52 protein-coding genes, 4 pseudogenes and 2 other annotated features are annotated in these 57,671 nt (G+C 36.6%); of the genes and pseudogenes, 47 read left to right on the top strand and 9 right to left on the bottom strand.

Features of this window, described 5'->3' with window-relative positions; translation table 11 throughout:
• The first annotated feature begins 158 nt into the window (after positions 1-158).
• Positions 159-378: a binding site (T-box leader), on the top strand.
• 237 nt (positions 379-615) lie between these two features.
• The 4 genes from argS to recQ all read left to right on the top strand — a co-directional run bounded on the left by argS (position 616) and on the right by recQ (position 6,765).
• Complete coding sequence (gene argS / locus QRN68_RS13945; protein ID WP_285397499.1) at positions 616-2,289, top strand: arginine--tRNA ligase; 1,674 nt, start codon at positions 616-618, stop codon at positions 2,287-2,289.
• A 169-nt stretch (positions 2,290-2,458) separates the two neighbouring features.
• Complete coding sequence (locus QRN68_RS13950) at positions 2,459-3,637, top strand: MFS transporter (protein ID WP_285397500.1); 1,179 nt, start codon at positions 2,459-2,461, stop codon at positions 3,635-3,637.
• A 219-nt stretch (positions 3,638-3,856) separates the two neighbouring features.
• A complete protein-coding gene (locus QRN68_RS13955) occupies positions 3,857-4,987 on the top strand; it encodes a TcaA NTF2-like domain-containing protein (protein ID WP_285397501.1) in 1,131 nt (376 codons plus the stop codon).
• A gap of 8 nt (positions 4,988-4,995) precedes the next feature.
• Entirely contained in the window at positions 4,996-6,765 is a 1,770-nt protein-coding gene (gene recQ, locus QRN68_RS13960) for a DNA helicase RecQ (protein WP_285397502.1), read from the top strand.
• Positions 6,766-6,835: 70 nt separating this feature from the next.
• Here the strand turns inward: recQ and QRN68_RS13965 are convergent, their stop codons facing one another.
• Together QRN68_RS13965 and msrA are read right to left on the bottom strand one after the other, a co-directional pair.
• Positions 6,836-7,183 carry a VOC family protein gene (locus QRN68_RS13965; RefSeq protein ID WP_285397503.1) on the bottom strand — a complete coding sequence of 116 codons (348 nt, stop codon included), beginning with the start codon at positions 7,181-7,183 and terminating at the stop codon, positions 6,836-6,838.
• Positions 7,184-8,543: 1,360 nt separating this feature from the next.
• On the bottom strand, positions 8,544-9,065 hold the full coding sequence (gene msrA / locus QRN68_RS13970) for a peptide-methionine (S)-S-oxide reductase MsrA (protein ID WP_285397504.1): 522 nt from the start codon (positions 9,063-9,065) through the stop codon (positions 8,544-8,546).
• Positions 9,066-9,239: 174 nt separating this feature from the next.
• On the opposite strand from msrA, the gene QRN68_RS13975 reads away from it, so the two are divergent.
• Both QRN68_RS13975 and QRN68_RS13980 read left to right on the top strand, forming a co-directional pair.
• A complete protein-coding gene (locus tag QRN68_RS13975) occupies positions 9,240-10,190 on the top strand; it encodes an LCP family protein (RefSeq protein ID WP_285397505.1) in 951 nt (316 codons plus the stop codon).
• Between the two features lie 64 nt (positions 10,191-10,254).
• Entirely contained in the window at positions 10,255-11,454 is a 1,200-nt protein-coding gene (locus QRN68_RS13980; RefSeq protein ID WP_285397506.1) for an AI-2E family transporter, read from the top strand.
• A gap of 67 nt (positions 11,455-11,521) precedes the next feature.
• Here QRN68_RS13980 and QRN68_RS13985 read toward each other — a convergent pair whose 3' ends face one another.
• Positions 11,522-12,397, bottom strand: coding sequence for an alpha/beta fold hydrolase (locus QRN68_RS13985; protein ID WP_285397507.1), 876 nt, complete (start codon positions 12,395-12,397; stop codon positions 11,522-11,524).
• A 355-nt stretch (positions 12,398-12,752) separates the two neighbouring features.
• On the opposite strand from QRN68_RS13985, the gene QRN68_RS13990 reads away from it, so the two are divergent.
• Both QRN68_RS13990 and QRN68_RS13995 read left to right on the top strand, forming a co-directional pair.
• Positions 12,753-13,139, top strand: coding sequence for a hypothetical protein (locus QRN68_RS13990; RefSeq protein ID WP_285397508.1), 387 nt, complete (start codon positions 12,753-12,755; stop codon positions 13,137-13,139).
• Between the two features lie 41 nt (positions 13,140-13,180).
• Positions 13,181-13,651, top strand: coding sequence for an NUDIX hydrolase (locus QRN68_RS13995; RefSeq protein WP_285397509.1), 471 nt, complete (start codon positions 13,181-13,183; stop codon positions 13,649-13,651).
• Between the two features lie 31 nt (positions 13,652-13,682).
• Here the strand turns inward: QRN68_RS13995 and QRN68_RS14000 are convergent, their stop codons facing one another.
• A complete protein-coding gene (locus tag QRN68_RS14000; RefSeq protein WP_285397510.1) occupies positions 13,683-14,858 on the bottom strand; it encodes an aminotransferase class I/II-fold pyridoxal phosphate-dependent enzyme in 1,176 nt (391 codons plus the stop codon).
• Positions 14,859-15,076: 218 nt separating this feature from the next.
• Here QRN68_RS14000 and QRN68_RS14005 point away from each other — a divergent pair, with 218 nt between their 5' ends.
• The gene (locus QRN68_RS14005; RefSeq protein WP_285397511.1) at positions 15,077-15,901 is read left to right on the top strand and encodes a hypothetical protein; all 825 of its coding nucleotides are present in this window, start codon (positions 15,077-15,079) and stop codon (positions 15,899-15,901) included.
• A 47-nt stretch (positions 15,902-15,948) separates the two neighbouring features.
• On the opposite strand, the gene QRN68_RS14010 is transcribed toward QRN68_RS14005, so the two are convergent.
• On the bottom strand, positions 15,949-16,743 hold the full coding sequence (locus QRN68_RS14010; RefSeq protein WP_285397512.1) for an enoyl-CoA hydratase/isomerase family protein: 795 nt from the start codon (positions 16,741-16,743) through the stop codon (positions 15,949-15,951).
• Positions 16,744-17,110: 367 nt separating this feature from the next.
• Between QRN68_RS14010 and QRN68_RS14015 the strand changes: the two genes are divergently transcribed.
• Together QRN68_RS14015 and QRN68_RS14020 are read left to right on the top strand one after the other, a co-directional pair.
• Positions 17,111-17,986, top strand: a complete 876-nt coding sequence (locus QRN68_RS14015; RefSeq protein WP_285397513.1) for a tyrosine-type recombinase/integrase — start codon at positions 17,111-17,113, stop codon at positions 17,984-17,986.
• An 88-nt stretch (positions 17,987-18,074) separates the two neighbouring features.
• A complete protein-coding gene (locus tag QRN68_RS14020; protein ID WP_285397514.1) occupies positions 18,075-18,779 on the top strand; it encodes an alpha/beta fold hydrolase in 705 nt (234 codons plus the stop codon).
• Positions 18,780-18,885: 106 nt separating this feature from the next.
• Here the strand turns inward: QRN68_RS14020 and QRN68_RS14025 are convergent, their stop codons facing one another.
• From QRN68_RS14025 to QRN68_RS14035, 3 genes are all read right to left on the bottom strand, one after another.
• Complete coding sequence (locus QRN68_RS14025) at positions 18,886-19,740, bottom strand: transglutaminase family protein (RefSeq protein ID WP_285397515.1); 855 nt, start codon at positions 19,738-19,740, stop codon at positions 18,886-18,888.
• A gap of 61 nt (positions 19,741-19,801) precedes the next feature.
• Positions 19,802-20,767, bottom strand: coding sequence for an alpha-E domain-containing protein (locus tag QRN68_RS14030; protein WP_285397516.1), 966 nt, complete (start codon positions 20,765-20,767; stop codon positions 19,802-19,804).
• Positions 20,721-22,211, bottom strand: coding sequence for a circularly permuted type 2 ATP-grasp protein (locus tag QRN68_RS14035; RefSeq protein ID WP_285397517.1), 1,491 nt, complete (start codon positions 22,209-22,211; stop codon positions 20,721-20,723). The genes QRN68_RS14030 and QRN68_RS14035 overlap by 47 nt, the downstream gene beginning before the upstream one ends.
• 245 nt (positions 22,212-22,456) lie before the next feature.
• Between QRN68_RS14035 and QRN68_RS14040 the strand changes: the two genes are divergently transcribed.
• The 28 genes and pseudogenes from QRN68_RS14040 to QRN68_RS14175 all read left to right on the top strand — a co-directional run bounded on the left by QRN68_RS14040 (position 22,457) and on the right by QRN68_RS14175 (position 49,267).
• Positions 22,457-22,870, top strand: coding sequence for a hypothetical protein (locus QRN68_RS14040; RefSeq protein ID WP_285397518.1), 414 nt, complete (start codon positions 22,457-22,459; stop codon positions 22,868-22,870).
• Positions 22,871-23,235: 365 nt separating this feature from the next.
• Positions 23,236-24,198 carry a tyrosine recombinase XerC gene (locus QRN68_RS14045; protein ID WP_285397519.1) on the top strand — a complete coding sequence of 321 codons (963 nt, stop codon included), beginning with the start codon at positions 23,236-23,238 and terminating at the stop codon, positions 24,196-24,198.
• 100 nt (positions 24,199-24,298) lie between these two features.
• Positions 24,299-24,811, top strand: a complete 513-nt coding sequence (locus QRN68_RS14050; protein ID WP_285397520.1) for a DinB family protein — start codon at positions 24,299-24,301, stop codon at positions 24,809-24,811.
• 235 nt (positions 24,812-25,046) lie between these two features.
• Positions 25,047-25,196 carry a transcriptional regulator gene (locus QRN68_RS14055; RefSeq protein WP_274797201.1) on the top strand — a complete coding sequence of 50 codons (150 nt, stop codon included), beginning with the start codon at positions 25,047-25,049 and terminating at the stop codon, positions 25,194-25,196.
• 352 nt (positions 25,197-25,548) lie between these two features.
• The gene (locus QRN68_RS14060) at positions 25,549-25,719 is read left to right on the top strand and encodes a transcriptional regulator (RefSeq protein WP_285397521.1); all 171 of its coding nucleotides are present in this window, start codon (positions 25,549-25,551) and stop codon (positions 25,717-25,719) included.
• A gap of 1 nt (position 25,720) precedes the next feature.
• Positions 25,721-25,891 (top strand): transcriptional regulator, encoded by a 171-nt coding sequence (locus QRN68_RS14065; protein ID WP_285397522.1) that lies wholly within the window; start codon positions 25,721-25,723, stop codon positions 25,889-25,891.
• 386 nt (positions 25,892-26,277) lie between these two features.
• A complete protein-coding gene (locus QRN68_RS14070; RefSeq protein ID WP_285397523.1) occupies positions 26,278-27,987 on the top strand; it encodes a putative bifunctional diguanylate cyclase/phosphodiesterase in 1,710 nt (569 codons plus the stop codon).
• Between the two features lie 260 nt (positions 27,988-28,247).
• Positions 28,248-28,796, top strand: coding sequence for a TVP38/TMEM64 family protein (locus tag QRN68_RS14075; protein ID WP_285397524.1), 549 nt, complete (start codon positions 28,248-28,250; stop codon positions 28,794-28,796).
• Positions 28,797-28,877: 81 nt separating this feature from the next.
• Positions 28,878-29,119, top strand: a pseudogene (locus tag QRN68_RS14080) (helix-turn-helix domain-containing protein); the annotation flags it as partial.
• A 63-nt stretch (positions 29,120-29,182) separates the two neighbouring features.
• Positions 29,183-30,145 (top strand): helix-turn-helix transcriptional regulator, encoded by a 963-nt coding sequence (locus tag QRN68_RS14085; RefSeq protein WP_285397525.1) that lies wholly within the window; start codon positions 29,183-29,185, stop codon positions 30,143-30,145.
• Positions 30,146-30,219: 74 nt separating this feature from the next.
• Complete coding sequence (locus QRN68_RS14090) at positions 30,220-30,852, top strand: type 1 glutamine amidotransferase family protein (protein ID WP_285397526.1); 633 nt, start codon at positions 30,220-30,222, stop codon at positions 30,850-30,852.
• A gap of 530 nt (positions 30,853-31,382) precedes the next feature.
• Positions 31,383-31,602: a binding site (T-box leader), on the top strand.
• Positions 31,603-31,652: 50 nt separating this feature from the next.
• Positions 31,653-33,089 carry a proline--tRNA ligase gene (proS, locus tag QRN68_RS14095; RefSeq protein WP_285397527.1) on the top strand — a complete coding sequence of 479 codons (1,437 nt, stop codon included), beginning with the start codon at positions 31,653-31,655 and terminating at the stop codon, positions 33,087-33,089.
• A 444-nt stretch (positions 33,090-33,533) separates the two neighbouring features.
• Positions 33,534-33,917 carry a hypothetical protein gene (locus QRN68_RS14100; RefSeq protein ID WP_285397528.1) on the top strand — a complete coding sequence of 128 codons (384 nt, stop codon included), beginning with the start codon at positions 33,534-33,536 and terminating at the stop codon, positions 33,915-33,917.
• Positions 33,918-33,951: 34 nt separating this feature from the next.
• Positions 33,952-34,788, top strand: coding sequence for a CbrC family protein (locus QRN68_RS14105; protein ID WP_285397529.1), 837 nt, complete (start codon positions 33,952-33,954; stop codon positions 34,786-34,788).
• 395 nt (positions 34,789-35,183) lie between these two features.
• On the top strand, positions 35,184-36,866 hold the full coding sequence (locus tag QRN68_RS14110; protein ID WP_285397530.1) for a DUF6138 family protein: 1,683 nt from the start codon (positions 35,184-35,186) through the stop codon (positions 36,864-36,866).
• Between the two features lie 256 nt (positions 36,867-37,122).
• Positions 37,123-37,533, top strand: coding sequence for a hypothetical protein (locus QRN68_RS14115; protein ID WP_285397531.1), 411 nt, complete (start codon positions 37,123-37,125; stop codon positions 37,531-37,533).
• A gap of 67 nt (positions 37,534-37,600) precedes the next feature.
• Complete coding sequence (locus QRN68_RS14120) at positions 37,601-37,726, top strand: hypothetical protein (RefSeq protein WP_285397532.1); 126 nt, start codon at positions 37,601-37,603, stop codon at positions 37,724-37,726.
• Between the two features lie 575 nt (positions 37,727-38,301).
• Positions 38,302-39,606 carry a PQQ-binding-like beta-propeller repeat protein gene (locus QRN68_RS14125; RefSeq protein ID WP_285397533.1) on the top strand — a complete coding sequence of 435 codons (1,305 nt, stop codon included), beginning with the start codon at positions 38,302-38,304 and terminating at the stop codon, positions 39,604-39,606.
• A gap of 413 nt (positions 39,607-40,019) precedes the next feature.
• Positions 40,020-40,247 carry a hypothetical protein gene (locus tag QRN68_RS14130; RefSeq protein WP_285397534.1) on the top strand — a complete coding sequence of 76 codons (228 nt, stop codon included), beginning with the start codon at positions 40,020-40,022 and terminating at the stop codon, positions 40,245-40,247.
• Positions 40,248-40,261: 14 nt separating this feature from the next.
• Positions 40,262-41,926 carry an Imm51 family immunity protein gene (locus tag QRN68_RS14135; RefSeq protein WP_285397535.1) on the top strand — a complete coding sequence of 555 codons (1,665 nt, stop codon included), beginning with the start codon at positions 40,262-40,264 and terminating at the stop codon, positions 41,924-41,926.
• Positions 41,927-41,993: 67 nt separating this feature from the next.
• On the top strand, positions 41,994-42,308 hold the full coding sequence (locus QRN68_RS14140; protein WP_285397536.1) for a DUF5713 family protein: 315 nt from the start codon (positions 41,994-41,996) through the stop codon (positions 42,306-42,308).
• Positions 42,309-42,414: 106 nt separating this feature from the next.
• On the top strand, positions 42,415-42,825 hold the full coding sequence (locus QRN68_RS14145) for a hypothetical protein (protein ID WP_285397537.1): 411 nt from the start codon (positions 42,415-42,417) through the stop codon (positions 42,823-42,825).
• Between the two features lie 19 nt (positions 42,826-42,844).
• Positions 42,845-43,627, top strand: coding sequence for a hypothetical protein (locus tag QRN68_RS14150; protein WP_285397538.1), 783 nt, complete (start codon positions 42,845-42,847; stop codon positions 43,625-43,627).
• A 429-nt stretch (positions 43,628-44,056) separates the two neighbouring features.
• Positions 44,057-44,764 (top strand): WGR domain-containing protein, encoded by a 708-nt coding sequence (locus QRN68_RS14155; RefSeq protein WP_285397539.1) that lies wholly within the window; start codon positions 44,057-44,059, stop codon positions 44,762-44,764.
• A gap of 118 nt (positions 44,765-44,882) precedes the next feature.
• Positions 44,883-45,413, top strand: a complete 531-nt coding sequence (locus QRN68_RS14160) for a DUF2004 domain-containing protein (RefSeq protein WP_285397540.1) — start codon at positions 44,883-44,885, stop codon at positions 45,411-45,413.
• Between the two features lie 577 nt (positions 45,414-45,990).
• Positions 45,991-46,623, top strand: a complete 633-nt coding sequence (locus tag QRN68_RS14165) for a TetR/AcrR family transcriptional regulator (RefSeq protein WP_285397541.1) — start codon at positions 45,991-45,993, stop codon at positions 46,621-46,623.
• A gap of 35 nt (positions 46,624-46,658) precedes the next feature.
• A complete protein-coding gene (locus QRN68_RS14170; protein WP_285397542.1) occupies positions 46,659-47,420 on the top strand; it encodes an ABC transporter ATP-binding protein in 762 nt (253 codons plus the stop codon).
• Positions 47,408-49,267 carry a hypothetical protein gene (locus QRN68_RS14175; RefSeq protein ID WP_285397543.1) on the top strand — a complete coding sequence of 620 codons (1,860 nt, stop codon included), beginning with the start codon at positions 47,408-47,410 and terminating at the stop codon, positions 49,265-49,267. Before QRN68_RS14170 ends, QRN68_RS14175 begins: the two co-directional genes overlap by 13 nt.
• Before the next feature lie 160 nt (positions 49,268-49,427).
• Here QRN68_RS14175 and QRN68_RS14180 read toward each other — a convergent pair.
• Positions 49,428-49,550, bottom strand: a pseudogene (locus QRN68_RS14180) (3-ketoacyl-ACP reductase); the annotation flags it as partial.
• Between the two features lie 383 nt (positions 49,551-49,933).
• Here QRN68_RS14180 and QRN68_RS14185 point away from each other — a divergent pair.
• The 8 genes and pseudogenes from QRN68_RS14185 (at position 49,934) to QRN68_RS14225 (ending at position 57,650) form a co-directional block, all read left to right on the top strand.
• A complete protein-coding gene (locus tag QRN68_RS14185; RefSeq protein ID WP_285397544.1) occupies positions 49,934-50,260 on the top strand; it encodes an ArsR/SmtB family transcription factor in 327 nt (108 codons plus the stop codon).
• A complete protein-coding gene (locus tag QRN68_RS14190) occupies positions 50,257-50,673 on the top strand; it encodes an SRPBCC family protein (RefSeq protein WP_285397545.1) in 417 nt (138 codons plus the stop codon). Before QRN68_RS14185 ends, QRN68_RS14190 begins: the two co-directional genes overlap by 4 nt.
• Before the next feature lie 132 nt (positions 50,674-50,805).
• Positions 50,806-53,976: an ATP-binding cassette domain-containing protein gene (locus QRN68_RS14195; RefSeq protein ID WP_285397546.1), complete on the top strand. Its 3,171-nt coding sequence runs from the start codon at positions 50,806-50,808 to the stop codon at positions 53,974-53,976.
• Between the two features lie 114 nt (positions 53,977-54,090).
• On the top strand, positions 54,091-54,777 hold the full coding sequence (locus tag QRN68_RS14200; RefSeq protein WP_285397547.1) for a Dph6-related ATP pyrophosphatase: 687 nt from the start codon (positions 54,091-54,093) through the stop codon (positions 54,775-54,777).
• Between the two features lie 250 nt (positions 54,778-55,027).
• A pseudogene (locus QRN68_RS14205) lies at positions 55,028-55,258 on the top strand (helix-turn-helix domain-containing protein); the annotation flags it as partial.
• A 219-nt stretch (positions 55,259-55,477) separates the two neighbouring features.
• Positions 55,478-56,483, top strand: a pseudogene (locus tag QRN68_RS27080) (aminoglycoside phosphotransferase/kinase family protein).
• A 449-nt stretch (positions 56,484-56,932) separates the two neighbouring features.
• Positions 56,933-57,355, top strand: a complete 423-nt coding sequence (locus tag QRN68_RS14220) for a lipoprotein (RefSeq protein WP_285397550.1) — start codon at positions 56,933-56,935, stop codon at positions 57,353-57,355.
• A 166-nt stretch (positions 57,356-57,521) separates the two neighbouring features.
• On the top strand, positions 57,522-57,650 hold the full coding sequence (locus QRN68_RS14225; RefSeq protein ID WP_285397551.1) for a hypothetical protein: 129 nt from the start codon (positions 57,522-57,524) through the stop codon (positions 57,648-57,650).
• Positions 57,651-57,671: the final 21 nt, after the last annotated feature.

Raw genomic sequence — 57,671 nt, forward strand, 5'->3', positions numbered from 1 at the left:
AAAGCGCCCAGTCGGAACGGAAATCAACCACACGTTTTGGTGAAGAGCCTATTTATTTGAAATTAAATTAATAATAGGAAAGTATTGCGCTTTTTAATTATTACAAATAGACGGTTGACTTTAAATAGCAGCTCATGTAAAATATTTCAAAATCACAGTTAAATTCGATGAAAAAGAGAGTAGTTTATGGTGCTACTGGAAAGCGAATTAGGGACGGTGTGAGCCTAATGCAGAAACCATAAATGAAACGCACTTTGGAGAAGGTTCTCGAATGAGTAGTAGAGAATATCGGGGAGTCACCTCGTTAACAATGGAAAGTGGTCATATTTTATGGCAACTAGAGTGGTACTACGGGAAAACTATGCTCTCGTCTCTATTTTAGAGACGAGGGCTTTTTTTATCTTCATTCAGCAGAAAACTCTTATTTCTAAAGGTAAGAGATGAAAAGGGGATGTGGTTCCTTTTCAGTGAGTTTCCAAACCCCTACTGAATGAAGATAAAGCCTCTGTGCGGATGTTACGGATTTTGAAAGGAATAAATTGTGCGGGCACTATTCAAAATCCGGACGCAATTACGCCAAGGCGAAATTAATTATATATTGGGAGGAGAAAAAACATGTATAAACAAATCGCGAAAAGTATAGCTGAGGCATTGAATAACGAACTGACGTTTAATGAAATTCAAAATTTACTGGAGAAACCGAAAAATTTGGACTTAGGGGATGTGGCATTTCCATGCTTTACACTAGCTAAAAAATTAAGAAAATCCCCGCACACAATCGCTGTCGATATTCAAAACAATTTACGCTGTGACTTCATACAAGAAGTTCAAGTAGTAGCTGGATATGTCAATATATTTTACCATCAGCCAACGATTACTAAACAAGTGCTTAGCCAAATAGTAAAAGAAAAAAACTTATATGGCACCGTACAGGAACCAAAAGGGAATGTTGTTTTGGATTTTTCTTCACCTAATATAGCGAAGCCATTTTCCTTGGGCCATTTACGTTCTACAGTAATCGGTAATGCTTTGGCAAACATTGCCGAGAAAAATGGCTATAAAGCAATTCGTATTAATCATTTAGGTGACTGGGGAACACAGTTTGGTAAATTAATTGTTGCCTATAGAAGATGGGGCGATCAACAAACTATTGAAGCTGCTCCAATAGAGGAATTATTAAAAATTTATGTGCAGTTCCATGAAGAAGCGGAAAAGGATGACACACTTAATGAACAAGCACGTGCTGCATTTAAAGCATTAGAGGATGGGGATGAAGAGGCATTAGCTCTTTGGCAATGGTTTAGAGATGCTTCACTCGTAGAATTCAAGACCATTTATCAACTGCTTGGCATTGACTTTGATTCATTCGCTGGCGAAGCCTTCTACAATGACAAAATGGCTGCTGTTGTGCAAGAGCTGGAAGAAAAAGAGCTGCTTGTAAAATCCGATGGTGCTTATGTCGTTGAAATAGACAATATGCCTCCATGCTTAATAACTAAAACAGACGGTGCTACGCTTTATGCTACTCGTGATTTAGCAGCTGCTATTTATCGTAAACAACAATATGATCCTCAAAAAATATTTTATGTAGTAGGGAATGAACAATCTCTTCATTTTAGCCAACTATTTAAGGTTATTGAGAAGATGGGGTACAATTGGGCAAAAGACTTACAGCATGTGCCTTTCGGGATGATCCTAAAAGATGGTAAAAAAATGTCGACGCGTAAAGGGAAGATTGTTTTATTAGCAGATGTACTGAAGGAAGCGATTACAACGGCGAAGAGAAATATCGAGGAAAAAAATCCAATGCTTGAGCAGAAAGATAGCATCGCACATCAGGTTGGTGTAGGAGCAGTCATTTTTAATGATCTAAAAAATAATCGTCTACATGATATCGAGTTTTCCATTGAGCACATGATGAATTTTGAAGGTGAAACAGGGCCATATATTCAATATACGTATGCTCGTATTTCATCTCTTCTGGAAAAAGCAGATTTCAATAGTAACGAAGTATCTTTCGAAGTATTAGGTGAGCAAGCTTGGCCTGTTATTTTATTACTGGAACAGTTTCCGAAAGTAGTTGTTAACGCTTTTGAGCAAGCGGATCCATCACAAATTGCTAAATATGCCCTACAATTAGCACGTCTATTTAATAAATATTATGCGCAAAATAAAGTATTAGTTGATGACAACCAAAGAAGTTCACGATTGGCATTTTGTCAATGTGTATCTGTTGTTTTAAAAGAATCACTAGCACTGTTAGGAATTGATGCACCTAAACATATGTAGGCACCTATACTTCATCGTGTTAGTTATGTTTTTAATCATTAATTCCAATGAAATTGACCGCAACTAGAAAAAATGGTACAAGGAAATAGTGTGAAATCTGAGGTCTTATCATATTGTTAGACTTTAGTGGGATTTTTCGAAATATATAGAGAGAAGGTTTTTAGAAAATATGAAGAAAAAGCAATGGCGTGTTTCCACGCTACTTGTGATTGTCAGTATTTTTTTCGTTGCGCTCAATATGCGGCCAGCAGTCACAGGAATTGGACCACTATTTAATGTACTTTTAGAGTCACTCCATGTATCCAATACAAAAATGAGCTTTTTAACGTCTATTCCAGTGTTTTGTATGGGGCTCTTTGCACCATTAGCAGTACCATTACAAAAAAAAATTGGAACAAAAACAGCTATTACGATCTTAATAATCATCATTGCATTAGCGAATGGGCTACGCTTTATAAAAGAAAGTTATGGACTACTAGTTGTCACAAGCTTTGCTGCTGGGTTTGCCATAGCGCTTATTGGGCCAATGTTAAATGCCTATATAAAGAAGAAATTCCCGAACCGCTTTACTACAGTTGTAGGTATTTATTCATTTGGTATTGGAACAGGGGCAACATTAAGTGCAGCACTAACAGTAACATTTTATAATCGTTTTCATGAGAGCTGGACAATAGCACTCGGCAGTTGGTCTGTACTAGCAATTATTGCTCTTTTCATTTGGTTACTGACAATACAAAAAGAGCAGGATGAGTTGGCCGAAACAGATGTATCGAGTGAAAATAATGCGCGAAATCCATGGAAAAATGTCCGTGCTTGGACAATTTTAATTTATTTCGGTTTACAAACGTCGTTGTTTTTCTCAATGATGTCTTGGTTAGCACCGATGTTACAGGATAAGGGCTATTCACTAGTCGCTGCAAGTTCTATGCTAACATTTATGTCCATCGTTCAAATGATTGGAAATATTTCTGTTCCTATACTAATGGAGAGATGGTCGAATCGAATCGGTTGGCTTTTCTCTTTAGGAATCCTAGGTATATTCGGCTTTGCGCTACTATGGGTAGGTTCAGGTGCTATGTTGTGGGTTGCGGTATTAATAATAGGTATCGTTTTAAGTGGCTTATTTCCTATTGGACTATTGTTACCATTGGATGAGGCTAGAAATGATGAAGAGGCAAATAGTTGGTCATCAATGGTGCTATCAGGTGGCTTTATGATAAGCGCGATCATCCCTATACTTATTGGCTATTGCTATGATGTCACTGGTAATCATACATTTACCTATGCCATTTTTATGACTTTAATGCTTGGCATTGTAGCTACTACAATTATTTTAAAGAAAAAATAATTTTGAGACATGCGCGAATGTACGGGCATGTCTTTTTTAAATAACATTTTAAGCGTAAATTATAAGGCATTTTTCACATGAAAGCTAAAAAAGAATCGTTTTTTATAGGTATAACGAAATAAATAAAGGGGGTGAGTAGTATTTTCATAATATATTAATTACTATAATATTATTATGTAAACTTGAAACGTATATAAACCTTGTTTATTATAGAGATAGATGTTTAAAGAAAGTTTTGGTGAACGTATGCGGAAACAAATGCTCATTCTTGGAGCAACAGCTGTACTTTTAACAGGCTGTGGAAATGATTCATTGGCTGAAATGTTTCATACTAAAAAGGCCGAGGTAAAATCGGAAAAAGTTGTGAAGAAAAAGGAAGAAAAAATTGTACCAGAAGTAAAAGTAATTGGAGAGAACGGAATCGGTGCAGGGATCATTGTCAAAAAAGAGGACGCAAAGCTTTATATTGTGACAAATGGTGCGCTCGTAGCTTCAAAGCCAGCTGCTCTCGTACAATTTAATAATAATAAGCTTGTGGAAGCCAATGTACACTATATGTCTACAGCATATAATATCGCCATTTTAGAAGTTACATACAACGCATCGGTAAATGTGCCAACCGTATATAACGGGGAATTAAATCAATTAGCTGTTTATGTCGATAGCTTACCGCACGTCATTGAAAAATATAGTGACAGAAAAGCAGCTTATTACATAGATGCAGAACAAAACATACCTTTAGGGAGCCCAGTTCTAGAAGCGGAAAGTGGTGAAATTGTAGGCATCTATTTTAAACGCCAGCTAAACGGTGTTTCACAGCCGTACATATTACCATTTAAAGATATTGTGCAGTTATTGGATGAATGGATTGAAGAGGGTATGAAAACAAGTGAGCGGCTTTCTCAATCAAAAAATTTATATTCATATATAGAACAAGGCGACAAAGAAGCAGTCCAGCAAGCTATTGATCGATATGGAAATAACATTTTTGCTTTTAATGGCGATGAAATAAAGCTGTTTTTAGATAAATTTCATAAGCAATTACAAGCAGCTGTTGAGATTGATGATGCTAGTGTCATGAAACCTTTCGTAGGTATAGACGAATTACAAAGTACATTGGATGGTATGGTTGCGTATTATAAATCCAAACATGCGAAAATACATTTTTCCAATACGACGATTAAAAATATTAAAATAGAAGGGCAAAATATTGTTGTTCGTGCAAAAGCGGAATATGTGCTAACGAATGCTGCTGGCCAACAGGCACTTGCGAATTCTATGATGGTATATGAAATAAATAAAAATGAACAAGGCGAATATAAGCTCATTCGTCTAACAACTGAGGAGTGAAAAGTTGGATGGAGCAAGCAAGACAAATGCTACAACATCATTTTGGCTATGATTCATTTCGCAATGGACAAGCACCAATAATAGAACAAACATTACGAGGTCAATCAAGTCTTTGTGTGATGCCAACTGGCGGAGGTAAATCAATTTGCTATCAAATTCCGGCACTGATGCTAGATGGTCTTACAGTCGTCATATCGCCTTTAATTTCTCTAATGCAAGATCAAGTAGAAGCATTACGTGCCGCCAACATTCCGGCCGCGTATATAAATAGCACTTTATCCGTGCAAGAAGTGAATGAAACGATGCAACTTGCGAGTGCAGGATATTTAAAGTTACTTTATATAGCGCCAGAACGATTAGAGAGTGTAACGTTTTTACAAGTATTATCAAATTTATCTGTACCATTAATTGCTGTAGATGAAGCCCACTGTATATCCCAGTGGGGGCATGATTTTAGACCAAGCTACCGAGCGATCCAAAAATTATTTACATTATGGCCCCAAAAGCCAACTGTCCTAGCACTAACGGCAACTGCTACACCAGCTGTTTGTGAAGATATTAGACAATTATTAGATATTGACGAGCAATCTACTGTAATTACCGGCTTTTCGCGTGATAATTTAGCTTTTTCCGTGTTAATTGGTGAAAACAAAGAACGCTACATTAAAAACTATTTAGTGAAAAATAAAAATGAAGCGGGCATTATTTACGCAGCTACTCGAAAAGCAGTAGATGCCATCTATGAGCTTTTAAGTCGTTTGGGAGAATCTGTTGCTAAATATCATGCGGGACTACCAGAGGATATGCGTACATTAGAACAGGAGCGCTTTTTAAAAGACGAGGCGCGCATTATGGTAGCAACCAATGCATTTGGAATGGGAATTGATAAGAGTAATGTACGTTTTGTCATTCATTATCAAATGCCGCGCAATATGGAGAGCTATTATCAGGAAGCAGGCCGTGCAGGACGTGATGGCTTACCGAGTGCTTGTATTTTGCTGTATGCGTCAGGCGATGTCCAAACACAACGCTTTTTAATTGAACAGATGCAGGATGAAGCCCGCATTAAGCAGGAACTAGCGAAGCTGCAAACGATGGTCGATTATTGTCATACAGAAGGCTGTCTACAAAATGCGATCTTAACGTATTTTGGCGAGGTAGCAGGGGCGCCTTGTAGTCGTTGTAGTAATTGTAATGATGGACGGGAAGTCAAAGATGTGACAGTAGATGCACAAAAGGTGTTAGCTTGTGTTGTGAGGATGGGGCAAAAATTTGGCAAGACAATGGTAGCTCAGGTGCTAATTGGCTCCAAAAATCAAAAAATGACGGAGTTTGGCTTTGCAAGGCTATCTACCTATGGCATTTTAAAAGGTCAATATTCCTCGAAGGATGTCTCAAGCTTTATTGAATTTTTAATTGCTGAGAGCTTACTTGCCGTTAAGCACGGCACGTTTCCGACTATTTACGTTTCAGAGGAAGGCAAAGAAGTTCTTATGGGCAATCGAACGGTTATGCGAAAAGAAGCTGTTACTGTACGTAAGATTGTAGACAATGATCCGTTATTTGAGCATTTACGATTATTGCGTAAAGAAATTGCTGATGAAGAAAAGGTACCACCATTTGTTGTGTTCTCTGATAAAACATTACGTGATTTATGCGATAAAAAACCAATGGAGCTTGAAGGATTGCGACATATTAGTGGGATTGGTGAAGTAAAATTCGAAAAATATGGTAAGCGTTTTTTCGATGCCCTTCATTCTTTTTTGGAAACAGTTTAAAGAGAAAAAGGGAGTGCTTAATTCAACAGAATTAAGCACTCCTTTTAAATTCGAAAAATATAACAAACCGTTATTTCTCCCAAAGCTCGATTAGTCGACCTTCAGGATCTTTAATCCAAATAAACTTTCCAAATTCACTTATTTCTTTTTCCTTCTCAAGAGGAACACCAATATGTTCGAGATGCTTAATAGTTTCGTCTATATCATGTACTTGGAAATTTAACATTACTTGTTGTTCTATTGGAAAATAACTGTCATTTTCGTTAAAGAATGAAAAGACCGTCTCATTTCCTAATTCGGGTTTAATCATAGTTCCATTCCAATTGTCTATTTCCAACTTCAACACTTCACTGTACCATTTTTTGATAACATCAAGATTGTTAGTTCTCCAAAATATCCCCCCGAAACCTTTTATCATCATATCTAGCTCCTGTCGACTTTAAATTTTTTCGTTTTTCGAATTTATGTTTAGTTCCTTCTTCAACTATACCGCTTGAATAGTTTAAGTACAATTTTTCACATCAATCATTTGGGTAGGGTACTTCTTATAAAACGATCGTTAGTTGAAGGTTTTGATTTCATACTTAAAAGTTATTTCTTCATCAAGAATTGATAATATATCGTCGAGGTCAAAAAGCTGTTCTATAAACAGATACTAACATTTTGGAATAATTGTTCTTCAAGCCTTCGACCGTAAGTGAATTTCTTCACCATTTCTTTCACTATTTTAACATAAATATCCATTTATTTTTGACAATTAGAATCAAACTCGTTCACAAAAACAGTGTGATATCTTCAAGTTTTTAGATTTTCCAAAAAATTGGCGGTACCCATAAGTAGTAACAAAACAAAAAGAAGAAACCCGGAATATTAATATTCCGGGTTTGATTCTCACTTACTTATAGTGCTCCATGACACACTGCCTCGCTTCCGCATTGAATCTTAAAATTTTTTAAGACAACTTTGCTTTAGCTTCATTCAGCTTTGATGGTCCTTCTGAGTTACCGGTCAGCCCCACTCATCGGGTTAACCCTCCTTGTCATTGGATTTGAAGTGAAATCTTTAATAGTATAGACCGTTTATTATTTCTTATTCACGTTATTTGAAAATGTTTCGACTAGATTGATCAGAAGAGGCTTTTAATTAGCTAAAAGCCTTATCTTATAATGATTGAATTTTTTAAACTAACGTGGACATTAATTTCGATCCTTCACGTACGGGAGAGGTTAAAAACTTTATCTTATTATCAGGTGTGTTGATTAACCATTTTTATCCATCCTAATTAAATTAGAAGGATCTGATTTCCGCTACGGGCTACTCGTTTTGTTGCTGACGCTTCGCTTTCGCACAGATAAAACATTTTGTCGCTGTCGCTTCGCACAGAGCAAGGCTTCCTGCGAGCGAGCGTCGAGTAGCCCTACGCTACAAACTCTTCATCATAACATGTGGTTGATTTCTTTGATAGAAAGAGCTTGGTTTCGATAAAAGCCCAAATAGTTTCGATAAAATGAGATTTTGTTTCGATAAAAGCTCAAATAGTTTCGATAAAGAGCGATTTTGTTTCGATAAATCTTCAAAGTATCCCTATAAAACGAACGAAAGAGCTTTAGCGATTCTGTTTTAGGGCTCGACACAAAATAGCAACAAGAAAAACCCTTTCGATCAATAATAAACCTACTTTTTCCTAATCAACACGCCTGTCTTATTATGCAAAAAACCATTTTGAAAACGGCATTACCTAGGTGATTCGTCTATCGAAATGAATGTTCATATTAAAGCTATTTTTCCCAATGCACAGTGATGAACTGATCTCGACCTGAAAGCGCACGGTCCTTTTCATAATGGTCCGACTTTTTTTTGTAATAGTCCTGATGATAATCTTCTGCAGGATAGAAGTGCTTAGCATCGCGAATTGTGGTTACAATAGGTTTATTAAAGCGACCACTTTTTTCTAGTTTTTCCTTAGATGCTTCGGCAATGCGCTTTTGCTCTTCTGAATAGGTGAAAATTGCTGTCGTGTATGATTCACCACGGTCATGGAATTGACCATAGGCATCCGTTGGGTCGATTTGCATCCAGTAAATATCAAGAAGCTGTTCATAACTAAAAACGCTAGAATCGAATTCAATTTCGACTACTTCTAAATGGCCCGAAGTACCTTTTTTAACATCCTCATAAGTAGGATTTTCTATATGGCCGCCCATATAGCCCGAAGTAACGGTATGTATACCATCCCATTCAACAAATGGCTTCACCATACACCAAAAACAGCCGCCAGCAAACGTAGCTTTCTCAATCATATTGATCATCCTTTCTTTTGTGAAGATATTATAGCATTATTTTGCTCATTTCTATCAAATAGGGTGTAAAATAACGAATAGGTAGTTGATGATAGGAGCGGCAAGGTTTACAATGAAACTTTCCTAACGATGAATCGTTACATTAACTATAAAAAATAGAGGAGTTATAAGTTTATGGAAGAGCAAGATTATTCAAGACGCTCACAACGTCCCAAAAAACGTAGATTGCGAAAAGGGAGAGCATTGATCACATTGTTATTACTCTGTGTCATAGTTATTGTGGGCTATGCTGTTAAGCAATATCGAAGTGGGCTAGAAATGGCAAACGATACAAAGGTAGCTCAGGAGGATTTCAGCGGCGATACAGTAAAAGGCGATGTTGAAAACTATTTATTATTAGGAATCGATACTCGTGGTGAAGAAAAATCACGAACAGATACAATGATGGTATTATCTTGGAATAAGAAAACAAATGATGTCAAACTCGTATCATTTATGCGAGATATTTATGCGAATATTCCAGGTTATCAATCCTATAAGCTGAATACGGCTTACTATTTAGGCGGTGTTCAATTATTAAAGGATACGATTAGCAATATGTTTGGCCTTCCGATTCATCATTATGCTATTATCGATTTTAAAAATTTTGAATCACTTGTCGATATTTTAGCGCCAAATGGAGTAAAAATCGATGTAGAGAAGGATATGTCTGAAAAAATTGGCGTTTCATTAAAGCAAGGTGAGCAATACTTAAATGGTAAAGAATTACTTGGCTATGCCCGTTTCCGCCACGATGCTGAAGGTGATTTTGGTCGTGTCGCACGTCAACAAAAAGTTATCGAAGCCTTAAAGAATGAAGTATTAGCGCCTCAAAATATATTGAATTTACCAAAATTCGTAGGTGCAGCACAAGGCTATGTAACAACGGACTTTTCATCTAAAGAAGAGGTTCAGCAAGTGCTTAAAATGGTGTCAAAAGGTAAAGTCAACTTAGAAAAAGCAACGATTCCAATCGAAGGTAGCTATAGTTTCAAATACTTTAGTCATGCTGGCGATTCAATTGTAATTGATGTAGAGAAAAATAAAGAATTTTTACGTAAATTTTTAGGTATTTCATTGGAGTGATGTTTCGCAAAAACCAATATTATATTGTAAAATAAAGGTATAGGATTTGTATTGGGGTGAGTTCATGGAAAAAGAAAGGCCAAGAGAGCGTTCGAATTTCTTTTCAACAAAGTTTATTCGCTTTTTAGGTGGTAAAAATTTATTTTTTACACTAATTATTTTATTATTACTGGCATGCGTTATTTTTATGTTCCAAAAAGTTTCCTTTATATTTACCCCGCTAAAGGTTTTATTTCAGGTAGTAATTCTACCAGGGGTACTAGCCAGTATCGCGTATTATTTATTACGCCCATTATTAGGGCTTTTAGAGAGGTGGCGTATCCCAAGAATTTGGGGTATTTTACTTCTGTATATCGGTGCAATTGGCATATTAACTTTATTAGTATTACTTGTCTATCCGTTTTTGCGAGACCAGTTTACTAATTTAGCAAAGGAATTCCCAGAGTATTTTATGGCGTTAACGCAAAATACTGTGGATTACCTCAATAATTCACGCATCACTGAGTACTTAGATAAAATGAATTTTAACTATAATGAAGTAGTGAATAACTTTACTACGGATATGGTGAAAACGGTAAAAGATACAGCTACAAACTTAGCACAAGGCGTGGCAACTGGTATTACTGGCTTCGTTTCGACCTTAACAGGAATTGTCCTTTCATTAGTGACAGTACCATTTATTTTATTTTACTTACTTAAAGATGGTGAAAAACTACCGAACTTTATTTTAAAAATGTGCCCGCCACGTATGCGTAAAGAAGTACATGAAATTTTCCACGACATGGACAAGCAAATTAGTTCATACATACAGGGGCAAATTTTAGTATCCATGTGCATCGGTTCAATGGTGACAATCGGCTTTTTAATTATCGGTATGAAATATGCCTTATTGCTTGGATTCCTTGCTATGATCACGAGTGTGGTTCCATACTTAGGACCAGTCATTGCGATTACACCAGCTGTTATTATCGCTCTTGTCACATCGCCGTTCATGCTAATTAAGCTAGCGATTGTTTGGACAGTTGTACAGCTGATTGAAGGGAAATTCATTTCTCCTCAAATTATGGGTAAATCGCTTAGTATCCATCCAATTACAATTATTTTCGTGTTATTAACGGCAGGTTCTTTATTTGGCGTACCAGGTGTTATTTTAGGGATTCCAGGCTATGCGATCTTTAAAGTACTTGTGACACATTTATTTAAGCTATTCAAACAACGTTATAATCGTTATGAAGATGAGGAACTACAAAAATATGAGGTGTAAGAAGAGACAGCTATTGCGATGTGCAGTAGCTGTTTTTTTATAAATATGTTAAGATTTACTATTGAAATCACTGTGTCATTTTTTCTTGGGTAGAAGTGTTTGAAGTTAGTTGATTTGTAAAAGTATGTAGTGCTTCTGTAAATTTTTCATGCTCTTCAATAAAAGGGAAGTGGTTACTATTTTCAAATATTAGAAGGCTTGAATTAGGCAACAGGTTATGTAGTTCTTCAGAAAATTCAATAGGACATTGAACATCATATTTTCCACATAAGATTAAAGAAGGAACAGAGATGTTTTTTATAGCTTCACAGACATCATAATAGCGTAATTCAGATGTGTAAGCTGCCATTCTTGATTTATTAATAGCGACAAATTGCATTTCTTTGTAGTATTCATCTACTTTTTCTTTAGAATGAATACATAACTCGAAGAATTTTTTTGCTGCAGATTCTTTACTTTTCTTACTCATAAAAGGTAACATTTTAAAGAAGATTTTTATCATATCTTTTTTGTATTTTCCGTTTTCCACATTGAATAAATTGTTTTTAGAGCGGTTTATTTTATTTGATGCTGCTGTACCAAATAAAATAATTTCAGAAAGTTTGTCTGGATACATAGAAAGATAAGTTAAACCTAAAAAACCTCCTGTTGAGTGTCCAGCAAAAGCCCAATTAGAATAATTAAGTTTCGTTCGAATACTTTCTAAATCTTTCACAGTTTCTTCCATGCTTAAGTCTTTTTTTGATTTAATTTTAGTGGAAGACCCTGTATTTTTTAAATTTACTAATATTACTTTATAATATTCTCCAATTGCAGCGGAATATGGCTCTTTACCAGATAAAAATTCTTGGTATAAATGTGCTATACAAATAGGATCTGTGCCTTTTCCACCAATAAATACTTCAAATTCTCCACGCTCTGTTTTAATTATTTCTCTTAGCAAAAGACTTCATCCTTTCTTATTTAAAGAGTAGTAAAAATAAAGGAATAGTTATAAATACTTTTATAAATGGGTTGTATAGTTTACTCCTTTCTAAGGCTAAATTATATCACAAAAATTGGAAACAAATTGTTCAAATCATGTCTTATCTTATTTTGAAGCATAGGCAAGATATAATATTGCTATGGTTTTTAATACCTAATTTCATTTTGTATATATTATTCGTGTACACTATTTGTTAACAAAATATGTCGGTCATATAAAAAAACAAGTAGGAGATCCGTTATCTCCAACAAATACGCTAATATACGAGGAGTGTGAAGGTATTTGAGGATATTTGTAGAAGATTTAACGGGAGGTGTTTTATGAAGAAGATGTTATTAGCAATTGGGATGATCATTATAATTGTTGGAGCATTCGTATTCCCCAACAAGCTCTGCTATCCTTCACTCCCATTAGAAATATGAGCAAAAAAGAAGTTGTCGGAAAATTAAAAGAATCTGAGAGGGAAATTGTTAAATTATCCAACGAACTTGGTCAAGAATGGTATATTATAAACGAGCGTAATCCAGCCGTAGCTGATGAAATTATCAAGGAAATGGTTAGTCAAAAAGGGTGGATTTTTAAACAAAAAGAGGGTAGTGGGCTCTTCTTTGAAAGACATGGTGAAAATTTGATTGTAGAAACACAAATGTGGACTAGTGACTTTACGTTAGTGGAAATTCCAGTTAATTTTAACGAATAAGAGTGTTTAATAAATGATAACTACATATATAGGAGGGCTTTATGGGATATATCAAGGATTTGCGTAAAGTAGTTGGTAGTAGACCATTAATTATGTGCGGTGCTTGTGTATTAGTCATTAATAATCTTCAACAAGTTTTACTGCAGCACCGAATAGATAACGGGTGCTGGGGATTGATTGGAGGTTCAATGGAGCTAGGTGAGACTTTGGAGCAAGTAGCTCATCGAGAATTATTTGAGGAAACGGGGCTTACGGCTAAAAATCTTACTTTTATCAAAACTTATTCGGGACAGGATTTTTATTATCAATATCCTCATGGTGATGAAGTATATAATGTAGTTACAGCTTTTGAATGTAAAGAATATAGTGGCTTACTCAGTCATGATCGTGACGAGGCAACAATGCTTCAATTTTTCCCTTTAGATGATTTACCAAAAAATATTAGTCCACCCGATAAACCGATACTTGATGATTACATAGTAAGCAATAGCAAAAACCCTTCCAACAATTAATGTTAGAAGGGTTTTCATCTTGTTTAGATAATTATTTTTGTGATGTTACTTGCACTTGTGCTAAACGATCAACAGCTTCTTGTAGCAATTCTTTCGGTTGTACTAACGCTAGACGTAAATAGCCTTGTCCAGCTGAACCAAATACTGTACCAGGGACTGTAACGATACCAGCTTGTTCAATTAGTTTAAAGGCTAGCTCAGTGCAGTCCATATCGTACGGATATTTAGCCCATACGAACATGCCACCGTCAGAAGGCGCTGCATCCCATCCTAAAGCACGTAAGCCGTTCATTAATGTTTTATGACGTTCTGAGAATGTTTCACGTAAGCTTGCTGTAATTTCCTCCGCATTATCAAGCGCTACGACCGCAGCATCTTGAATCGGCTCGAAAATACCAAAGTCTAAATTTGATTTTAATTGCTTTATTATTTCAATCATTTCCGCGTTGCCGGCGATATAAGCGATACGTGTACCTGCTAGGCTAAAGCTTTTTGATAAAGAGTTAATTTCCATCCCAACTTCTTTTGCACCAGAAGCGGCTAGGAAGCTAATTGGCCCATCTCCTGTAAAGTAAAATTCAGAGTAAGCCGCATCATGTAACACGATAATATTGTACTTTTTAGCAAAGGCAATGACCTTTTCAAAGTATGCGATTGAAGGCATTGCCGGCACTGGGTTACCTGGTAAGTTTAAAATGAGTAGTTTTGCTTTTTGCGCAATTTCTTCAGGTACAGCATCTAAATCTGGTAAATAATCGTTGTCAGCTGTTTGTGGCATATAGTATGGTGTTGCACCTGCTAAATGAATCCCTGCATCATAGGCAACGTAAGCTGGATTTGTGGATAATACGATGTCACCTGGATCACAGAAGGCGATTGGTAAATGCACTAAGCCCTCTTGAGAGCCAATTGTTTGAATGATTTCAGAAGCGGGATCTAAATCTACATTGCTACGATGTTTATAATAGCGGCTAACGGCTTCATAAAAACGTTGAGTGCCTGTTAATGTATACCCGTAAGATTCTGCTAGACCCGCTCTATAGGATAAATGCTCACGGATTTTAGCATGTGGGGGAAGGTCAGGGCTACCTAAACTTAAGTCAATCATTGTCATGCCTTTAGCTTCCTGTTGTTTGGCATGCTTTTTTAAATCTCCGAAAATTGCTGGTGTAAATAAAGACATTTTTTTAGATGGTATGATTTTCAAACTAGTACACTCCTTATAGTTGTATAACAGAATAGTAGTTCACATTTTATCATACAAAAAGGCATAAAGGGAAAGTTATTCTGAAAAAAGAATATATTTCAATAATGGAGAAGATGTGTGCGTAGGCTAGCGGAAATATTTTAGTCAATGCTTGAAATAATAATTTTGACGGAAAAAGAGTAACATTTCTGCTATGATAATGGAATGGAAGGGAGGCTATGAAAAGAATGAAAGTTTATTCTTTAAGTGGTCCAAGTGGAACAGGGAAAAGTACAAGCGCACTAGTTTTCGCCCATAAAATCGGGGTAGAGGCTCTTATAGATGATGGTCTTTTGATTGTTAAAGGTGTGAAAGTAGCAGGAGTCTCTGCAAAATTTGAGAAAAATACGATAACAGCAGTTCGGCGAGCAATTTTTACAGATGATATCCACCGTGAGGAAGTAAAAAAAGCACTTGATACATATAAGGTACAATCAATTTTAGTAATCGGCACGTCCGATAAAATGACAAAGACGATTGCTCGACAGCTAGTGCTTGATCCTATCGAAAAATATTACTATGTCGAGGATGTGCGTTCCAAAAAAGAAATCGCTAAAGCTCGCTTTATTCGACAGACGCAGGGCAAACACGTCATGCCTATACCGTACCGACAAGTAGAGCAAAATTTTTTTAAACGGCTCGTCCAAAAAGGGAAAGAGATTTTCTCTTCAAAGCGTGAAAAAATAGGGGAGACGACGATTGTTCGCCCTGATTTTCAACAGGAATATATCGATATTGAAAAGCAAGTTTATGTGCAGCTACTTACGTATTGCTGTGCAAAACAAAATATCGTACACAAGGTCGAGCAAGTACAATTTGTATTAGGTGAGCTAGCACAAGCAACGATTACCTTACAACTTAAACTGCCAATTAAATACTCATTACCAGATCGATTGTATGAATTACAGAAAACGATACAGGCCGAATTTTATCAGCATTTTGATTATGAATTAGATGCGATTCATCTTCATATTAAGTCGGTAGTGATCAAGCGAAAATCATAAAAAATAGGTACTCCAATCGCAAGTAAGGCGAGTAGAGTACCTATTTTTTATTTTGACTGACGCGTAAAGTGCGGCTGACGTTTTTCTACAAAGGCACGGCAGCCTTCTGCAAAATCCTTTCCTACAAATGGTGTTGAACCTTCCCATAATGTTGGCACACTGTCCACACATTCTTGAACAGATTGCTTCACGGCTAGTAAAGATTCAGGCGACATTCCAGCAACAAGCTTACCCATACGAATCATGTATTTATTTAAATCCTTTTCAGCTACTAAATAGTTAAGCATGCCAAGCTTAAAGGCTTCTTCAGCTTTAAACATACGACCTGTAAATACTAAATCCTTCGTTGTAGAAGGGCCTACAAGTTGAACTAAACGCTGAGCAAATTTGTTATTTAAGGTGATCCCTAATTTACCGACAGGAATCCCGAGCTTTGCTTTCTCGGAGCCAATGCGAATATCACAGGCTAATGCAAGCTCTAAGCCAGCACCCATCGCTGGGCCATTGATGACGCCGATTGTTGGAATTGGTAAACGCTCAATAGTGGAGATCGTTTTTTCCATATGTACAAAGGCTTCTTCGGCTTTCTCAAGGGAAATGGCGTTAAATTCTTTAATATCAGAGCCAGCAGTAAAGTTTTCGCCAGAGCCGCGTAAAATCAATACTTTATTTTTGGGATTATCTAATACTTTCAGGGCAATTTTGGCTAATTGATCCCACATATTTGCTGTTAGTGCGTTTTTAGCCTGTGGGCGATGAATCGTAATAATCGCTAGACCAGCTGTTTCTTGATAAATAATTTTTGCATCCTCTGCCTCAAGTCGAGTTGTTTTTACTTGCATACTAGAAAAGCCCCCTATAGTTAAAAGTTGTTAAACTTATTATATAACACAAATGGCAATAAACACTAAATTATACGAATTTTCATGTAAATCAGCCGTGTTTTACAAGAATAAGGTCATTTTAAAGAAATTGTACTACAACAGAGTAAGGGAAATTGCTATTGTAAGAAAACAAAAGATGTGAGACACTGCTCTAGGAACATTTGTTTCTTCATTGTAAAAGAAGCATTTGAACACTTGAAGCGGGATAGCGTAACAATAATACAGATTATCCGACACTATTGTTTATATAAATAAATAAAACGTACGCACCCAAAATATAGTAAACTATAATTAAAATACGCACAGTTAACAAGGAGGGTGCAAGATGGTCACACTGGAGAAGGCATGGAACAGCTATTTATTACTTTTAAACTCTTTAAAGAAAAGTGCAGCTACCAAAAAGCAATACAATATCGATGGACAGCAATTTTTAGCGTTTGCTCATGAGAAAAACTACTCGTATGTGGATCATCATTTAAAGGAATTGTTATTTACGTATAGCAATCATTTGAAGGAAACGTACACAAATGTCAACACATTTAATCATAAAATTGCTACATTACGAGGCTTTGTAGACTTTGTCTTTTTAAGAGAATGGGTTGAGCATTTTGATTACGAGAGCATTTTACAGCCAAAAAAGAGGCAAAAAGAGGCGTTAAAAGTACTGACAAAGAAGCAATTGATGCAAATTGCAACTGTCTGGCCAACCTATTTTCAATACGCTAAAACAACGGAGCATGCGTGGCTAGCAAGACGTAATGGCTGCATTGTCCAAATGCTGATGGAAACAGGATGTAAGCCAGCAGAGCTTGTACGTATGAAGTGGTCTCATATGACCATCGACTCTTCCTTAATCTATATTTCAAACCACAACGGGCGTAGAGAAATAAAGCTTTCTTCGATCTTAATGGACATGCTAACGCATTATAAAAAAGCAACCGAGGAATTACATGAACAAAAGGTGGGAGAATGGGTTTGGGTGAGCGAGGCTAGTCAATCAAAATCCATCACGACGAAAACAATTGAGCGAATTTTCCAAACGATGTCTAAGGATATCGGAACGAATGTTAGAGCAACAGATTTGCGCTACACTGTCATGCAAAAGGCTTTTCAAAGTGAAAAAACAATCGAAAATATTCAGGAAAAAATGGGTTATGTACGAAAATGGGTGCTTACTGAAAGACATGGACGTTTTGAATAACTTTTTAAGTATCATCGGGAAATTTTCGAACAAAAGAGTCGAAAAAGATATTTTTAAGAGAATCTAGAAAACTGAAATGGGGATCTATATGCGTTCAATTGAAAGGTTTACAAATAATGATGTTAAGATCCAATATATTGAAACAACGAACTTTAATCAAAAATTATTACCTCTTGTGTATATCCCTGGTGCTATGGGAAATGCCGAACAATTTATTGAAGAAATGGGGTCTCTTTTTCCTAGACAGTGTATCTCTATAAGTTTAAGAGGGAGAGGAAAAAGTGAAGCTCCAAAAAGTGGTTACACTTTTGAAGAACATATAATGGATATTACTTCAGTTATAAAGGAGAGAAATATTAATGCCTACTGTTTAATGGCATACTCTATGGGTGTTGCCTATGCGATAAAATATGCTGCCATGAATCCTAACGAAATTAAGGGGCTAATATTATGTGATTATCCTGCAAAATATCCTCTAATTCAAGAAACATGGATAGAAGCCGTTGGAAAATTTGTAGAAGAGGGCAAAGATCATGTAATTAGAGGTATTCAGAAAGATTCACAGGATATTGTTTTATGGGAAGAATTAAAGGAAATTGGTTGTCCTGTCTTAGTTCTTAAGGGAGGTACTGAGGGATCTTTACTAAACACAGATGATGTAGAAAAATATAAAAGTCACTTGAAGAATGTTGAAGTTATAGAATTTTCAGAGTCGGGGCATGAATTATGGAACCCAGACTATAACAAATTTATTAATACAATAACAAATTATTTAGAAAAGATTGATAATTAAATATTAAACTTGTTAATAAATTTTCTGATAACTAAAACTAAGGACCATGCTATAAACCATCTAAAAAAGTCGGATTCCTATATGGAAAGGAGAACCGACTTTTGTGTTACAAATGATTCACTGCTTTAACGCTCACTTTAACTGTTAAATCATGTTTTCCACCTGAATAAACACCTTCAACCGGGCTTATATCAGAATAATCACGGCCAATGCATAAAATAATGTGATTTTCTAATACTTCTACATTATTGGTTGGATCCAGACCAATCCAACCGATTCCTGGTATCATGACTTCTACCCAAGCATGGGTTGCAATATCTCCGATTAAGGCGGAGTTTTCGTCAACGTATAAATAACCGCTAACATAGCGAGCTGGAATTCCTTTTGCTCTTAATATCGCAAGCATGACATGTGTGAAATCCTGACAAACACCTCGCTTAAGGGCAAAGGCTTGACTTGCAGTTGTCGTAACGTCGGTCGCACCAGGATTATATTCAAATGTTGAGTATAAATATTGCATTAAATTTAACGAAAATAGCACAGGATTTTCAGCATGGCCAATCGCATGATAAACTTCCTCTAACTGATTTTCTGTCATATACGTAAAATGTGTAGACTTTAAATAGGGCAAATAATGCTCATAAAATAGCTGAGAGTGAAAAATCGTCTGCATCTCGGGTGAATATTGAATGCGATGAATAAAGGGTGCACGTTGAATGCTGACAATAGATGTCGTTTGAATTTCTAGCTCTTGGTGCTGCTCAGGTATATAAAAAGTGCCAACCGTATTGCCCCAAATATCTGTATGCTCACGCGTTAAAGATGAAGGTGTAATGGCAATTCGATAGGATAATAAGCGCTGGCGCTCATCGCCTCTTGGCTTCAAGCGGATTGTATTTAAGCTTTGATCGACTTCAGACTCATATTGAAAGATATTAGTATGTTGAATTTCAAATTTCATTGTGTCCGTTTCCTTTTGATTACTGACTTGCTTGTTGAAAGGGAGCTGAGGTTGATTCCTTTCAAGGTTGTACGCTGGGTTCATATAAATGATAAATTGTAGCAAATGTATTTCCAAAATCAATACATTGACACAATCTTTCCTCCATTAGCAGAATAGTTTCCTCTAAGGTAATATTCCATAAGTCCACATTCATCATGGCAAATAATAAACTTTTTAATGGGGTATGAAGCTCTAAAAATCTTGCTGAAAGAGGATCGTTTTCTAAACAACTAAACGATTCTTCTAATTTTTGTAAGCAAAACATCACTGAACGTGGGAAATGCTTATCCTGTAATAAATATTGAATGACACAAAGTAAATTTGTTTGGCGGTGCTTCCGCGAATAAGCCTCCGTTGCCTCTGATAAATCGAGTAAAAACGTTCCGTCCGCTTCAATTAGGGAGATGGCTACCTCCTTATGTTGCTCCAGTACAATTAAAGCCATACGAATCGTCTTTTCAGCTCGTTCTAACCATTTTCCAACTTGTATGAAATAAAAAGGTAAATCTCGATCCATCGAGCCTTCGATAAGCCCTGTAACTGTCAACGAAGTCTTTCGAACATTTTGTAAAAAAGAGTTCAGTACGATAAGTGGAATTGGTCTTTCACGTCCGATTATTTCTTGCTGTAAAGATAAATAAAAGGCATTTTGCAATTCCCAAAGCTCAATCGGGATGCTATCACGAGTGACACGTGCATTTTCCCTAACCGCACGTAAAGTAGCATGAAGGGCGTTACAGTTCTTTTCAGAAAAGAGTAGATAGTCGATAAGTGGATTAACTCGAATGGATTCATAAAAGGTCAAGTATTCTTCCTTCGAGGCACAAATATTCAACACCGCTTCCCAATGGTCGATGTATTCATTTTCTTTACCAGATTGCTCCAACATATTCAACAGCTGTACTTGTAATATATGTGCATTCGTTTGTGTTCGTTCACTATATCTTGCCATCCAGTATAGTGCATCGGCTACTCGACTTAGCATACTGTAATTCCTCCTTTAATATCCATGTATCTTTTGCTCCTCCACCCTGTGATGAATTCACGACTAAAGATCCTTCTTTCAGTGCCACACGAGATAAACCGCCAGGAAGCACATAAATATCCTCACCCTTCATCACATATACACGCAAATCGACATGGCAAGGGTACAATCTTCCATCCTGGAAAGCAGGTGCTCTTGACAAGTTAATCGTCGGTTGTGCAATGTATTGACACGGGTTTTCTATAATTTTTTCTTTAAATATCGCAATTTCTTCATCGCTTGCATGTGGACCAATTAGCATATCATAGCCACCAGAGGCACTAACATTTTTTATGACAAGCTCTTTCATATGCTCAAGAACCCATTCACGCTGTCTGTCATCATCAAGATGATAAGTCTTCACATTACGTAAAATAGGCTCCTCATTTAAATAGTAGCGAATCATATCCGGCACATAGGTATACATCGCTTTATCATCGGCAACACCGTTACCAACAGCATTTAAAATAGCTATATTTCCAGCCTTATAAGCATCCATGATATGAGGTACTCCAAGTAAAGAATCCTCACGGAAAACAACAGGATCTAAAAAATCATCATCAATTCGACGATAAATAATATCAATTTGCTCTAGACCATAAATAGTCTTCATATACACCTTATTATCTTGAACAACTAAATCACGACCCTCGACAAGCTGAATATTGAGCTGCTGTGCTAAGAAAACATGATCATAATATGCTGAATTATACATACCTGCAGTTAATAGAACAGCCTTAGGTTCTACACTTAGCTCCATACAGGGTGGCCGATGAGAAAGAAGTGCCTTCTTCATAAAGGCCATTTGTTTGTCAAGTGACTGGATGGTATGTTTAGAGAAAAATTCAGGATACACTTCCTTCATGACATATCGATTTTGAAAGACATAAGAAATACCTGAAGGATTACGTAAATTATCCTCTAACACGTAATAAATACCGTTTTCATCACGAATTAAATCAATGCCAGCTAAAAAAATATGATTATCGATCGGTACTTTTACACCAACCATTTCTTTATAATAGTACGGATTGTTCTCAATCAATCGTTTCGGAATAAGCCCATCCTGAAAAATGGACTGTTTATGATAGACATCCTGTAAAAAGCAATTTAAAGCTTTCACACGTTGCTTCATACCAGCTTCAATTACTTCCCACTGTTCATGTGGAATAATAATAGGGATAAAATCAAAGGGCATAGTCCGCTCTGTGCCACCTTGTGCTCCGTATACGGTAAATGTAATGCCTTGTCTCAGGAAGCTTGATTGTGCTTGCTGGTATTTTTCATTTAATTGTTCCTTCGAGAATGCATTGAGCTTATGGTGGAAAGACCGATAATGAGGCTTCGGTTGATTGCCATCTAACATTTCATCAAAAAACAAACCAGATTCATAGAATTTCATCATATGGATCGCCCTCCGAATTTAAGTAGTAGAGAAAACGTGTTAAACTAAATATGAATCAATTTCGCCTTGGCGTAATTGAGTCCGGATTTCGAATTGTGCTCGCACCTATTTTATTCCTTTCAAAATCTGTGTCATCCGCCAAAGGCTTTATCTTCCTTTAGCACCAATTGAGAAGGAACCACATCTGCATTCATCTCACCACTTTTAGAGGAATGAAGATAAATACATAAAAGGAGCTTTAAAAAATGACAATCATTAATTTAATGCAAGCTTATGAGTTAGACAAGCTTTCAAAATTAGGTTTAACTGATGAGGAAATTGTACACACATTGCATACAGGGGATGTAGCAGTCTGGCAGGAAAAAGTACCAAACTATGAATTTTCCGAAACAATGGCACTTTATCAAGATGGAGAACAAACGTTCTTAGACGCTCTGCATGGTAACTATCGTATCAAATATGTAACTTTGCCAGGCATTCAGCGTTTACTGTATCTTCGTTTTCAATTAGAAGAAGGTAAAGATTATCAATTATTAGAAACAGGTATCCAGCATTTAACTTGTAGTAAGGAAAATATCGCGAATCTTCAACAAATGCTATCAACAAACTGGTCTCTAGAAAAACAAGTAGATGGGACATATAGTATTTTTGTTAAGTAATTCGCTTTCGCACAGATAAATAATGCCTCTGAATCAATAAAAACCAGATAATTCCATGCGCATTGTGAGACAAATCGACACGTATAGTTACCCATCTTTTCTTTTTTCGAATCGTCTCACAGGATTTAAGTACACTAGATTTAAATATTCATTTTTTCTGCACTTTATGCCTAAAAATTGAAACTTTCATTAAAACTTTAAAAAAAGATGATTTTCTTTCTAAAAGAGAATCATCTTTTTTACTTTTCACAGCAAGAACGTTTGTTCTGATTTTCGAAAAAAGGGCATTTTTTTCACTATAAAGTTCCCAAATTTATATTTGGGAACGTTTTTCGTGGTAAAATAGAGCAAATAGAGGTGATTTTATGGAAAAGACTAAACTTCCTAAAATAATGAGGGACTTCCTTGTCTATTTAACGACGATTAAAGGGAAGTCTCAGCGCACAAGAAAAGAATACGAATATGATTTGACATTATTCTTCCGTTTTTACATAGCAATCCAAAATGATCATGACATATCAGATATAACGAAAATAGATATTTCTACAATTACAATAGAAGAAATCAGAGAGATTACACTGGAGGATCTTTATTTATTTATGGAGTATTGCGAGGTGCAGCGTGGAAATTCTGCATCTGCGAGAGCACGAAAGGTTGCAACGTTAAAATCATATTTTAAATATCTTAAAGGGAAACGCCGACTTCTTGAGGAAAATCCCGCTGATGAATTAGAGACACCAAAGATTGGACGAAAAAGACCTATCTATATGAATCTTGAAGAAGCCACTCAATTTATCGATGGTATCCAGCCAAATCGTGCATCTCCAAGAAATTATTGTATGATGATGTTTTTCTTAAATTTAGGTATTCGTGTAACAGAGCTTTGTCAGCTACAAAGGTCATCTATACAAGGGCGCTACTTAACTGTTGTTGGTAAAGGTAATAAAGAACGGACAGTTTACTTGAATGATAGCTGTATGCAGGCGCTTGCAGACTATGAAAATAGTGGAAAGACAACGTATAAAGGTGATGGCGAGGAGCCCCTTTTTGTCTCACAAAAGGGAACACGCTTTACACGTCAAACCGTTGCGAAAATTGTTAAACAAATTAATCAGCAATCCGGACTTCAAAAAGAACGACTGACACCTCATAAATTACGACACACATCCGCTACAATGATGTATAAATCAGGCGCAGATATTCGAAGTCTTCAGCATATACTTGGCCATTCAAGTGTTGCAACGACACAAATCTACACACATATTGAGGATGAAGAGCTACAACATGTACTCGAAAATAATCCATTCAATATTGTGCGAGAAAGATAATTTTAAAGGAGATTTATATAATCGAAGAGAATACTTTACATTGTATAGAACATATACAGAATAGGAACCAAAACTTTTGGTGAGGAGAGGAGAGTAGTGTATGAATCAATTAATAAATGATCATCTGTGTAAAACGAGAAATATTTTAGTTAAGGAAATTGAGTTATTAAGTGACAGTCAATTGAATGATAAGCCTGATTTAAGAAGTTGGAGTATAGCCCAAATTTGCCATCACCTAGCTTTAGTAGAAGAGTCTACAGTAAAGGCGATTGCATGGGGATTAAAACAAGAAGATAGTAAGCAAACGGAACGCAAAAATGTTCAACTTATCGTAGATCGAACAAAGAAAATAACAGCTCCAAAAATTGTTGAACCAGCTGAAGACTTCTTTACAGTTCAGCAAATAATGGAGATGCTTAACGATTCGAGAAAGAAATTAACAACTTTCCTTGATACAATTGAAGATAAATCCATATTAGCAGAAAAATCCGTGAAACATCCTGCTCTAGGTGAACTACCTCTGGATCAATGGGTTGAACAAATTTATTTGCATGAGCAACGACATATAGTACAAATATTAGAAATCAAAATGTGTTTAGAGGTTGAGCATTAACAACAAGCAGTAGACGCAATACAAAGAATGAAAAAAGAAAAACGAGACAGTTTGTTAAAGAAATGATACTACGATTTTTTAAAAAAATGGTGGAGGGTCCAATTTCTCAGTATTACTTTAGAGAAATTGGCTTTTTTTATTGAAACAACCACTTGACGAAAGAAACAATCTGTTATATATTAAATAAAAATAATAACAACTGTTATAAAACAGTTTAATTCAGGGAGGAATTCTAATGTCAAAGTATCGTGATGGTTATGATTTTTATTGTGAAATGTGTGAGCGCTATGGTTTAGAACCAATTTCATTCCGCTATTATGTGTTACAGTTATCACAGCAGCAACTTTCAGCTTACAACATGCAAGCAAAACAATTAGGTATTTAATAGTTATTGTTATTAAAGGATGTGGTTATTACGGACGCCGATGTGAATATTTTATAAAAAGCCCAGCCATACTAACTTAAATGGACTGGGCTTTTGTACATTTGAGAGAAATATCAGACAATTTGTTGACAGAATTAACTATCTGTTATATATTATTTAAAAATATAAATTCTGTTATATAACAAAAGGAGTGAGATGCATATGTCACACTATAAATCTGGTCATGAATTTTATCTTCATTCAATCCACCTTTAAAGGTGTGTGATGAATGAGGATGTGGTTCCTTTGCAGTTGGTCTCCAAATGAAGATAAAGCCTCTGGCGGATGTCATGGATTTTGAAAGGAATGAATTGTGCTAGCACAATTCAAAATCCAGACGCAATTACGCCAAGGCGAAATTGATTTAGAGCAATACGAGCAATTTGATTTAGAACCCATTAATTTCTATTATTATGTCAATCAATTATCGCAAGAACAATTAGAGTATTATAACGAAGCTGCACAAATGAAAGGAAGTTATTAGTATGACAGATTATCGAGAAGGCTATGAATTTTATCGACAAATATGTGAGAAACACGATTTAGAGCCAATAAATTTTCACTATTACATTTTAAACTTATCTCATGAGCAATTAAATGCTTACAATGAACGAGCCAAAACATTTGGAGGTCCAATAGAATATGAAGTCTCTTAACTTATAAAATGCCTTACTGCCAGTATGTGACAGTAAGGCATTTTTGTTAATTATCACAAAGAAATTATTCAAGTATCGTATAAATACAGTAAAATCATATATTCTAAGATAAATAGGCTAAATATAATATACATAATAGTTCTAAAGTAATCAAACAATTAAAATAATGTCTTTTTTAGTAAGTTGAAAGACCTTATTTTTTGTCCGTTTTATTGATAATCATCAAATGCAGATTTGAATGTTTTGATATTTAGGTTGAATTAACTGCTTTTCTCAGACTATAATTAAATTACAGAAAAAAAGGCGATATCCTACAACTATATACCTCGCTTTAATATAAAGCAAAAGTACCAAACTTTTCTTATTTTAATGAACGGAGAATGAGAATGAAAATGATGAATATCACGCCTAGTAATATCAATCAAGTTACCTACAGTCTAAAAGAATTACAAGATATCTTTTCAGCGATGAACAGTTCAATCATCGTAGCGATTACAGATCGAACTGGGAAAATCACGTTTGTTAATGATCATTTTTGCAAGATTTCTAAATATACTCGTGAAGAATTATTAGGGCAGGATCACCGTTTACTCAATTCAGGATTTCATCCAAAATCTTTCTTTAGAGAGATGTGGAAAACTATAGGTAAGGGTGAAATGTGGAATGGCGAGGTATGCAATCGCGCAAAGGACGGCGGTCTTTATTGGGTGAAGACAACGATCTTTCCTTTTCTTGATGACTTTGGTAAACCGTATCAATATATTGCTATACGGGTCGATATTACCGCACAAAAGGATTTAAAAAAGATTACCCATATTGCTTATCAAGATGAATTAACAGGGCTACCCAATCGTCGTAAATTAGACCAACGTTTAGAATATGAATTGCATCAATCTCGTTGCACTGGCAAAAAGTTTGCGTTATTTTTCATTGATGTGAATCGTTTTAAAAACATAAACGATGGACTTGGTCATATCATAGGGGATATGTTCTTAGTGGAAATGGCGGAGCGTCTTCGCAACGTTGATTATACATCTAATTCCATCTACCGCCACAATAGTGATGAATTTGTCATGATACTAAATGATGTTGACCGTATTGAGGAGAAGGCCAGGGAAATAATCAACGTCTTTAATGAGAGTTTTATAGTCGATACATATGAATTCTCTGCAAGCATTAGTATGGGGATTAGTATTTTCCCAGATCATGCAAACTCCATAGAGGCATTATTGAAGAATGCAGATACCGCCATGTATGCTGCGAAATCTACACGTGGTAATCAATATCGCTTGTACCGACCGAATTTGGATGAAATCAATAATCAATGGCTTTTACTTGAAACAAAATTACATCAAGCGTTAAGAAGAGATAGTTTAGAGTTACATTATCAGCCAAAAATCAATTTAAAAACGAATAAAATGACTGGCATGGAGGCATTACTTCGCTGGTATGATCCTGAACTAGGCCAGATGTCACCAGATCGTTTTATTCCATTTGCTGAGGAATGTAGGCTTATTAATGACATAGGTGTGTGGGTATTAAGAAAAGCATCTGCTCAGGCACGTGCTTGGAATGAGATACATAATTTAAACTTACGAGTAGCTGTAAACATTTCACCGATACATATTAGTACACCAGGATTTGCCGCTATGGTACAAGAAGTGATTGCCGAAACAAAAATTGATCCGCACTTTTTAGAAATTGAAATTACAGAAATGAGTATGCTGGATTATACGGAAGATTTAATTAATACCATTAATCAATTAAGAGCACTTGGTATTACAATTTCAATAGATGATTTCGGAACTGGTTATTCGTCACTGAATTATTTAAAGACATTCCCAGTCGATGTCTTAAAAATAGATCGTGCATTTGTCCAAGATATTGTGCCTGAAAAATCAGGAATTGCTATGATTTCAGCCATGATTTCTCTAGCACATGCCTTAAATCTTCAAGTAGTAGCTGAAGGTGTCGAAGAAGAAGCTGAATTAAATGTGCTACGTGAGCATGGCTGCGATTTCGTTCAGGGCTATTTCTTCAGTAAGCCATTATCGGTAGAAGCCTTTACGCAGTTGATTGTAGATAGCTGTATGTAGTGAATATGGAGGATCTTGTCTTTAATTTTAGACAAGATCCACTAAGTGTTTATGGATTATTTGGATAATAGTTGGAAGGGTAATTTGACATATACGATTTTAAAAGTCCTGCCAAATATTTCAATTACATTTAGAGATGTCCAATAGCCACTTTTAATCGTAGTCACTTCATTCAATAATTTGAAATCTACCAGGTTTGTTTATGTTGTAATTTTATTTTATGATTAATATAAAAATAAGAAAGAAGAAAGAGATGTACTATGCAAGAAACTTTTTTTCAATTATTGGAACAGGCTGGTCCGTTTGCAGTCTTTTTAAGTTTATTCATTAATATAGTAGTGAGTATTATAGGCGTACTACCAAGTGTATTTATTACAGCAGGAAACCTAACAATTTTTGGTCTATATAACGGTTTAATCGTTTCTATTATCGGTGAGGGGTTAGGCGCATTAATTAGCTTTATTTTATATAGAAAAGGGTTAAAGAAATGGAGACATAGTGATTACCAACATCCAGTAATTTTAAAATTAAAGCAGCTTGAGGGATATAATGCATTTTGGGTTATTTTATGCTTAAGAATTCTCCCATTTGTTCCATCTGGTGTTATAACGTTAGGATGTGCATTTTCAAAAGTTTCTCTTGGTATATTTACAGTTGCTAGTACGCTAGGGAAAATACCGTCACTTATTATAGAAGCAAGCGCAATATATGGTTTTATGCAAGTTGATCTTAAGTGGAAATATGTAATCATTATTGTTACCTTGATTCTCTTTCTATTATGGAAGGTAAAGAATAAATCTTCATATTAAAGTCGAAAGGGAGCACTATTCTAGAAATGAGCATTTTGTGGCTTATCACCATAATATGTATAGAAAGGGGTACCCGTCAGTATGGCGGGTGTAAACCAATTAGAACGTGATCTTATCCGTATGCTGCAGCGTGAAGGGATTGAATTGGCTAAGAAAGAAGGAAAGTTTAAAGGTCGGTTAAAGAAGTACCATAAAAATCATGCAGGAATGAATTATGCAGTAAAGCTTTATAAAGAGGGAGAAATGACTGTAAATCAAATTTGTGAAATCACAAATGTTCTAGGTCCTCATTATATAGAAAGCAATCGGAAAGGAACATTTGATGAGATATACCAAAAATCGGAAATATATAATAGAAAATAAATTTCATATAGAGGTGGAATTATATGCCTAAAATTGACAATATGTTAGCAATTCTATGGATGCTTCGTTCAGGTGAAAAAATTACTGCAAAACAAATTTCAGAAAAGTTAGAGATGAATATAAGGACTGTGTATCGTTATATTGATACAATTTCAACAAGTGGCGTACCTATCATTTCAGAACCAGGACATAACGGTGGATACACTTTATTGAACAATTTTATTGAGGCTCCTCTTTTTTTTGATTTTGAAGAGCAAACTTCACTATTTCACGCTGCTGTTTTTGCAGAAGAAGCCGGATATTATGGAGGTGAAGCACTAAATAGGGCCATTTCAAAACTAAGTAAATACTCAAATCAAGAGCAGGAAACAAAGATAAATCAACATTTAACTAGTCTTGAAGTAATAAGTCGATTAAGTTCACCCTCTATGGAACCTTTTTTGAAGGAGTTGGAGCAGGCTGTAGCTGACGGGTACTCAGTAAAAATTCTTTACCATAAAAGTGGCGAAAAGCAATTAAATTATAGATTGGTCGATCCGTACAGAATTATCTATTGGAATAATAAGTGGTATGTGATTGGATTTTGTCATCTTAGGAATGATATCCGTAGTTTTAGAGTAGATCGAATTGAAAGTCTAATGCTAACCGAAAATAAGTTTAACCGGCCAGAAAATTTTTCAGCACGTGACTTTTTTATGAATAACCTCCTTCCAACTATAGAAGATCAGGAAGGGATTACTTATTTGGTTATTAATGGAAATGAAAGTACGCTGAATGATGTTTGCCAACATTGGTTTTTAGGACATTATTTACAAGAACGGACTTCAAATCAAGCAGTTTTTCTTCTTGAAAAAGATATGATACATACATATGTACCTTATTTACTTTTACCGTACAATAAATCTATTAAAGTTATTGAGCCAATAAGTCTTAAGAAAAGACTTATTGAAGTTCTGTCGGAATTAATAAAATTTCATCAAGTATGATAACTTCCCTGACGTTAACTGTCAGGGAAGTTATTTTATAATAGCTATATTAATTGTGATTGGAGTGTTATTGGATGCAAACAAAAAAAGTTTTTCTATATGTATTTAATACAATGTCGGACTGGGAATATGGATATTTAATTGCTGAACTAAACTCAGGAAGATATTTCAAAAAAGATATAGTACCTTTAAAAGTAGTTACAGTAGGAGCTAATAAAGAAATGATTACTACAATGGGAGGACTGAGCATAAAACCAGATATTTCCTTAGATGAATGTACTCTTGAGAGTAAAGATCTTTTAATTTTACCTGGAGGGACTACTTGGGGAGAAGTTATTCATCAACCAATCATGAAAAAAATTGGCGAAGCCTTAAAGCTCGGCACTATTGTTGCTGCAATTTGTGGTGCAACTGAGGCTCTTGCGAATATGGGATACTTAGATTCTAGAAAACACACAAGCAATGACTTAGAGTATATTAAAATGGTCTGCCCAAATTATAAAGGCGAAAAATATTATGAGATGAGACCTGCAGTATCTGGTGAGAATTTGGTTACTGCATCAGGAGTAGCTCCTCTGGAATTTGCGATGGAAGTACTGAAAAAATTAGATGTATTTGCACCAGATACATTATATTCATGGTATAACCTAAATAAGACTCACAAACCTGAATACTTCTTCCAGTTAATGAATTCAATAAATAGATGAGCTAAAAAAATCAACTTAGCAGATTTATATTAGTTTAAATAAAAACCATGCTTTAGACAATGTCAAAGCATGGTTTTTAATGAAAAAGACCAATTTCTCTATTAATTTAACGGTGAAGTTGGGCTTTTTAGTATTGAAAATTCCTTAACGTTGTAAATCCGCATTTTCCTGACGGTACCCCAGAAAGAGCTAGTTTTTCGATAAAAGCCCAAAAAGTTTCGATAAAGAGCGATTTTGTTTCGATAAATCTTTTTGTGGCTCTCGGCAAAACGAGGGGGTGATTTCCATTCCGACTGGGAGCGTCCGATGAGCCGCTTCGCTCGCAAGACTCACTACAATCCCCAAGGAGTCACTCAGACGAAACGAAGATCAACTTAACAAATGATGAGCCATTATTAAGATTGCTTTGAAATATTTGTGGATTTTGGCTAGTTAGAAGCAATTTTGTCTACAAGGAATAAAAACAATTTTCTGATATTTCCCGAAAAATAATTGATATTATTTAACTGTTTTGCTAAAGTTATATAAAATATCAATCGATGATGTGGCCAAGTAAGTAAGAAATGTGAAACAGAGAGTATAGCGTTCGCTGAGAGCTATATCACCGCTTCTTATCTGAAACCTACCACGGAGATGTTATGCAAACATAACCGAGTCGTTTTCGTTACAAAACGTTTGAGGGTTTTAAGTTTTTCTTAAAACTAAATTCAAGGTGGTACCACGTTTATTCGGCACAAAGACGTCCTTATGTTAGGGACAGCTTTGTGCTTTTTATTTTCTGTAGAAACGGAGGAAAGAACATGACAACACAACAAAATGATTTTTCAAAATGGTACATTGAAACAATCCAAAAGGCAGATTTAATGGATTATACTCCGGTCCGCGGCTGTATCGCATTTAAACCAGACGGCTATGAAATTTGGGAACATATTCAGGAAGAAATGGACCGCCGTTTTAAAGAAACAGGTCACCGCAACGCTTATTTCCCTATGTTAATCCCTGAATCCTTCTTCCAAAAGGAAAAAGATCATATCGAAGGCTTCTCACCTGAACTTCCTTGGGTAACAGAGGCAGCTGGCGAAAAATTAGAAGAACGTTTAGCACTTCGTCCGACATCCGAAACGATGATTGGACATTTATATTCTAATTGGATCAAAAGTTACCGTGATTTGCCAGTCTTAATTAATCAATGGGCAAATGTTTTTCGCTGGGAAAAGAAAACTCTGCCATTCATTCGAACATCTGAATTTTTGTGGCAAGAGGGCCATACAGCACATGTTGATGAGGAAGATGCACGTCAAGAAACAATGCAAATGTTAACTATCTATAAAGAGGTTGTAGAGGAATTACTTGCGATTCCTGTCTATGATGGACAAAAAACACCTTCAGAACGTTTTGCAGGAGCGGTTGATACATTTTCAATCGAAGCAATGATGAAAAATGGAAAGGCCGTACAAGCTGGTACTTCTCACTATTTAGGGATAAAGTTCGCTGAAGCCTTTGATATAAAATATTTAAATAAAGCCAATCAGCATGAATATGTACACACAACATCTTGGGGGACTTCCACACGCTTAATTGGTTCTGTCATTATGGTTCACGGTGATGAACAGGGGCTTATTTTACCGCCACGAATTGCACCAACCCAAGTTGTCTTAATACCTGTAGGTCCATGGAAAAAGAACCCTGAAATTATGGAGAAACTAGATGACATCTTCGCAGTCCTTAAAAAGAAGGAAATCCGAGTTCGTCTAGATGATTCGGACCAATCACCTGGCTTCAAATTTAACGAATGGGAATTAAAAGGTGTACCAATTCGTATTGAACTAGGACCTCGTGATTTAGAGAAAAACCAGGCATTGTTAAAAGCACGAGATGAAGATGAGAAGCAATCCATTGACCTGAATGACATTGTTTCAGCAATTGAGCTAGAATTAACAACGATGCAAACGCGTTTATTTGAAAAAGCACGTACATTTCGTGATGAAAACGCTCATACAACGATCGATACACTTCAGGAATTACAGCAGCATATTAATACTTCCAAGGAGAATGCATCTACTCCTGGCTGGATTCTTGCTGGATGGTGCGGAGCTGATGCATGCGAGGAAAAAGTGAAAGAAGAGACAAAATATACTTCTCGTAACATTCCATTTAACCCACCAACTACGAAAACTACATGTATTTGCTGTGGCAATGAAGCGAAACATACAGTTTGGTTTGCTCAGGCATACTAAATTGTCAAATTTTGCTTTCATACGCAATTATTCAGCTTTTGTAATATCTCCATATTTACAATCCATATACAGATTATCTGTGGCGGCTGTTATTTTTTCTAACTTTTGTTGTTTAGTCTTGTAAAATTGTTCTAATTGTTTCAATTTCCTTGATGACATTGGTCATATTATCGATAAGTGCTATTTGTGCTTGAATGGCTCGTGATACAACTTCTGTGATGTCCACTATTTTCCCTCTATGTTTGACTACATGAGTAGAACAAACGTTGCAGGTATATTCTTTCAATACTATTTTTGTTTACGACTCGTTTTCCACTGCATTTCTAGCTGGAAATGCAGTGTTTTTATCTTGATTTAGCAATGTTTTTTCTATGTTTTCAAAAAAATGCTAGTATGCTAGAATAAAAACAGAACGTATATTCTTTTTTATAGAGGGTGAAAACAATGAGTTATGATTTAATGGTCTTTGATAAAGAGCAAGCTCCAAACAATAAAGAAACATTTTTGCAATGGTATGATGAACAAACAAAATGGGCCGAACCACATGACTACGCAACAATAACAGTTACAACACCAGCATTACAAAAATGGTATCAGGATATGGTGGAACAATTCCCCAATATGAATTTGGTGGATGAGGAATTATTAGATGAGGATGAAGATGACGATTTAGAGAGTCGTTTAACTGATTATAGTATTGGTTATGCCATGATTTACACAGCTTTTGCCTGGTCTGTAGCGGAGGAAGCATATAATACGATGAAGGAGCTTGCAAAAAAGCATGGAGTCGGTTTTTTTGATGTGAGTGGTGAGGGGGAGATTTTCTAAATCATTAAACCGTATGTCGAGAGGTGGATAAGAAATGACAGAAAATCTTATTGCGCAATGGCAAGAGCAAAGAAAGACTTTTGACGCAAATAATACCAAAGCAATTAACGCCATGCATAAGCTAAGGGAGCAAATTCAAAAAGCGGAGCCAACAGAGGTAAATTTGCGCATGCTCGTCGAAATTTTCTGCATGTTGCAAATGTATGACGAGGCATACAAAATTTTTACATCCGTCATGGATTTACGCAATAAAAAAGATCAGAGAAAATACGGCTCGATTAAATATTGGATTGACAATCCACAAAATGTAAATCCATTATTGCCACGTGTCGTTCAGGAGGAAGCGAAGATGAAAATACCATTACCAACATTTAAATATATGCCGAATCCAATACAAGCGAATATTTTTAAAACGGGTGAATTAGTTGTTTGCGACTGCTGTAAGCAAGAAGTGGACATTTATTGTACAAAAGGCATTTATGCGATTGAAGAGGTGGAATATCTTTGTCCAAGCTGTATTCATAGTGGGCTGGCTGCGCAAAAATTTGATGGTCAATTTCAACAAGATTTATTAAATTCCGAACTTGTGAAGAATGATGACTATACAGATGAAGTGTTGCATCGAACACCCGGATATATTAGTTGGCAAGGAAATGAATGGGTAGCCCATTGCACGGATTATTGCGCATTTATTGGTTATGTTGGCTGGCAAGAGCTGGTGGAGATGGGCATTACGGAGGAGTTTGAACATTTTAATGGTCATACCAAAGAAGAGCTAGCCGCTACTTTACGTAATAATGGCTCGCATCAAGGTTATCTATTTCAATGCTTAGAATGTCAGCAATACATTCTGTATTCAGACTTTGATTAAATCTAGGTTACATTGGTGAAATATTGGGAAGTTGACCATGGCTCTGGAGAAAATGTACCAGAGCTACTACACTAGTTAGTTGATTGTCCATTTGAAGGAATTCACCAACCCGAAATTTATGCGGATTTTATTGCCATATCGTGAACGTTTTGAGGAAATATTGAAGGAGCTCATGTTATGACAATAGGGGCATTGACTTTGCCGTCTAGTGATGAATTGATGGATATTGATGTGTGCGAATACAATGATGGTCGTGGTTTTGGTGCAGAAATCAGTTACTTGTAGTTTGATAATGAAGAAATTACGATTGTCCTTTTTGTGACGCGAAGACAACTTCTGATAAAACAATAATTATGGACTTCTATATCAAAACAATCAAATGGGGGGAAATGAATTTGTCACAGTATATAGAACAGTTTTTGGCGGATGTATGGCGGCAGTTAGAGCACTTTTATCAGCAGGAAAATGACCGAATTAGTAAAATGAAGGACTGGAGCCAACTCCATATAGGGGTTAATCATTATGTAAAGGTGAAATGGACATCAGAAAAATTGAATAAATTACAATGGGGAACCCCTCATTATGGAACGATTTCGATTTATACATATGAGCCATTTAGTTGGCATGACGATGCTTATAGGGTAGCAGCGGGCGATTACATGCAAGAGATAACAGACATCAACCAAATAGAAGAATTATTTTCCGTTTTATGTGCCAAAATGGATGCGGTTTTCCAATCTGATGAATATCATGCGAAGCTTTTTGATTATCGTCTTCAACTTATATTAGAATTTGAGCACGAGGGGCGTGAGCTTTGCTATCAAAAAGAGCTCCTAAATAACGACAAATTTACATTAGCGAAACAAACGTTAGCTACTTTTATTGAAACAAAAGTGATGGCTGATTTACCTGTATGTCCTGCTAAGAAAGATGGATTTTTCTTTGCACATTGCCTAGTCAATCCATATTTTTTTCATCAGAGCGTAGCTGATATCGAACCATTAGTGCAACGGTTATTGGAGAAGTATAGCGGGAATGAAGAACGCTTAAACAAGTGGATATATGATTATACATTGGCATTTAAATCTTGGGCAGAGGAGTATATTTTATCAGTTTATTTTGAGGAGACAGGAGAATTTGAAACGAAATGGATACTAAACTCAGAGGCAAGACCTAAGCAGAAGGAGCTAGAGTTCTTCGTTTATATTGCCTTACAAATCGGATCTAAAGAACCTGATACACGTAAGCAATATCTTGAATTTGCGCAGCAACTTGGCTCACAAGAGGCGGAGGATTATTTACAAAATGGCAGTGATCATTTTGAACATAGAAGGGAAAGTGCGCGCTTTCAAGGAGCAGCCAATGATATTCGAAAATTCATTTCAATTCACATCATTGTTGAGGAAGAAGAGGCCTATCGTGAAGCGTTACATTACATCATCGATTTGTTACAAGCGGGCTTTGTCAAAGGCTATAGCTTACAGTTAGAGAGTCAGGAAGAAAACTATTTACCGATTCAAGGCCTTGCGAAAACTGAGCTGCATCAATTTTTTGCAAATTGCCTTACGTATCCGAACCTGTTCCCATTGATTGCCGACTATGCAAAAGTGGCAATGGAGGAATATGCATGGTATGAGGACGTGGAGCCTAGCGAGCTATCCGCTATGCCTGGAACATATGCTGTATTTGGTTTAGGGCTTTATAGCGATGCTTATTTCCCCCTTGTGCAAAGCTATATGTCACTTGTTGATTCAGAGCACCAGCTTGTCCAAAATAACTATGCAGAAGCTTTTCTTCACATGCACGATCTATCAGTGGAACGGATGCCTGTACTGATTGACATTTTACTTAGCGCAAATGAGGGGGAGCTCGAGCAGTTAAAAGGAATTCACGTTGACGAACTGGAATTGCTAGCTGAATTGATACATCAACTGGAGAACAAAGAAGATTACCAACGCTGCCATGTATTATATCAAATTTTTGGCAGTATGGAGGATCTAGCACAGCGCATTGAAAAAGATTCAGCGCCAATCCAAGAAATGCTAGGAAAATTAGTAGGTTGGATGGAAGATTACTAATTTGTTAGCTTTCCTTAGTTCTTTAAAGGGTAGGACTTCTCTGTAAAGTAGGAAGTGCAATGTTGAGGAGATGCTAGCTAATATGTCATTTTTATTAGCTGTCATGTTTCAGATGAAAATTGACGAAATCAGAACATTGCTTAAATCGAGAGTAAATGAGCTGCAAGATAGTTAAAATCGCAGTTGCTTTTGATAAAAAATCAGATTTGTTCACCACCTCCGAGTTGGAGAACAATCAAGAAAGAGGAGGATTCTGTTGTTAGATATTAATCAGATTACTGCTTGGATCGATTTGTTGTCCATATATAAAGTCAATCCGAAATATGGCAATCCTGATGTCATTGATCAGTACCTGGATCAGCGGGATGCCGATCCGTTTGATACACAATGGATGGCTGCACATGGCGACCTGACAACTATCATTGACAGTATGTTAGTGGCGGATCGAAAGAAGATAGAGATGCTTCAGGATCGCGCCAGTAAGCAAATTTACGAAACAATCATTGGACAGACTAGTCACTCTGACCTAGCCGCCTATGCCTCCGATGATGTAAGGCTGATTGTTGGCTACCTTGTGACGGGCCGAGTTAACAGTTTTGTTCTTGAAATGAAGGAAAATTACGAACGTGGCGATTTACCCAATGTTGAAGGGAGTCCTTTTTCATGAGAAAAACCGTAGCGGCAGATGTTTCAATCCGCTGGCGCACAGTGAAACCCAGCAATCTAGGCATAGTTTGTGGCTTGATTTAGAGAATGAAGGTGTACTTGTCAGTAATGGTTGGGGTGTAGCGTTTGCTGCATTGCGACTATGTGAACTTGAACTGAGTGATGGACGCGAAATGGCATCTTCTATCTGTTAGAAAAGGAGCCTCAATCATGTATCTAAAATATTCGCCAGGAACGATTGTACCTTTCACTGTCCTTTCAGTACGGGAAAACACTGCTCATGCGGTAGTTACAATAGATGTTTTCTGCGACGAGTAATCGCAGGAGGTGATGCTTTTTGCGCGAAAGAGAAGTGTCAGCAGCAAATTGTCACTATCCTCGTCGCAAAGAAGATGTCTCAAAAGAGTTTTTCAGACATCTCCTTTTGTAGTTTAGACTAACCTGGTCAGGAACGTTTGTTCTGTAACGGGCTTAACTTGAATCGAGGAGCTCGTTTTATAACATTACAGATCCCACAAGAATTCGAGAAATATCGTTCAATTATTGAACCAACTTTACAACCTGTTATACACATTGACAAGATTGAACTTTGAAAGAAAGTTCGAGGGCAATCACTATTTCCGAGGGGCATCTTTTATTTGAAATAATTCAGAAGATCAACGCTTATACTCCTTAGCACTGGGGCATCTGACTTCGGTTAGGATGCTTTAAGAATAGAGGAAACCGTAAAACATGATAAGATCAGTTAATTAACAAGGAGACTACTACAATGATAAATGATACTTTACAATTATCCCAGAAATGGCGAGAAGAGGGGTTACGTTATGCAAGTGAGATTAATGCCTACGTGCGCAGAGGGTTAGAAAGCAACTGGGAGGCACCGGGAGAGGAACCGTCTGAAGATTCACGCGGACAATTAACTTCGCAAGTGTACAAGTTTATTAAACAGGCGAATAGAACAAAAGAACTGGAAACGCTCCGTGAACAGTTTCCAGCTGCTTCTTGGCCATTTCAGGAAACGCACAGCCAACTGATGCGAGCTGTTTATCCAATTGCGCTTCTACGTGATGGTGCATTACTTGTTGCAGCGCAAAATGAAGATTTTTCACGCACTGTCTATGTGATGGATAAACAGGAAGCAAACCGTATTGGGCATGTACAAGCGGCAAGTTGTTCTGCGGATGGGCGCGACATTGCTTTGATGGATGAGCAAGGAGTTCGTATCGTACGAGAGCCTGATCGAGAGTTAAACGGCGCTCTGTTAGCTACATACAAATGGGCGACAATCATCGACCAATTGCGCGAAAAATACCCCGGTATTGAGACCTTGCAGCCAGAAAGCTATCGAAGCGCAGATGTCATTCCATTCGCTGATGGCACGAAGTTGTTGGTGGTGTCGCATGATGGCATCTATTTGATTGAGGAAACAGGTGCCCTCTTGTTGCACCCGTCAGTGGAAAATATAAGGGATTGGGCAGAGGAAGATGATGACTTGACAGCAAGTTTAGCGATGCCACATGGAGCTGTTTCTCGAAGCGGCAGATGGCTGGCTTACGGAAGTCAAGACAGCGATCATTTATTGTTAGATATAGAAAATCATGTTATACACTCGTTTGAACCGATGTCGAGTTATCCGCATTACAGCTTGTTCAGTGCCGATGATGAGCATGTTTGGTTCAATGCATGTCATTTTTACAATGGATGTACACTAGGTATTTCACTCCATGATCTTGAACCGGACAATAATGAAGAACCCCTTTCAATAGATGAAAGTATGCGTGTATATGCCGGGGTTGCAGTGCAAGGGGGCAACATTATGGGTGACGCATATGGTTATTTACGAATGATTGATTTGGAGGGGAAAGAACGTTGGCGTTACTTCGTATCTGGGACAATCAGTGGCATGACATTAAACTCTGACGAGACAATATTGCTTGTCGGTACATACAATGGAATGCTACATGTACTTGATTTGACTAGTACAGAGCCTAGTCCGTATGAGATTAGCACAAGTTCAATACGTGAATCGTACCGCTGGATCTTCTGGGATACTCAACAACCGCTGTACTGGTAGTTTTTATAGGCAAATTCGACGAAACTATAAGCTTCATTTTATCAACATCCTATGTATTTGAAATAACGGATACTTATAATAGTTGCGTTTGGTCTAAATTTCAAGTGTTAGTAAAAGTAATTAATGGCTAGTGGTGTCACGATGGAAACATCTATATGGATTCCTTTAATTAACATCTGAGATGAAGAAAAAATTTGGGTAGGAACAAGAGTTAGATTATACAATGTAGATCTAACTCTTGTTGAAGATAGCAAAGATGATTACTACGAATACTTAATATCATCTATTTATGACAATGAAACTCACTTACAGCTAACGGTTCACTTTAGAGCTTTATAGATCAAACGAGAACATATGTTTGTTTCTTGATTTGAAGTATAGTATAATTTTTTAATATCTAAGGAAGTGAAAGTATGTTTTATCCGATTGGCAACACAACAATAGATTCTGATAAATATAGAGAAAAATTTGCAAAACGTTATTATCTGCCTTTTATGAAAGAATTGATAGACTTATCCGGATGTTCTTTAAAGGAAGCAAAAGAGTTGATTGATATAGTGATTCATGAGGAAGGCATTATTGTTAGCCAAACATCACAAGAAATACAAGATACTTGTTTAGCTGAATTACAAGATGATTGAGAGAGAGTTGGATTATGCCAAAAAAATTATTGAATATGTTAGAAAAATGGTATGAGGAAAATCAACATGACAAAATTGTAGAAGCGATTGAACAATTGTCTAAGTCAGAGCGAGATTACGAAATAGTAGGTCATTATGGTCGTGCGCTTAATAATGTAGGGCGTTATCATGAAGCGTTATCCCAGTTATGCACAGTAAAAAAACAGGGGCAACAAGATGCGGATTGGCATTGGCGTGTTGGCTATGCTTATTTCTATAGCCAACAATGGCAAGAAGCACTGGCTGCATTTGAAAAAGCAAAGGAATTACAGTTTGATACTAGAACTGAAGAGTATATAGTAGCCTGTCGGAATATTATGAAAAAGTCAGCAAAAGCGCTAGATGATTTCAAGCTTGTACCTTTTCATGAGCGTGATTTCAGTCAATTTTGGGAAAAAAGCGATTATGCGGATAAAAATTATGTAGAAGTATCCCCCACTACCGAAATGATTGCTTCTATAGAAGAGGAACTTGGCTATAAATTGCCAGCAGATTATATTTGGTTTATGCAACAACAGAACGGCGGTATTCCAGTAAACACTTGTTTTCCAACGGCTATGCCGACTTCATGGGCAGAAGATCATGTGGCGATTACAGGGATGATGGGCATTGGTCGCGAAAAGGCTGATAGCTTGTGTGGCAGTTTGGGAAGCAATTTTATGTTGGAAGAATGGGGCTACCCAAATATTGGCGTTGTCATAGCCGATTGCCCGTCAGCAGGTCATGATATCATTATGCTTGATTATCGTACATGTGGTGCAGATGGCGAACCTGCTGTTGTACATGTAGATCAAGAGGCAGATTACTATATTACTTTCCTTGCGCAGAACTTTGCGACTTTTATTGTCGGATTGGTGAATGAGGAAGTATTCGATACATCTGAACAAGATAAACTTGACGATTTGGATATGGTGAAACATGTACCATTCTCTCCTTTGTTACAGTCGTTATGTGAGAAAGCTGGAGAGAGAAATCGGATAGAAGCAGTTATTCGAGGTATTTGTACGCAGATTGTAGAGGACAAAGGCTATTTTGCTTTACATGCAGACGAGATATCCATGCTGATGTATGATATCCAGTTTTGGTTGTACACTGGTGCTAATTCGAAGGTGACGCAAGCTCAATATTTAGCGGATTACAAGAATATCATTGCACTTGCACAAGGTTTCAGTACAGGAGGATATGCCCCAGACTTTGTTTCAAGTTGGTTAAATGAACGCATAGAGCAGGGGGAAATTGTAAGTCAAGAGGGGCTATTAAGTTTTACAACGGATAAGGTAGCTAATCTACATGCTCAAATGATGAATGAAGAACTAAAACCTTTTAGATGGCTAGAACATGATAGTGGAAATATTTCGCTCCTATTAGAAGTAGGCATTTATAAACAGGAGTTGTTTGAAACACGCGCAGATGAAGGATTTCAAGGTAATGGCTACGACTGGTGCTCGCTTGCGGAAATGTATTTGCAAGAGAAGTTGCCAGAGCTAGAAGGCATTGTGCGTTTCGACCCAGAAGCAGATATTTTCTGTGCTTATGCCGACAAAAAAGACGCATTGTTGCGATTCGCTGTTGGATTTAAACAAGCCTGTGAAAATGATGAACTGATATATGAGTTATTTTCTAGGGCAATATTGGATTAATAAAGGGGAAAAGTAACCGATTTTATTTGGATATAGAAGAATAATAGATTTATTGGAGGAATATAAGATGAAAGAAATCATTTTTTTAAAGGGAATGTATCAAGATAGTTATTATCCTACATTTTTAGTTGATAAAATTAAAGAATTATTGGAGCAAATTGTCCGCTATTTAGAGCAAGGTCCCCATTCATTAGAAGATATACAAGTAAAATTTGATGAAATTACACGTGCGATTAATGATTTAGAAGACGAGTTTTTAGAACATGACAGTGAAATTGAAACGGTTGCACGAGATAGTATTGCATTAACTGTTATGGATATATTGGATGTATACAACGTGAAGATTGATATTGAAGACGCATTAAGAGAACGTGAATGGTAGTGAGTTATGTTTAAATAACTGTTACGATGCTACCCATACTCTACATTAAGGCTTTTAAAGAGGGGTTTTTTACTAATTAGAAATTCAAGATAAAGGGGAATGGCCTATGCAAGATATTCGACCAACGTCACGCTGGCGCAATGCGAAAAGAGAAGAAGAGGAAGAATTTACTGCTGGATTGATTGAGAAAGATGACTGTATTTACGCGGAATTGTTTCCAGATAGTTTTATTCATCAGACGGAAATGGTGCTAGAGCAGTATGCAGCATCCATTGCGAAACTGCCAAATCAGCCAGATAGCTATCCTGCCATTATGAAATCTATTGAAACAGCGGTACTTGCCCTAAATGAGATTAATGAGGTAGGTGGAGGCGGATTGATTGAAACTGGCGAACGAGAGGAGCTTTGTGATTATTTTGACCAAGTGCTGATTCAACGTGGAATTGATATTGATGACCTTACTAAAAGTCAGAATCTTGGACGTTATGAGTTAACAGATGATTGGCGTGAGTGGTAATTAGAGGGAGGTGTTCGTTTTGCTTGAATTGACGAGTAACGTATGGGGAAATCTTACAGGACCATATGGCTCTGCAGAGAATGTACCAGCGTTGTTACAGCGATTGAAGCAAGCATACGACCAAGAAACAGTTGATGCGCTTTTTGAAAGCTATTTGTTTCATCAAAATACTATTTATACAGTGACATATGCAGCTGTTCCTTATTTGATGCAGATAGCTTGTTCAACGAATTATCCCGAAGTGCAACATCATTTGTTTATTATCTGCGGTATTATTGAGGCGAGTCGCGGTGATAGTAGCTTTCCGACAGCTTTAAAGATACTTGATGAACATATCGGAGCAAATATTTACAATAGCTATATTGAGGCAATACGTGAGATGGCGTTATTAGGAAAAGATGTGCATACCTACGCAACTACTTTGGATGATAATGTGGAAAAGCGTTATGTTCTCGCCGCAGATGCGACTTATCGAGGAGCGTATAGACTGGCGGATATGCTATTGACGTTTGTGACAGGGGATGAGTATATTGCTATATGTCCACATTGCAAGGAAGATGTATTTTTGTGGGAGGGAGCTACACAGGCATTTGTACAAGACCCTGTTTTCGTCAAGGAACAAGAGGCTCGCAAAGTTGTACCTGCCTCAAAATTTTCAGATATGGAGCAAATATTGTTAGCGGAACAAGCAGTATTGATTGGAGAACACGAACTTGTACATGATTTGCCGTATTTAGCTGGTGAGGTAAACTCTCCTTCTTGTAGTGTAAATATACAAATTTGGTCGGCGCTACTTAAGTAGTAATGAATATATTGAAAATTGAAATGCCAAGAAGAAATGAACTCTATTTTTGTCTCAATACAGTCTCAACAGTGGCGTTGATCCAAATTTTCAACAAAGGGGTGTGTGATTTTGGTCGATGCTTCTTCTATTCATAAAATAACATTTATACTTGGGAATAATGGGTTAATTGACAACCAGAAATACGAGAAGACTCTTTCTTTATCACTTAATGCCTTTGACTATGGTATCTGCAAATTGCGTGATTTCATCAATACAAGGAATATTTCTCAAAGTATCAATTGATATAGTGTGTGATTTTAATGATTATGCGATAGTAAGAAGCATTTTGGTGCATGGATTAAAAACAGCCTTTCTTCCACAAAAGAGTGTGTAATAGTATTACGAAAGTTCTATATAAAGACAACACTGGAAAGGATGTACAGTTAGATGAAAAAAGCTTTTACATATCAAGACGAAAAATCAAATAAATTTTGGACAATTGATTATTTGGGGATGACAATATGTGTGCATTACGGGAAAAATGGAACGATTGGGAAGTATGAAATGAAAGAATTTGAGTCACAAAAAATTTGTGAAAAAGAAGCCCAAAAGTTAATTGTCAGTAAAATGAAGAAAGGGTATCAAGAAAATCCTACATTTGATTTTGATAATTGTCTTTACTTTGATATAGGGGAATATGGCCCACATCCAAAAACGTCACACCCACGTTTTGTCGCTCATTTCACAGAAGAATTTTATTATGATTGTGGTGATGAAGAAGCACCTTTTGGTAGTGATGAAGGGTCTGATACACTTTATGAAATGGAAGAAGTCATAAGAAAGAAGCGCATCATTGACTTTGCTACTTTCCCGAAACATTTAATAGAGAATATATGGGGAATGCATTATATATCAGTTGACACATTGGATGAAAAAGCTGTGCGTGATATCGCAAAAGAGCATGAAATGGATATGATGCAAAGTGACATGATAACTTATGCAACAGCCTTTGGTCAAATTAAAATTACTGGGAAACTAGACTCAGCCTTGAAGAAGAATGCACTTTTAGCATTGAAGCGTTTTGCTATCATGTACTCTGATGGACAATTAACGTCAACGCAGCAGACAATGTATAATGATTTACTTGCGTTTTAAATTGAAGTCTACAATAAATTAGATGGATTATAGCAAGATTGACCCGCATTTGGAGTAAAGAGATGAGAGCGGTTCGCAATGGATAGCTGTAAATTTTTCTATTTTATAGGGGGAGAAGATGATTCCGTTGAAAAATTATCAATTTCACACTTCATTATTTGGAGAATTAGACGTGCCTGTTGATAAAGGGCTTTTTGAAAATTTTACAATTACACTGGCGGGTAAAGAGATTGAGACAAGCCTTGATATTTTTGATGGCATTTTAAATGATGACAATCAAGCAATTGTACAGAAATTTCTTGAGCATATTCCTGAAATGTATCAAAAAGCAAAGTCTACACTTTTTGCTAATTGTCATACTGATTCAGTAATTGCTTATTTTATTCAATATGTGACGGAAGTAATTGATGAAGATGAAGATTATCAAAAATATTTGTTAGAGACTCTCAGTATGGTAGCTGTTGAGGAAATAACAAACGAAGCATTAATTGATGTGTTGGAACCGAGATGTATTCGGATTAGTGCGAATCAACTGCATCAGCTCGATTGTGTTTTTGATTTTTCTCTGGATGAAAATTATAGCGACGAGCTTTTGGTTGTATACTTTGACGAGAATTTTGAGGTATGTAGTATTTCTCATGAAAGCTAAATCTTAATTTGAAAAGAAGAAATCAAAAAACAGAGAATATTAAAAAACGAAATGATGTAGATTTGCATTAAAGTTGTACCATCTATAAAAAAGTGCGATGAATCCTACAATAGAAATGTAGTGAATTCCTTGATTATAACGAGAAAAATAATTTGGAAACAATGAAAAAGTGAAAAAAGAGAAAAAATATACTTCTCGTAACATTCCGTTTCACCCACCAACTACGAAAACTACTTGTATTTGCTGGGGCAATGAAGCTAAGCATACAGTTTGGTTTACTACTAATAATTGAAAAAGTAATACAGCATTAAGCTTGCTTCTTTAATTTAGAGAAGCGGGCTTTTTCTGTTTTTATAAAAAAATAATAGTAGCTCCCATGATAAGGTCGGACTCGACATCTATAGGTTTTGGTTCTTCAATATCAGCAAGGACCCTTTAAATACATTTTCGTATTTATATCGATTATTAATCCTAAAAAACGCAATTTAACCTTAACCTAGATTCATCATTTCTAAAAATTCCAAAAAAGACCAAAATAACATTTGAATTTTTTGAACGCTCATGCTAATTTTAAAATATGAATATAAATAATAATACAAACAATCAAAAAAAACTTAGTTTTATTGAAGCTGCCAGACAAACGCAAATTGTAGAGTGCGCAATCGAGACGATCGCCAGTGTGGGATTTGCACAAGCATCCTTAGCCCAAATTGCCAAACGTGCAGGGATTAGTACGGGCGTGATATCCTACCATTTCAAAAGTAAAGAAGCGTTAATCCGGCAGGTCATTGAAAAGGTGTACACTTCTGGTGAATCTTATATGCGCCCGCTTGTACAATCTGCCACAAGTGCAAGGGATATGTTAAGCGTATATATCGAAAGCAACATTGCCTTTATGTCTGCACATAAAACGTATATGCTCGCTCTATTAGAAATTTGGTCTGGCATCCGGCCTAAAGAAGGAAAGGAGTCATTTGTTTATAGTCTTCAAGAGGCAGCCATTCACGACTTAGAGAAGATTTTCCAATTTGGGCAAATGAACGGAGAATTCCGAGCATTTTCTCCCAGAGTTATGGCGGTAACAATTAGGCAGGCGATTGATGGAGTGCCTCCGCAAATTAGAATGAATCCCGAGCTTGATCTTGATGCTTATGCAAAAGAATTGATCACTTTGTTTAAATTGGCTACCGATAAGAACGTAACGTTGTGAGCATCATCAAAAGCCATCTTAAGGAGGAAAATGGGATGACAGAATGGGATTCAGCCCTTCAGCTACACGGGCTGTGCAAACAATTTGGGAAACAAACCGCAGTTAACAGTGTCAACCTGACTGTGCCTTGCGGTTCATTTTTCGGTTTGGTAGGTCCGAACGGTGCAGGAAAAACGACTCTATTATCTATGGCTGTAGGTCTGCTACGCCCAGACCGTGGAGCGTCGAGAATATTTGGTGCGGATGTTTGGTCAAATCCTTTACATGCTAAGACATTAGTCGGGGTTCTGCCGGATGGCATGTCATTGCCAGAAAGATTAACTGGGCGTGAACTTTTGATTTATATGGGATTACTGCGTGGACTTGATGCGAAGACGGTTGCCGAGCGTACAGAAGAATTACTTGCGATCTTGGATTTCTGTGACGATGAGCGTACGCTTGTTATCAACTATTCCACTGGAATGAGAAAGAAGATTGGTCTTGCCACGGCCCTTCTACATTCCCCAAAGCTTCTTGTGCTTGACGAACCGTTCGAGGCGGTTGATCCTATTTCTGCATTAACAATTAAAACCATCTTGCAGCAATTTGTTGCCAGTGGTGGTTCTGTCATCTTATCGAGCCATGTCATGGCGTTGGTCGAGCAGTTGTGTGATCATGTTGCTGTTATTGCGAAGGGGAGAGTGGCTGCTTCAGGGCCATTGGATCTGGTGCGTAATGGTAAAAGTCTAGAAGAGGCTTTCGTTCACTTAGTTGGGAAGCGTCCTGAAGAAGGAAAGACACTATCATGGTTAATGTAATGGTTCGAATGAAGCTTTCTTTGCTTCATCACTCGATGAGCGGAGGAAGAGCAATTCTCATGATAATAGGCGGGGTCATCGGTCTATTGCTGGCAGTTTGTACGATTTTACTTGCGATGCTATTTAATAATGATACATCAGCAGATCTTCTCTGTATCGCTTTTGGCCTTTGGATGATTGGTTGGATCATAGGACCTATGTTAGTTGGCGGAGAAGGGACATTAAAAACGGAATACTTCACCTTGCTACCTATTGCCCAACGAAAATTGGCTATAGGGTTACTCGGTGCCTCTTTCATCGGCATCGGACCAATCGTTAGCTTAGTCGCCAGTTTCGCTCTCATTATTTATGCAGCAAGACTTGGCTTTTGGGCTGTTATCGTTGCTGTACCTGCAATGTTGTTGCAACTGGCAATTATCATGCTGATGTCCAAAGTGGTGATGGGGGTGATTGGAGAGGCATCGAAATCTCGATTAGGGTTAGAATTCGGGGCTTTAATCATTGGAGCCGTTATAGCTTTTCTTAATGTAGGTTGGTATTTACTTCCGAAAATTAACCTATTAGTAGAGAGACCATCACCAACAATTTCCTTGGTGGCACGAATATTGCCAACTGGCTGGGCGTTGGTTGCGATTGAAGCTGTAAATCAATCCAATTACTTTTCAGCTGTAGGTATACTCTGCGGTTTGGCTTTATTGTGTGGTTTGCTATTCATTGTATGGGCAAGAATGCTATCAGCGAGCACAAAGAATGAGGCTCGTATAAATCAAGATGGCAGAAATAAATCAATGTTTCTTACTTGGGCCAACATTCTAACTCCAAAAATCTCCAAAATCGGGGTAGTTGTTCTGAAGGAACTGAATACTTGGATGCGGGATCCACAACGAGGTCGATTGTTGCGAATGGGGCTATGGACGGGGTTATTCTATGGATTATTCGCATCGTTGGGCGGCGTTACTTTATTAATGCCCTGGACCGGCGTAGTCTTCGTAATGTTTACTTGCATATTCTCGAACAATCTTTATGGGTTTGATGGCGGTGCACTGTGGATGACTATTACGACACCGGGTTCAGAACGAATCGATGTACGAGGCCGACAGATTGCATGGTTATTAATTGTAGCACCAGCTTCGATTGTAATATCTCTCTTTTTCCTTTATTTCAGCAAGTTGGACTGGGCATGGGTATGGGTTTTTGCTTTGCTTCCATCACTACTTGGTGGAGGGGCGGGACTAATCTTGTTCCTCTCAGTTTACAAAATCATACCTGTGACAGACCCACATCGACGCGGACGCGGAACCATTGTCTCTGGTGATGACATGAACGCAGGAGAATTATTGTTAACCAATTTATTATTGTTGGTATTGCTGCTTTTTGCTTCGATTCCTACATTAATCATAGTGACCTTAGGAACGTTGCTACATCAAAACTGGCTGAAATGGACCGGTGTACCTACGGGAGTGTGTACCGGCCTACTCATTGCTTGGTATTTCGGACGCTTGGCATACCGTCGTTTGGAAACTCATGGTCCAGATATCCTTTCTTTCATGCAGTGTGGCGGAATCGTTCAATCCACTGATATCAAAGTAGCTCAAACAGAGGAGTCATCCACTAAACTATCTGCAGGAAAGACCGTTTTGGTAGGACTACTCGTTACGATGGGGATTATCTTCACGTTGCCACAGGGGATTGTGCCCATTATTCTCAAGCTTTTAGATGTAAAGGTACGAAGTTGGTTTATTGCCTTATATCTTCAAGATAACATTCAATTACCTGTATGCATCTTCTTCATTCTAGCTGGTGTGAGTGCTCTGATTATGACTAGAATAATAATGAGGAAACGATGAAACAGCCAAAGAAAAGCCAAAATATACTTCCAGCAGCATTCTGTATAATCCACCAACTACTTGTATTGGCTGTGGAAATGGAGCAAAACATACAATTTGGTAAAAGCATACTAATATCCAAACACCCTCTTAGAAATCAAATAAGAGGGTGTTTATCAATTCATAGTGTTTGACCATTATCAATTGTAAAAACTTGGCCGGTCGCTGATTTTTGAGTCAATTGAAATAAAATAGCCTCTGCAATATCATCTGGTGTTTAAATTCTTTTCAGTGGTAAGTAACCTATTGACCATCTCATCGATATTATAGGTGGATCCTATTTTTACACCATTTTAATTAAAGAAGAGCAGATATCGGCAGATGTTTGGTTAGAACGAATTAAACCAATTATCATGAATGGCATTGTACCTAAGAAATAGAAAAGACTTCGATTTATATTTCTTGAAAGAAGTTTTGAGGTCCTGAGAAAAAGAAGTAAGATTTCTCTTGAGTTTATCAACCTAAGATGATGCATGGAAATGAAGGAGATGGCGAATCAATCATAAACTACATGAACAAAAGTATAAAACGAATGCCATTATCACAAAATAAAAATTGACTGGACACTAAATGGTGTCATATAATTAAGACACCATTTAGTGTCCAATTTAAAAGGGAGAGGGGATTTTGAGCGAGAAATATCAAGAGCGTGATGTTTATGCAGCGATTGCTGACCCAACAAGACGTCAATTAATACGTTTGTTGTCGGATGTAGAAGAATTACCTCTTCACGAATTAACGGCTCAATTTCAAATGGGTCGTACAGCAGTTTCTAAGCATCTGGCTATCCTTAAAGATGCTGATCTCGTAATGGCTCGAAGGGTTGGTAGGGAAACGAGGTATCGCTTAAATGCCACACCGTTGAAAGAAATTCAAGATTGGGTATCGCATTACGAAGGATTTTGGAAAGAAAGAATGGCTAAATTAAATCTATTATTGGAGGAAAAAAAATGAAAGCAGATGTATCTTTAGATTATCAATTCACAAGTTCAATCGAGCAGGTTTGGGAGGCATTAACGGATTCAGACACACTTGAAAAATGGATATGGAAAAATGACTTTAAACCAGTCGTAGGGCATAAATTTCAATTCCGAGCAGAGCCAAATGAATGGTGGGATGGAATTGTCAATTGCGAGGTGCTTAAAGTGGAAGAACCTCATACATTATCTTACACTTGGGCAAGTGCCGGAGAAACCACTACTGTTACATGGACATTGACACAAGGCGCAGATGGAACTACTAATCTACACCTAGATCAAACTGGATTCAGTGAAGCAACGAAAGCCCGCCAAGGAGCAATCGAGGGAGCTAAATATGCTTGGACGAACATGGGGACTCAGCTTGAAAAAGTGTTAGCAGCACTGTAATTATTTTATAAATGAACAATTGGACGCTTTTCGGAACACGAAAAGCGTCATTTTTGTCGATTCGTAAACAAAGCAAATGCATTTGAAGTTACGCTAACATGACAGTACTAGATTGAATGGAGAGATTATACGATGAAAATAAATCAATTAATTGCTAACAATATAAATCGTTTAGATGTTGTCTTGCTGGAAGATCAATCGTTAGGAATTGCTGGATTGTCCGGATCTGGTAAAACCACATTTTGCCAAACGATTGGTGAAGAATCCAAGAAGCGTCTCGTTTCTTTATTGCCAAAGGCTGAATATCAGTATTTATTCCCCGATATTATGGAAACGAATTTCAGTGCTATCAAAATGGAGAACATGCCTTTAGTACTTTTTCTCGGAAAATCATCCATTTCTTCCAATCCACGTTCAACGATTGGTACTCATACAGGCGTTTTTAAAGAGATTCGCGAAAATCTTGCAGAAAAGTTTGATCTTTCGCCAGAAGTTTTTTCCTTTAATAATGCATTAGGCTGGTGTCCTGCTTGTAAAGGGCGAGGCACTACTAAAAATGTTGAGTGTAAAAAGTGTGAGGGCAAGCGTTATAATCCGGAAGTGGAGCAATATAAACTAGAATTATGGAATCAACCACATAGTATTTCTGATCTTAACAATTTAAGCATTGAAACGATTTATTCCCTGTCAGAGGAATTAAATATTAGCGAGGAAAGACAACATATTCTTCAAAATATTATCAATATGAATATTGGTTACTTAACATTAAACCGCATCATGGGTACCTTGTCTGGCGGGGAACTAACACGACTTTACTTGGCAGAATTTATGGCGGCCAGTGAAAATACCGTGATTATTATTGATGAAATTTCTGTCGGACTTGATCGCCAAACTCTGTTGAAAATTTTAGAACAAATCAAACAATTAGGCTATAAAAATCAAATTTGGCTTATTGATCATTCTGACACGGTGTTAAATACAGCGGATGAGCAATTGTTCTTTGGACCTGGTAGTGGGAAATACGGCGGAAAAATTGTCGAAGAATCACCACGTCCAAAACCTCTTTATTCGGAACGAAATCAGGTAATGCCAACAGACTATTATCAATTTCATGATCTTTACTGTCGTAATATTGAAATGGCAGAAATTCAAATTCCTAAAAATAGACTTGTCACCTTTTCAGGGGAGTCTGGGTGTGGCAAATCGACCCTTGTCAATGAGTGTATCTCTAAGGACTTCCTAAAACGATATCCAAAAGATAAACTAGTCATGGTCGGGCAAGACCGAAACCAATCGATTACTAGCCGATCAACTGTTGCGACGTTTCTTGATATCAAAAAGAAACTTACCAAATACAGTGACGAAATTGACGATATTTTTCAACGTTCAATTGAGGACATTATTGAGGAGCTTCCGAATGAAGACATCGCTCATAAACGTTTAAGTTTACTGATCAAGCTGGGACTTGGTTATTTGACGTTAGAAAGAAAAACACAATCCTTATCAACAGGTGAATTTCAATGTGTTCATTTAGTTTCTGAGCTGTTTTCAAATTCAAGAAACCCCCATACGCTGTTTATTTTTGATGAGCCTTCAAAAGGTTTATCCCAAAATATTTTAAATCAATTTATTGATAGTGTTAGGGACATTCTGAAAGATGAATCTATCTCTATTATGATGATTGAACATAATGCCTATATGTTAGAAAGCTCTGATTTTATCGTTGATTTTGGTAAAAGACAGCAGGAACCTGTTCGTCATCTTGATGTTGTCAGTCATGATGATTATTTTAGTCAACATAACAATACCAATAGTGGTGCTTCATTGCATATATCTTCAACACTAGATTCAAAAAAGGGTATTCATTACTTAGAAGAAAATCATATTAGCTATTTTAAAAAAGCAGAAAACGTCTATAAGGGCGGTATTTTAAAAAGCTTATCCTCAATGGCCCGTTTAATTTATGGGGAATACGAATCCGCAACAATTGCACCTGTTGTTGCCATTGATCTTGAAAGACATTTGTATAGTCAATATAGCTTTCTGTATGAAATTGGCGGCCTGATTAACCATATTGTGGCGGCACATCCGACGAATAAAGATACAAGAAGCTTCGATTTCTTTAGTCAGGAAAATCATTGCCCAAGCTGCTCTGGCCGCCTGCAAATTGAAAAATTTGATTTTGATTTAGTCATTCAAGACAAAACAGTGCCATTCTGGGATGGTTTATTACATCCAGACGTGATGGAAGTATTAAAATATTATCAATATCCGAAATTGCAGTTCCTGTTTGATGAGATTAAAAATGAGCTGGGTCAAGATATTAGTAAGAGCTACAATGACATGACAGAAGAAGAAAGACATACATTCCTATATGGTTATTGGGAAAAGTCGTTTTATGATAAAGCAACGAAGTCTTCGAAAAAATGGGAAGGTTTTAATTTTATCCTTGGACGTTATATGGTTATTTCGAAATCAATTATTAAAGAGCAAATGAAAGCTTCAAAAGAAATGGTTCCCTGTCCAATCTGTCAAGGAGCAGTCCTAAACCATAAGAAAAAACTAACATTCGGAGACACTGATATTCGTGAGATTATTCATCAACCGATCGACCAAGTTATAAAAACAGTAGGGAACTTACCAGAGCTTGAAAAACTAAAAGCAATAGTTGGTGGCGATATGACTCTTACAGAAGATGTCTCCTTACTTCCAAGGGAAACAAAAGTATCGTTAAAAATGCTTGAATTAGAACTAGCAAGCTTTGTTGGTTATGAAATAGTACTACAAAATGTTTTACCATTTTGGGACAAAATTAAAAATAATATCGAAGCGATAAGCAGCCAAAATCTAATTACAATCTGTGATTTTGCCAATATTGACGAAACGAGAGAAACCATTATTGATAAATATTTCACCAACGGAAAATACAAAAAACTAACGTACGTGTACGAAGCATTTGGCTATAAAAAACTTGTCACTCAAATTAATAAAATTAAAGCAAGTCATAAATGTCCATTCTGTAATGGAAAGAAAGTCATTTCAGAAGATAATCTTCACGATGGTGTGTTTAAATTATCGGTACCATGTGTTAGTTGCTATGAAAGTGGTATCAATGATGAAGGGCGTAAGGAAATTGTCGATGGTGTAGACGTGCAAACGTGGCTAACTGGTAAAGTAAGAGATGTTGTGGATGAAAGCTTACGAACGGAAGCTGTTGCAGATATTCCAATTTTCAATCGTATTCGCGAGTTGAATAAAAGAGATATGATGGCAATTTACCAATGCCTTGAACAAAATAATTAATTAAAGAAAGCTACCTCAGAAACACATTTGCAAAATTAATTTGCAAATGTGTTTTTATGTTATTCTGAGTAAGAGCATGTAAAAAGTTATTAGAATAAAAGGGGAAAGATAGGAATGGCAGAATTAATGAATTGGAAAAATGGTGCTCAAGGGCATAAATTTATAGCTTCTTTTAGCGGAGGAAAGGATAGTGTCTTAGCTCTTTATAAAGCAGCGAAGGATGGAGAAGCAATTGGACTAATCGTCATGCTGGAAGAAGAAGGGCAACGTTCAAGGTCTCATGGAATGCCTCCCGAACTCATACGTGCCCAAGCTAAATCTATTGGATTGCCTGTTTATACGGCCGCTTCAAGTTGGACCGATTATGAAAAAGAATTTATGCGCCTTTTAGAAAAAGCTAAAAATCAAGGTGCAGAAGTTTTAGTAACAGGTGACTTAGATATGCCTGAACATGGCTGCTGGCATGATAAGGTTACGAAGAATGCTGGATTAAAACTAGGCATGCCTTTATGGGAAATGGATCATTGTGAAGCTGTCGATGAGTTCATTAACCTAGGATTTGTAACAATCATTGTAACTGTTAATTTATCTCTAGGAATGAGAGAGGACGATTTAGGGAGAACGTTGACTCATGAATACGTAAAGGAACTTGAAGATCGTGGTATTGACCCTTGCGGAGAAGGTGGAGAGTTCCATACTACAGTACTAGATGGGCCAATTTTTAAGCATCCTATTTCAGTTCGTAAAAAAGAGATTATTAGAGACGGAGAATATGCTTTTTTACCTTTGGAACTAGATTAGATGGTAGGAAGGAAAACCTTACAGACGGTTTTCTTGTTTCGCCTATGAATTATAAGTAGAGCATGTTTTGAAAAAATCGAAACATGCTCTTATTTAATGTGGCAGATATATTCTTATTGAGATAAATGTTTAAAGAGCTTGTTTTTCGATAAAAGCCCAAATAGTTTCGATAAAATGAGATTTTGTTTCGATAAAAGCTCAAATAGTTTCGATAAAGAGCAATTTTGTTTCGATAAATCTTCAAAGTATTCCTCAATTAGAAAGAGATCTTATTCGTATGCGACAACCTGAAGGGATTAAATTGGCTCAGAAGGGAGGTAAGTTTAAAGGTCTTCTGAAGAAATATCATAAGAATTACGCAGGAATGAATTATGCAGTAAAGCTGTATAAAGAAGGGAACATGACTGTAAATCAAATTTGTGAAATTACGAATGTGTCTAGAGCTTCGTTATATAGAAAGTTATCAGAAGTGAATAACTAGGTCATATTTTCACTTCAAAATAGCTGTAAAAAATTCGGTTAAACTATACAAAAATGTATATTAATGCTAAAATTAATTCAAAATTGCAAAAATTCCACTTAAACTGAAGATTCAGCATAGTTCATTAAGCAACCATTTGCTAAGATTTGATTTTAATAGCAAAAAGGCTTGAATTATATAGAATACTTTTAACTAGTTTATAAAATTAGGAGGAGATTCATGGTTTATAATGAGGTAGTTAAAATCGGTGATGCATACTTACTTGCATTAGTATCAGAGTTGTACGGGTTGGAAGGTTATGAAATCAAGCCGGTTAGGTCACATATTGGAGGGCGCAATGTCGTTTATACCTGTGAGAAAGAGGGTACCGACGCAACAATACTCAGAATCTCCTTCTTAAATGATAGAAGCCGGGGAGATTTCCAGGGTGAAGTCGAGTATATCAGGTATTTATTCGAACATGGTGGAAGCGTTTCGGATGTAGTCAACTCTCGGAAGGGGAATTTGCTGGAAGAGATAACTCATAATAATCATACTTTTTTTATCTGCATGTTTCAAAAGGCTAAAGGAAAAATGCTTGTGGAAAATAATTATAGGTATCGGGAAGGAATCCCAATTACCGAATACTATTATAATTGCGGTAAAGTCTTGGGGAAACTGCACCAATTATCAAAAGGATACACTCCTGTCCATAGTCGGTATAGTTTTTTTGACAAATACACTGCTGAATATATCGAGAAACTGATACCAGGTTCATTACCACTTCTGAAGAAAAAGATGTTAGACCTCCTTAAAAACCTAAAAGAATTGGACAGGAATCCAAATTACCGTATATGATTTCGATAATTCATGTTACTGTTGGTATATGTTTGATCTAGCAGGTCTCTGGACGCAAGGAGTTGGCTGGATACAATTTGAACCAGACGCTGGTAAACGGAAAACGTTCATGGATAATTATTTTGAAACAGTTCTCGAAGGATATAAATCCGAGACGGGAATCGAAAATTCGATGTTGGATAAGTTGCCATTATTTATCCAAGTAACCCTTATGGAAGGTATTGTAGATGCATTTGAGGTGTTACGGAACAATGGTGAAGAACTGGAGTGTGACGAGGAGTTGTCGTATCTCATAAAATGCTTGGAGGACGATATTCCGTATAAAGGTTTTTTCCATGAAATTTACTCGTGTGAAGAACCCTTTGAATATGAGAAACAAAATGTTTAGTCATTTTGTAGCAACCTTTACTTTGATGATATTGTGAAAATATGTACTTAGACTATAGAATGTGTTAGTTAAACATGACGTTATTTGGAAATTACGAAAAAATATGAAACCCTAATTCTTCTGCTTAGCGTAGAAAAATTAGGGTTTTTACATCCATCAAATGGCTTAACGTGGGTTTTATGTCAAAATGCTGGTAGGATCTATTGTTTAACGTTTTTTATCAATTAATCCATAGTGGAATTAGCATAAATATCCAATAATTAATTATCAAATCCTTTTTCTTATACTACAATTGACATGTCATATTCATTAAGAAAATTCCTTGTAGAAATGCTTAATTAAATAGGGGAAAGGAGTCCAAACATGAGAAGTAGAATATAAAAATGAATTCATATTATCAGACAAGTAAGGTCGGAGATAAGGATACTCTAAAAAGGGGGAATGTTGAAATGAAGAAAATCATTTTATCTATATTACTTGCTATTATTTTAGCTGGATGCAATAAAGTTGTTGCTCAACCACAAGGCAAAGTTGTTATAGATAATAACTATTATATGATGATGGCAAAGGATTACCAATGGGACGAAGACGACGTTGAAATTAAAACAATAAGTTCTCTCGATACAAATGAACTAGCAGATCAATTTGAAACTTTAGAAGTTGAAAAAGAAGATACATTAAAATTTGAGATTGAGAAAAACCCTTCTTCCATAACAGTTATTAGACTGAATGAAGATGGTACAAGTGAAATTGTTGAAATGAAAGATAATAAAATTACCATGCCTTCGGAAGAGGGATATTATATTTATGAACTTAAAACAATTTGGAATAAGGGAAGAGAAACTTTTGTTTTTGATGTAAATGTAAACTAAAATAGAGTAACCTATTTCAATTTAGGTCACTCTTATTTTACTCCCAGGTCTTTTTTGAAGAATTATTTTAAGTCTGAAAATTTTCCGCCAGTAAGTAGTTCAAATAATTCCACTGACTACTCCTTGTCTATATTTCATATATACAGGGAACTCTTGCCGTAGTCAAATGGCTGAAGGATGGGCAAGAAAATTATGTCTACTGGTTGGACAGTTAAAAAATGCTGGTATTATGGTAGCACCATATCGATTTTCCAAAACAAAAACGATACAATTATTCATACTTGTGATGACTTAAAGGAAAAGATTGCAGGATACT

This window comes from Lysinibacillus sp. fls2-241-R2A-57, assembly GCF_030209535.1.
Classification (GTDB): Bacteria; Bacillota; Bacilli; order Bacillales_A; family Planococcaceae; genus Lysinibacillus.

What these genes read in the sequence shown, in the direction of transcription:
- QRN68_RS14025 (WP_285397515.1), bottom strand. Translation starts at nt 19,740, where the DNA reads ATGAAATTTGAAATTCAACATACTAATATCTTTCAATATGAGTCTGAA.
- QRN68_RS14195 (WP_285397546.1), top strand. Translation starts at nt 50,806, where the DNA reads ATGAAAATAAATCAATTAATTGCTAACAATATAAATCGTTTAGATGTT.
- QRN68_RS13980 (WP_285397506.1), top strand. Translation starts at nt 10,255, where the DNA reads ATGGAAAAAGAAAGGCCAAGAGAGCGTTCGAATTTCTTTTCAACAAAG.
- QRN68_RS13975 (WP_285397505.1), top strand. Translation starts at nt 9,240, where the DNA reads ATGGAAGAGCAAGATTATTCAAGACGCTCACAACGTCCCAAAAAACGT.
- QRN68_RS14015 (WP_285397513.1), top strand. Translation starts at nt 17,111, where the DNA reads ATGGTCACACTGGAGAAGGCATGGAACAGCTATTTATTACTTTTAAAC.
- QRN68_RS14220 (WP_285397550.1), top strand. Translation starts at nt 56,933, where the DNA reads ATGAAGAAAATCATTTTATCTATATTACTTGCTATTATTTTAGCTGGA.
- QRN68_RS14075 (WP_285397524.1), top strand. Translation starts at nt 28,248, where the DNA reads ATGCAAGAAACTTTTTTTCAATTATTGGAACAGGCTGGTCCGTTTGCA.
- argS (WP_285397499.1), top strand. Translation starts at nt 616, where the DNA reads ATGTATAAACAAATCGCGAAAAGTATAGCTGAGGCATTGAATAACGAA.
- QRN68_RS14010 (WP_285397512.1), bottom strand. Translation starts at nt 16,743, where the DNA reads ATGCAAGTAAAAACAACTCGACTTGAGGCAGAGGATGCAAAAATTATT.
- QRN68_RS13995 (WP_285397509.1), top strand. Translation starts at nt 13,181, where the DNA reads ATGGGATATATCAAGGATTTGCGTAAAGTAGTTGGTAGTAGACCATTA.
- QRN68_RS14130 (WP_285397534.1), top strand. Translation starts at nt 40,020, where the DNA reads ATGTTTTATCCGATTGGCAACACAACAATAGATTCTGATAAATATAGA.
- QRN68_RS14100 (WP_285397528.1), top strand. Translation starts at nt 33,534, where the DNA reads ATGAGTTATGATTTAATGGTCTTTGATAAAGAGCAAGCTCCAAACAAT.
- QRN68_RS14225 (WP_285397551.1), top strand. Translation starts at nt 57,522, where the DNA reads ATGGCTGAAGGATGGGCAAGAAAATTATGTCTACTGGTTGGACAGTTA.
- QRN68_RS14145 (WP_285397537.1), top strand. Translation starts at nt 42,415, where the DNA reads ATGCAAGATATTCGACCAACGTCACGCTGGCGCAATGCGAAAAGAGAA.
- QRN68_RS14040 (WP_285397518.1), top strand. Translation starts at nt 22,457, where the DNA reads ATGACAATCATTAATTTAATGCAAGCTTATGAGTTAGACAAGCTTTCA.
- QRN68_RS14160 (WP_285397540.1), top strand. Translation starts at nt 44,883, where the DNA reads ATGATTCCGTTGAAAAATTATCAATTTCACACTTCATTATTTGGAGAA.
- QRN68_RS14020 (WP_285397514.1), top strand. Translation starts at nt 18,075, where the DNA reads ATGCGTTCAATTGAAAGGTTTACAAATAATGATGTTAAGATCCAATAT.
- QRN68_RS14140 (WP_285397536.1), top strand. Translation starts at nt 41,994, where the DNA reads ATGAAAGAAATCATTTTTTTAAAGGGAATGTATCAAGATAGTTATTAT.
- QRN68_RS14165 (WP_285397541.1), top strand. Translation starts at nt 45,991, where the DNA reads ATGAATATAAATAATAATACAAACAATCAAAAAAAACTTAGTTTTATT.
- msrA (WP_285397504.1), bottom strand. Translation starts at nt 9,065, where the DNA reads ATGATTGAGAAAGCTACGTTTGCTGGCGGCTGTTTTTGGTGTATGGTG.
- QRN68_RS14050 (WP_285397520.1), top strand. Translation starts at nt 24,299, where the DNA reads ATGAATCAATTAATAAATGATCATCTGTGTAAAACGAGAAATATTTTA.
- QRN68_RS14065 (WP_285397522.1), top strand. Translation starts at nt 25,721, where the DNA reads ATGACAGATTATCGAGAAGGCTATGAATTTTATCGACAAATATGTGAG.
- QRN68_RS14200 (WP_285397547.1), top strand. Translation starts at nt 54,091, where the DNA reads ATGGCAGAATTAATGAATTGGAAAAATGGTGCTCAAGGGCATAAATTT.
- QRN68_RS14155 (WP_285397539.1), top strand. Translation starts at nt 44,057, where the DNA reads ATGAAAAAAGCTTTTACATATCAAGACGAAAAATCAAATAAATTTTGG.
- QRN68_RS14175 (WP_285397543.1), top strand. Translation starts at nt 47,408, where the DNA reads ATGGTTAATGTAATGGTTCGAATGAAGCTTTCTTTGCTTCATCACTCG.
- recQ (WP_285397502.1), top strand. Translation starts at nt 4,996, where the DNA reads ATGGAGCAAGCAAGACAAATGCTACAACATCATTTTGGCTATGATTCA.
- QRN68_RS13965 (WP_285397503.1), bottom strand. Translation starts at nt 7,183, where the DNA reads ATGATAAAAGGTTTCGGGGGGATATTTTGGAGAACTAACAATCTTGAT.
- QRN68_RS14085 (WP_285397525.1), top strand. Translation starts at nt 29,183, where the DNA reads ATGCCTAAAATTGACAATATGTTAGCAATTCTATGGATGCTTCGTTCA.
- QRN68_RS14035 (WP_285397517.1), bottom strand. Translation starts at nt 22,211, where the DNA reads ATGATGAAATTCTATGAATCTGGTTTGTTTTTTGATGAAATGTTAGAT.
- QRN68_RS13955 (WP_285397501.1), top strand. Translation starts at nt 3,857, where the DNA reads ATGTTTAAAGAAAGTTTTGGTGAACGTATGCGGAAACAAATGCTCATT.
- QRN68_RS14190 (WP_285397545.1), top strand. Translation starts at nt 50,257, where the DNA reads ATGAAAGCAGATGTATCTTTAGATTATCAATTCACAAGTTCAATCGAG.
- QRN68_RS14125 (WP_285397533.1), top strand. Translation starts at nt 38,302, where the DNA reads ATGATAAATGATACTTTACAATTATCCCAGAAATGGCGAGAAGAGGGG.
- QRN68_RS14090 (WP_285397526.1), top strand. Translation starts at nt 30,220, where the DNA reads ATGCAAACAAAAAAAGTTTTTCTATATGTATTTAATACAATGTCGGAC.
- QRN68_RS14055 (WP_274797201.1), top strand. Translation starts at nt 25,047, where the DNA reads ATGTCAAAGTATCGTGATGGTTATGATTTTTATTGTGAAATGTGTGAG.
- QRN68_RS14045 (WP_285397519.1), top strand. Translation starts at nt 23,236, where the DNA reads ATGGAAAAGACTAAACTTCCTAAAATAATGAGGGACTTCCTTGTCTAT.
- QRN68_RS14170 (WP_285397542.1), top strand. Translation starts at nt 46,659, where the DNA reads ATGACAGAATGGGATTCAGCCCTTCAGCTACACGGGCTGTGCAAACAA.
- proS (WP_285397527.1), top strand. Translation starts at nt 31,653, where the DNA reads ATGACAACACAACAAAATGATTTTTCAAAATGGTACATTGAAACAATC.
- QRN68_RS13950 (WP_285397500.1), top strand. Translation starts at nt 2,459, where the DNA reads ATGAAGAAAAAGCAATGGCGTGTTTCCACGCTACTTGTGATTGTCAGT.
- QRN68_RS14105 (WP_285397529.1), top strand. Translation starts at nt 33,952, where the DNA reads ATGACAGAAAATCTTATTGCGCAATGGCAAGAGCAAAGAAAGACTTTT.
- QRN68_RS14030 (WP_285397516.1), bottom strand. Translation starts at nt 20,767, where the DNA reads ATGCTAAGTCGAGTAGCCGATGCACTATACTGGATGGCAAGATATAGT.
- QRN68_RS14005 (WP_285397511.1), top strand. Translation starts at nt 15,077, where the DNA reads ATGAAAAGAATGAAAGTTTATTCTTTAAGTGGTCCAAGTGGAACAGGG.
- QRN68_RS14070 (WP_285397523.1), top strand. Translation starts at nt 26,278, where the DNA reads ATGAAAATGATGAATATCACGCCTAGTAATATCAATCAAGTTACCTAC.
- QRN68_RS14135 (WP_285397535.1), top strand. Translation starts at nt 40,262, where the DNA reads ATGCCAAAAAAATTATTGAATATGTTAGAAAAATGGTATGAGGAAAAT.